Consider the following 57,671-nt stretch of genomic DNA (forward strand, 5'->3'; position numbering starts at 1 on the left):
CAACCGTGCTCACATTCTTCCTTACGAGCGGCAGCACAACCAATATCGTCACCAGTGAACCTATCCATAGCGCGAGACCGGCCAAATGCAGAAACAACAATAATCCAAACATTGCGATCATCCTCCAGTCCGTTCAATTCCCCCTCATTATCGGGAGGAAATATGAACGCACGATGAACGGAGTGTTACAAAACGTCCTGTAGTTGGTGTTTTGGAATCTTTACGGTAATGATCGTTCCGACGCCTAACTCGCTCTCCGCGGTAATTGTTCCTCCGTGCAGCGTTACGATATCCTTCGCTATGGACAGGCCCAGCCCGCTCCCGGAGCGGCTTCGATCCCGCGACCTGTCCGCTTTGTAGAACCGCTCGAACAGATGCTGCACTTGGTCGGCCTCGATGCCGATCCCCGTATCGCTCACCGTAACAACAACTGCCTCCGGTTGTTCGGATTGAATCGCAATTCGGATTGCGTCTTTTTTGCTCGTGAACTTCATGCTGTTAACGATCAGATTCAGCCACACCTGATAGAGCAGCCCCTCATCCGCGGTAATCGTCGTCTCCGGCAGGTCGAGCGTCAGCTCGAGCCCCTTGCTCGTCCACTCCCACTCCAGCAAAATGATGATTTGGCGAAGCTGCTCATCCAGCCTGTACGTCGTTACATCGGGCATGCGCGACTGATTGTCGAGCGCCGCGAGCGTCAGCAACTGCTTGCTTAATGCCGATAAGCGCCTGCTCTCCTCATCGATAATGTGCAAGTATCTTTCCTTCTCCTCAAGCGTCGAACCCTCATCCAGAACGGCTTGCACGAATCCTTGAATCGACGTGAGCGGCGATTGAATTTCATGGGACACGTTAGCGACGAACTGCTGCCTCATCTCGTCCAGCTGCCTCAGCGATAAGGCCATTTCCGTAAAATGCCGCGCCAAATTTCCGAGCTCGTCCTGCCGTGCCACATCGAGCGGCACCTCAACATCGAAGCGGCCGCCGACCAACCGTCTCGTTGCTTCGGTGAGCTTTTTGATAGGCTTGACGATATACGTCGTGAAGATAACGATCAAACAGAGGCTGAATACGAACGTACTGCCCAGCAGCACCGCCATAATAATCCGAATATCGCCAAGCTGCTGCTGCAGATCGGGACGGATGAACAACGCGTAACGCTCACCGTTCACCGTCATCGGAACGCCTACCGTATTACGCAAGCTATCTTCGAACAGATTGGACACCGACAACCAGCCCCAACCTGAGGCTGTGCCGTAATACAGTTCTCCGTTCAGCACGCGTTCCTCGTCAGCTGGATCAAGTCCTCCTCTGCGGAATGACGAGCCGTAAAACGCCCCTTCCTTGCGGTCGTTAACKACATAAATCTGGTATCCGAGATTAGCGATATGAGCCAAATAGCTGTCCATGGCAAGCTGCGGCGTCTTCTCCAGCAGCGTCTTGATTTCATTGCCGATCTGAACGGCCTTCCGTTCATTGCCCGTGAGCAGCTTGGACTGATAATACATACTGGAGCATAACAATCCCGCTATGCTGCTTATTAAACCGATGAAGGCGAAGGTGAGCACGATTCGGACGTAAAGCGACTTCGTCTTTATTTTCATCTGCCGGGCACTTCCAGCTTATAGCCAAGCCCTCTTATCGTTGTTAGGACGAGGTCTTGCTCCCGGCCTTCGAACCTCTCACGCAGCCTCTTTATGTGTACGTCGATCGTGCGGCTATCACCCATGAAGTCCGAACCCCATATAAGCTGCAGTAATTGCTCCCGCGTGAAAATCCGACCCGGGTGACCCGCTAACTGCGCCAGCAGCTGGAACTCCTTCAACGGCAAAGATATTCGCTCCTCGCCGATCCACACTTCGTAACTGCCGCGATCGATGGTAACTTCATTCAGCCGAATGATTTCTGACGACACCATCTGATAGCGGCGAAGCAGTGCCTTGATGCGGAACAGCAGTTCCTTCGGATCGAACGGCTTCACCATGTAATCGTCCGTCCCCGCCAAGAAACCTTGCTCTTTATCCGCCATCTCCGCCTTCGCCGTCAGCATAAGAACGGGAATGTCGTAGTACGACCGAATTTCGCGGCATAGCGCCAACCCGTCCTTCGACGGCATCATCACATCGACGACCGCCAGATGAATTTGCACTTGTTCCATCAGCACCGATGCCCGCTCGCCATCCTCCGCCTCGAACACTTCATACCCTTCCTTGCGCAAAAAAAACCGAAGCAGTTCGCGTATATGCTTATCGTCATCCGCAATCAAGATATGAACTCTCATAATTGCCGCACGCTCGCTTTCCATTCGTTGCCCTGCCCCTGGCAGGTTATTTCTCCTAACTATGCTATAAAAGGACGGGTATTTCAATGCGGACGGATATCGCAACCTTTTTTTGCGATATTGTTCGACTGGAGCATCTGATCTATTGCTAAAAACGATGCTTCGATCTATAATCAAATTAATTAGTTTAATTCCGATAAGGAAAGTTGGTATACACATGAAAGAGATACCTATTCCGTACGTGCGAAGCAATCAGGCCGGTATTGTGATCTTCTTAATAGCGTTTTTCCTTACGCAGGCAACATGGATTATTGCGGCATTGTTCGTTATTCAGGCGATTGGCCTAATATTCGGGGCGAAGGCGAATCTGTTCATTCGGATCGCTCGTCCGTTTCTTACGGAGCTCGTAGCCAAGTCCCAGACGGAAGCAGCCGAGCTGCAACGATTCAACAACTCGCTTGCCGTAGGCTTCCTCACTTTGTCGTTGATCAGCTTGTTATTCGGCTGGACAGCGGCAGGCAACATCTTTGCGGCGATGATGGGCGCTGCGGCGTTCGCCGCGCTGCTCGGCTACTGCATCGGCTGCACCGTGTACTTCCAATACAAGCAATTCCGCGCACGCAGATTGCAACGCGGATAAGACAAAAAGCGCTACCCGCTCACTACGGCGGATAGCGCTTTTTTTATATTTTCACGACCATCCGCTTGCGCGAATCCCCCTCTAGCATGCGCTTCGTATACGCCGCAACCTGTTCCAGCTCGATAACCTCGCTCATGGCATCCAGCTTATCCAGCTTGTAGCGTCCGGCCAGCAACTCCCATACGTGGAGCCGCTTCTCCATCTCCGCCATAACCGAATCGACGCCGATCAAACGCACGCCCCTCAGAATGAACGGATAAACGGAGGTCGGGAGATCGATTCCACCCGTCATGCCGCTCGCCGCTACAGCCCCGCCATAATTCAAGCTCGCGATAATCGATGCCAGCGTTTTGCCGCCGACGCAATCAATGGCTCCCGCCCATAACTGCTTGCCTAGCGGTGCGGATGACTGGGAAACGACTTCTTCCCTCGAAACGACGCGTTTAACGCCAAGCCCGAGCAAATACTCGCCCATGTCCGCCTTCCCCGAGCTTGCCGTCACTTCATAACCTAACCGGGAAGCCATCGCTACCGCTATGCTGCCAACACCGCCGGATGCTCCCGTGACGAGCAAAGGTCCTTTATCCGGCCGGAGTCCGTCCCGTTCCAGCTCGTACAACGATAACGCCGCAGTGAAACCAGCCGTTCCGAGCGCCATCGCATCCTTCATCGTCAAGCCTTCAGGAAGCTTGACCGCCCATTCCGAAGGCACTCGCGCATATTCGCTATAACCGCCATAATGGGAGACTCCAAGTCCATACCCTGTAATAAGCACTTCCTCACCTGCGCGATATCGTCCGTTTTCACATGATACGACAACGCCCGCGAGATCGATGCCCGGAACGAACGGATAGCTGCGAACAATATGGCTCCCTGTCTTGCACGCTAACGCATCTTTATAATTGACGCTGGAGTATGCGACCTTGATAAGCAGATCGCCCTCCGGCAGATCATCGATCCGCAACGTCCTCACCTTCGCCGTTACTTCCTCGTCCTGCTTCTCCAGCACCAGTGCGCGAAAAGAATCCATTTATCCATTCCTCCTGTCGCTCTTCTATTGCGAGTTATACCGTTTCAAAGCCGCCTCTTGGATGGCAATTGCCCGATCAATGCCAAGCGCTTTGACTTGGGAAACCAAATCGCCATAGGCTTCGACCGGCTCGGTCCCCAGAATGATGCGGAGCGACATTTCGTCGACGAGCGTCGTCACGTCCTGCATAATGGCCGACAGCTCCGCGTTCTCCCGCTCGGTTTTCTGAACGGGAGGAAGCATATATTTATCCGCATCCGTGTCTGACCAAACGACCATCGCGTCTTTCTGTTCTTTCATCATATAGTACTGCTCCAAGTATTGCACATCCTGCACGAAGGGTCCGAAGTAGCTGGCCCGGCTGTACATCGCAAGCGCCTGGGCCGGCGCAAGCTTGTCCGGGTTGCGAAGAATAAGGTCTGTATACGTCGGCTTGTCGCCTTCCATCGTATAACTGACGCCTTCGATACCGAAGTTGAAGAGCAGATGCCCTTCAGGTCCGTAACCGTAGTCCAGCATGCGGACGGCTTCCGCCGCCTTGTCGCTCTTGGCCGAGATGGCAACTCCTCCGCTGCTCATATAAGAATAGACGCGCTGGCCGAACTTCGGGCGTTCGCCGTCATGCAGCACCGGATACGGTGCGGGCACGAAGCTTGCCTTCTCATCAAGCTCTCTGACGATCGGCGTCCATGTACCGATGCCCGCGCCCGCATTCCAGATCGTAGCGCCGCTCCGGCCGGTAATCATGCTGGCGTCCAGCGTCTTCGTATCGACGGTGGCCATGTTCTTATCGAGCAGCCCTTCCGCATACCACTGCCGGAACAAAGCTAGAAACTGCATATACCCCGCCTCTATGGGTCCGAACTTTACCTTTCCTTCGCCGTCCAGATAGAACCCTTTCTTAACGCCGAAAGCTCCAACGAACCCGCCGTTCTCGATGCCGAACAACGGGTTAGGCGTACCGAGGAATGACATCGGCGCTTCTATGCCCTTTTTCTCCTTGAACGCGACAAGCATGTCATGCCACTGATCAATCGTTCGCGGCAGCGGAAGCCCCAGCTCGTCCAGCCAATCCTGGCGGACAATCGGACCTTGATACGTGCGCAGCCTAACGTCGCCTTGAATAAAAGGAAAGACGTAATAGCTGCCGTCGGCCGTCTTGATCTGCTTATCAATCTCCGGATGCTCCGCGAGATACTTCTTCAGGTTAGGCGCATACTGCTCGATCAGATCGTTAAGCCGTAAAATATATCCGTCCTTAATCGCCTTCTCCGGTCCGCCGGGGAAGTTCGCCCACTCATACTCGATGACATCCGGCAGTTCCCCCGATGCAAGCAACACATTGATGGCCTGCTTCGCTTGATTGGCGGGCGGCTGAATGAACTGCAGCTTCACCCCCGTACGCTTCTGCCACTCTTGGAAGAAAGGAACGTCCTGGAAGCTCGGCTTCACGCTAGCCGCGTTGCCGTTCAGCTCCGCCCAATATGTAAGGGTGCTTCCGTCGCCCGCAGGCTGTGAAGTAGGCGAAGGCGAAACCGCCGCGTCATCAGTCTGCTTGCATGCTGCAAGCAGCAGAGCAACGACTAGTATTATCAGGATCACACTTCTCGCGCGATATCGTCGTTCCATGTTTCCCTTCACCTCTTTCACGGCGTAATCCGCTTCCCATCATGCATTTCCTTATATTTGCCCGGCGTAATGCCTTCGTATTTCTTAAAAACCCGAATGAACGTCGCCGCATCATTGTAGCCAACCAGCTTCGAAACGTCGCTTACCGATTCTTGATGCAAGACCATCCATTCCTTCGCCCGTACGATGCGATGCTTATGCAAATAATCCAGCAGCCCTTCGCCTGTCTGCGTCTTGAATAGCTTAGACAAGTAACTGCCCTTCAGGTCAAAATGCTCTCCGATCGTATTTACATTCAGATTCGAATCGCCGTAATGCTGCTCAATATGCCGTTGCACGCTGGCTGTAAGCTCGCGGAGCGACTCTGCACGCTCCGTCGTAACATTGGACTCCATCCTCACCGAAGCGAATGCGCATACATTCTTCAGCAGCGTCACCAACTCCTGCCGCATTTCCTGAATCGTGTCGCAAGCGATGATCTTATCCATCCAGAGCGGATTGTCGCTCAGCACGCTTCCCTCTCCGTCGCCCAGCTCATTAATCGCCTTAACCATCGTACCGACCAGGTTGAACATGAAGCACTTGGCGAGCGTAAGCGATAGGATTGGTTTCTGCGTATTTCGATCCATAATATCGTTCATGAAGGCTGAAGCCTGCTCGAAGTCGCCAATTTTAATGAGATTAATTAACTGCTGCTCGGCCTGCAGCGGATAGTAATACCCGAATTGTACCGCTTCCTCGGGATTCAAGCGAATTTCGTCGTACGTAATGATCCCTTTTTTGCCTAGCACCATCTTATACTCCATCGCATCAACAGCCTCGCGATAAGCCGCGGCAATACCGGCCAAGGATGCATGCTTGCCTCCGACGGATACGGTAAGATCCATCTCGTACCGCACCAGGAAGCGCTGCGCATCGGTTGCGATCGCATGCAAATCGTCCTTGTAGGATTCCGCCCTCTCCTCGCATAAGCTCACCAGACAAACCATCATATCATCAATTTCCGCAACGTAGCCGGCATGTCCATGCTCGGATACCAGCTCTTCGACAACGTTGCTAATAATAAACTGGATTAACTTCCGCCGATCGTTCGTATCGATGCCCGGCAGCTTCTCGTATAGGCTTTCATCATTTTCCACAACAAATAAAATAACGGCAAACTCATCCGACAACAGCTTCATATGGAACGACTTGAACGCTTCCTCGTACGGAATCGGCGAATCCAGCTTCCCCTTCATCAGCCGATTGATCATATTCGAGCGCAATACATTCTGATGGGATTGCAGCTGCTGCGCGATGGTTTCCTTCTCGCTTCTCGTCTTGCTGATCGCCCGCTGGATAAAGCTGAGTTCGTTCCACTCGGTACGCTCCTCCGTCCCGTTCTTGTCCGACAACAGCCTGACGAGCTGCTGGATCGGCGAATAGTTGCGGCGCATGAAAAACCACGTCAGCACGCCCGCGCCCATAATGCTGATCAACACGCTGACGAACGTGAACTTGCGCACGTACTCCGCCTTCTCCCAGTAGAGGCTGCTCGGAATGACGAGCGCATACTTCAGATCGGATACCGACGACTGCACGTAAAAGATTTCCGAATCCCCGGCCTTCATCGAGGCAGGCATCGCTTCCCCGCCGCTTTGGACGCTGTCCAGGATGACGTCTTCACCCGACTGCTCCGGCAAGTTGGAGAGCAATACCTCATTGTTGCGGTTCATAATGAGCACGTAACCGCCGCTGAAGCCGGAAATGTTGTCGATCGCATCCAGGAACCGCGACGTGTCGGCCATAACGACGACCGTTCCCGCTTCCTTGCCGTTCAAGTCCTTCGGCAGATGCGTAATATACGCAATCGCCGTCTGCGGCGGCGCGGCATCCAGATGCGGTAGGAGCGTGAATTGGTTATGCTCGGAACGCTCGATGGCGGAAACCCATTGCTCGTAGTCCATTTCACCAGTCCGATGCAGCGTATAGAAGGCTGTTTCCATGTCGCGGATATTACCCGAACGAAGCACGGAACCCTCCCGCTCCCATGTCACATAGAACTCATCGATCGCCGCATAGGAGGTCTGATACATCCGGAACTCCTTCACCAACTGATACGCTTCGAACTGGGCGTCGGCCTCCGAGCGGCTGGAATACATAAGCGTCTGCAGCTTCGCGTTCCACGTCATTTCCATTGTAAGCCGCTTCATCAGATCGATCTGATTATCGATGGTATAGCGGACCTGCTTCAGCAACGAATCGTTGGCCCGGTGAATTTCGCTGCTGAGCGCCGCGCTTGATTGGGAGTAAACGATCAAGCTGATCAGGATGGGAACAAACAGAACAGCGCTATATGAAATGAGCCATGTGACGATAATGCTTTTTCGCTTCTGCCATATCTCTCGAATATTCAAGCTAAGTCTCCTCGCCTGCAAGTTGCCTATTAGACCCCTATTATAACCAAAAGATCGCGGAACGAGGAATGTGCAAAACATTCAAAACGATTGACGAAACGTCCACACGCCCTCCAAATAGCGCCATAACAGCACAAATAACCCGAATGGAAAAGTCCATTCGAGCTATTCGCGCTTCTTCTTCTGCTGCTGCTTAGACTAGAACACCCGCTGCTTCCAGCCGTTCAGCTTCGCAACCGCCTCGACGAAGAAATAGTCGCCGTAAATCAACGACACGTCGACGTTCTGCCCCGCCGGCTTATGCCCCGTTCCGTGCTTCAGAATGGCTTCGTGCTCGGCGTCGTCCCAAGTGCCATAATTCGCATAAAGCGAGCCGATCATCCGCTCCGCCGCTTCGCGGTAGACGCGTCCTTCCTTCTCCGCGAGCAGTCCCGCAAGCTCCAACAGACCGGAAGCCGCGATCGCGCCCGCCGAGCTGTCGCGCGGCTCGCCTTCCAGCGTCTCGCTTGCGCGGAAGTCCCAATGCGGAACATGGTCCTCCGGCAGATTCGCGAGGAAATAGTGGGCTACGCGCTGGGAAGCGCGCAGATAGGCGGCATCGCCCGTATAGCGATACGTATTCGCCATGCCGTACAGCGCCCAAGCCGCTCCCCGGCTCCAGCCGGAATCGGGCGCGGCGCCTTGGCCGCCGAGCGTCTCGTCATATTCGCCCGTGAGCGGATCGAAGCAGACGATATGGCGAACCGAGCCGTCCTCGCGGATGAAGTGCTTCAGCACCGTATTCGCGTGCGCCGTCGCGATCTGCGCGAAGCGAGGATCGCCGCTTTCCAGCGACGCCCAATACAGCAGCGACAGATTCATGCTCGTATCGATAATGGACCAGCCATGCATATTGCCGTTCCAAGCTCTGATGAATTGGCCGTTCAGATTGAATCGGCCGGCCAGGAAGTTCGCCGCGAACAGAGCGCGGCGCTTCGCATCCTCATCGCCAGTGAGACGGTGCTTCACAACCGCGGTAGGCAGGAAGTGAAAACCTACGTCGTGGTCGAACGAGTTCGGCAGAAGCATCTGGCGCTCCAGCCTCTCGTCCCACTCCCATGCCGATTCTTTATAGCGATCTTCGTCAGTCACCTCGTGCATGACCCATAATAGCCCCGGCCAGAAGCCCGACGTCCACCAGTCGATGCGCTGGTCGTCGTATTTGCCGTCCGCCCCCGCCACATGCGGCGACTTCGCGCCGATTAACGCGATCATCCGATCGACCTTGGCCTGAATGTCCTGCCAGATGGACGGAATATCCGTTATATTGCTCGTTGAGTGCAAGTGCATAACCCGTTCAAACTCCCTTCTCCCCGTACAATTTGTTAATGGACTACGTGAATCCCTTTACCCTTTGAGTGAGCCTACCATAACGCCTTTGACGAAGAAACGCTGGACGAACGGATACACGCAAAGGATCGGTACAGTCGCGACCATAATCGTCGCGTATTTAATCGTTTCGCCGATCTGATGGCGGTCTCCTGCCGAAGCCCCCGCCGACATGCTGTCGGTCGAGTTCGCGATCAGTATCTCGCGCAGCACGAGCTGCAGCGGGAACAGCTCCCGGCTCTTAATGAATACCGAAGCGTAGAACCAGCCGTTCCACTTGTCGACCGCATAATACAGGATCATAACGGCGATAACCGGCATGGAGAGCGGAATGATGATCCGGAACAGGATCGTAAAATGGTTCGCTCCGTCGATCTTCGCCGACTCCTCCAGCGTATCGGGAATGCCCATGAACGCCGTACGCATTATGATCAGATTGAATGTGCTGATTGCGAACGGCACGATGGTCGACCATAGCGAGTCGAGCAAGCCGACGCCCTTCACGACGAGATACAGCGGGATCAAGCCGCCGCTGAAAAACATCGTGAACACGATGACGATCATGAACGCGTTGTTCCAAAGCACGTTCTTCCGCGACAGCACGTAAGCGCCAAGCGCCGTCATGAGCAGATTGAGCATGAGGCCGAAGAAGAGAATAAACAGCGTATTTTTGTAGCCGATCATGATGCCTGGATTGTCGAACACGCTCTTATAGGCGGCAATAGAGAACCCTTCCGGCTTCCATAGAATGCCCTTGTGCACGATCAGCTGACCCGCGTCGCTGAACGACGCGAACAGCACGTACAGGAGCGGATACAGCGTAGCGATGACCAGCAAGCTCAGAATGCCGTATATGCCGATGTCGAACGCTCTTTCTTGCAGACTCGTATCTTTTTTCATTTTGCCTCACCTCACCATAAGCTGCTTTTGTTGACTCTGCGGCTAATATAATTCGCGGTAATCAGAAGAATCAGGTTAATAACGGAATTGAACAAGCCGACCGCGGAGCTGTAGCTCCAGCCGAACTCCAGCAAGCCCTTCCGGTAAACGAACGACGAGATGACGTCGGCCGTTTCGTACGTGACCGGATTGTACAGCAAGATGATTTTCTCGAAGCCGACGTTGAGCAGGTTGCCCATGCGAAGAATGAGCATGATTGCAATCGTAGGCATGATGCCTGGCAGCGTAATATAGAAAATTTGCTTGAACCGGCTCGCGCCGTCCATTCTTGCCGCTTCGTATTGCTCCTGGTCGATGCTCATCAGCGCGGCGATATAAATAATCGACTCCCAACCGATGCGCTGCCAGATTTCCGACAAAATGTAGATCGGGCGGAACAGCTCCGGCTTCTGGAGCATCGCCTGCCCGTCATAGCCAAGCGTCATGAGCAGTCTATTGATAATGCCGTCAGCATTCGTAAAGTCGGTAATGATCCCGCAGATGACGACGAGCGATATGAAGTAAGGCATATACGTGATCGTCTGAGCGACGCGCTTGAACGACTTGCTGCGAACCTCGTTGATGAGCAGCGCGAGCAGAATCGGCGCGGGAAACTCGAAGATTAGCGAATATAAGCTGATGACGATTGTATTCTTAAGGATGCGAACAAAGTAATAGCTGTTGAAAAAATCATAGAAATGCTTAAGCCCGACCCAGTCGCTGCCGAGAATGCCCTTCATCGGCGAATATTCCTTGAATGCGATCAGCGCGCCGTACATCGGTGCATAATGAAAGATGACGTAATAGGCAAGAACGGGAATCATCATGATGTACAAATATTTATTAAGCATAAAATCGCGCACAAACCTGCTTTTTACCACTAGCTAGTCACCTCGATTCAAAAAATGGGACGAGGGCGGCGGTCAGCGCCGCCCCGCCCCCTCCTTTACGTCTAACCTTGCCGTTACCGGCTGTTGTAGCGCTCCAGAGCGGCAGTCTGAATTTCGATTGCGCGATCCAGGTTAAGCGACTTCATCTTCTGCACGTAGCTTTCGAACTGGTCCGGGGAATCCGAACCCAAAATAATTTTGAGCGTCATTTCGTCCACGAGCGTGTTCACGTCGTTCATAATCGTCGCGAACTCGGTGCTCTCCTCTGGCGTAGGCGTAATCGGAGGCAGGCTGTATTTGTCCGCGTCCGTCTTCTGCCAGATGTTCACCGCGTCGCGCTGCGTTTGCAGGGCGAAGAACTGCTCGGCGTAACGTTTGTCTTGAATGAACGGACCGTTGTAGCTGCCGCGAGCATAAAGCGAGATCGCTTGCGCCGGAGCGAGCTTGTCCGGATTTTTCATCAATAGATCGGTATAAGTCGGGTAGCCGTCCTGCATTTCGTAGCTGACGCCTTCCTTACCGAAGTTGAAGAACATGCGGCCTTCCTCGCTGTAACCGTAGTCCAGCATACGAACGGCAAGCTCAGGGTTTTGCGCTGCGGTCGTGATGGCAACGGTACCTTCGGACGCGTACGCTTTATGCTTCTGACCGAACTTCGGCGTATCGCCCTTCTTAAGCACCGGATAAGGCGCTGCGACGAGCACGGCCTTTGGATCGTTAGCCGCGACAAGCGGCTGCCACTTGCCGATGCCGCCGCCGGCATTGCCTACCGTTGCGCCCGTTGCGCCGGAGGCGACATTACCGTCAAGCGCCTTCGAATCGGCGGTGGCGATGTTTTTATCGATCAAACCTTTTTTGTACCAGTCACTGAATAGGCTGAGATAATCTTTGTAGCCGCTCTCAGCCGGACCGAACTTGACGGCGCCGTCTTCTAAGTAGAAACCTCTCGTCACGCCGAATGCGCCGAGGAACGCGCCGTTGCCGGATTCGTTGAAGAAACGCGGCTTGCTGACGACCGCGAACGGCGCCGCTGCGCCTTTCTTCTCCTTGAATGCCGTGAGCGTAGCCGTCCAATCGTCGATCGTCTCCGGAACCGGGAGGCCTAGCTCGTCAAGCCAGTCTTGGCGAACGATCGGCCCTTGGAACACGCGAAGATACTCGTCGCCGCGAATGAACGGGAAGGCGTAGTAGCTGCCGTTGTCGGTTTTKACCATTTTGTCGATGTCGGGATTTTCTTGCAGGAACTTCTTCAGGTTAGGCGCATACTTGTCGATCAGATCGTTCAGCTTCAAAATATAGCCGTCGTTGATCGCTTTCTCCGGACCGCCCGGGAAGTCGCCCAGGAAGTTGAATTCGATCATATCCGGAAGATCGCCGGATGCGAGCATGACGTTAAGCGCTTCTTTCACTTGGCCGGTTGGCGGCGCGGTGAAGTCGAGCGATACGCCCGTTTGCTTCTGCCAGTCTTGGAAGAAAGGCACTTCGCTGTGCGATGCTTTCACGCCGATCAAGTTGCCGTTGATTTCTCCCCAGTAGGACAGCTTCTTGTCTGTCTTAATCGGATACGTTGTCGCTTCGGCGGCATTCTGTGTTTGGTTCGCCGAATCATTTGTATTGGTGTTGCCGTTTGCTGCGTTCCCCCCATTAGAAGAACAAGCGATTAACGTCGTTCCCAGCACCGCGATGCCGAGTGTTGTTGCTAACAATCGTTTCATGGCTAAACCTCCGCTTGTGTTTAGTGAGATGCATCTCTCCTACACAGCGTAGCGGATGCCAGCATCCTCCCGATATGTGCAAAACGCGAAAAACGATGTCGATTTCGTCGCACCCCGAGTGACGATTTCGCCAAAACGCTTATCGCGCGCTCGATGGACGAATGACGATTTGTACAATCGCATCGATTATCGAGCCAATTCGCACCTTTCCCCGACGCACCATTTGCATATGGATGGATTTTGTCCAATCAAATGGCCTCTTCCGGCAACAAAGTTACTTTTGAATGGAAAACATCCAACCTAATCCGCCCATTCCCCGCCATTCCACCAAAACCGCTCATTAGCCTGTACAAAATCCATTCAAACCTTAAACCTTGAACGATAAGGCGTATTAGATTGGATGAAATCCACTCAAATGCTTATTCAGGAAAGGAGAAGATCAAGCGTGCCTTCCCTCAGCTCGTAATACAGCACGCCTCGCCCGCTGCTGATCGGATGCAGCCACCCTTTCGCCACCAACGCCTGGAGCCACTTTCTCGCCGTACGGAAATCCACTTCCATCTCCTTGGTAACATCAATCGGTCTAATGGAGCGTCCTAAGTGTCAGGCAAGCCGCAAAACCTCTTTTTCCACAATAACCGCCGGCTTAGCGTGATCTCCCAACATAACCGACTTGCTAACCGCCAACTGCAGCAGCATGCGGCAAACCTCCGGCCGTTCCTTAATGTCATCAAACGAAAAGTGAAGCATCCTCCATCCCATGCCCGTCAGAAAGGAATCTCGGTTCAAGGAGTAGCTGGAGCTCTGCCGATCCATGTCCTTGACATGGGATTGGAAGCCGTCGCATTCCAAGCCGAAACGGCCAAGTGCCGGCAAAAAAGCGAAATCAAGAAATTGCGATTTCCGATTCCAATCGTACACCTCATACTCCGGATGCAAATGTTCGAAGCTTCCGAATAACGGCCACCATACGTTTTGCAAAAACAGCTTTTCGGCGTAACCGTGTCCCCTCTCCAGCCTCCCCTTGCGTTCTCCGCCCCTGCTGGCCAAATGTCCGTCTACGAATGCCTGATGCGCCTTCTCAAAACTCATGCTTATTCCCTCCTCTAATTTGTGAACGCAAAAAAAGAACGTTCCTGTGCCATTGGCATCAAGAACGTTCTTCGTTCGCTTGTGTGTTGACCAAATTATAGCATCCTTGCGACTCTGCTTCCATAGCAATTGTGCTTGATTGGAAATCATCCAATCAAAACGGGCGATTCATGTGGAAAGTTACTTTTAACTGGAAAACATACAGGCAAATGCGTGCGATCGAGCTCATTCGGTTCATTTGGCGACTTTTGACTGTACGAAATCCAGCCAAACGAGATCTGTCGCCAATTAGAGGGTGTTTGAATGGATGAAATCCAACCAAACACCCAATTGTGGACGAAGGTGAGCTAGGTTGAGATTTACGGCTGCAGCAGCATCCGTTTCAAAGCTGCCACTTGCCCATCGCTAAGCCCGATCTTTGCGAAGTAACTTTCCGCGCCGCCGAATGAACCATGCAGATGGTCGAGCATCATCTCCATGTTGCTTGGCGCGCTGCCCAGGAACAGCTCGTACATCTCTGCCGGAATTTGCTCTGGACGGTCCTTGCGCAGCTCATCCATGATCGGCGCGAGATTGACCTCCGTCTCGGCATAATCGGCTACGATGACCGAGCGCTCGACGCCTGCCAGATCAAGCAGCAGGGCTGCGACGACGCCAGTACGGTCTTTGCCCGCCGCGCAATGGAACAACACGCCGTCGCCTTCGGCTTCGGCCATTCGCTCGAACACTTCGCGGAGCAGGTGTCCGCACTCGTCCAGCATATTGACGTACATGTCGCCCAAGCTGCGAATATTCATATTGGTCGATGTCGCCGGATTAATCAAGCTAATGTTGTAATAGTTAGCGCGCTCCGAGCCGTTGAAAACGTTGCGCTTCTGCGCCAGCTCATGAGCATGGCGCAGGTCAATTACGGTGCGTACGCCTATTCCCACAATCGCGTCTTGGTCGTCATCCGTTAATCGATGCAGTCCGTCCGCGCGCAGGAAACGTCCTTTTTGCACCGATAGCCCTTCAGTCGCCGCATAACCGCCGATATCTCTTACATTATAAGCACCTTCCAGCTGGAGAAGCCGTTTGTTGCTGTTGCTGTCTATTGTCGTTGTCATTATTTCAGTCCGCCTTTTACGAAAGAATCGATAATTTGTCGTTGCAGCATAAGATAAATGATGAGTACGGGCAAGCTAGCGATCGTCGTCGCCGCCATAAGCGCTCCCCACATATTGCCGTCGGAGGAGATGAACATTTGCAGACCCTTTTGGATCGTCGTATTTTCCAGCTTCGTCGTCACGAGGAGCGGCCAGAAATAATCGTTCCAAGAGGTGATGAACAGCAGAATGCCGATCGAAGCGACCGAAGCCTTCAGATTCGGCATGATCGTGCGCCACAGCAGGCCCCAATCGGAAGCTCCGTCCAGCCTTGCGGCTTCGATCAGCGTTTTCGGATACGATTTGAACGCGTTGTACAATTGGAGCACGGCGAACGCCGAAGCAATATTAGGTACGATAAGACCCATCAAATGATCGCGCCAACCAAAGCCGCTGATCGCGACATAGTTCGGAATCATAATGACTTGGAAAGGGACGAGCCATGTAAGCGCGATTAATCCGTAGATCAAGCTGCTGCCGCGGAATTCCCAGCGAGTGAACGCATATGCCGCCAATATGCTTGTAAAAAGCTGCATAACTGTCTGAATAATAGCCACGACCATGGAATTTCCCAGCATGCGACCCATCGGAATGGCATTCCATGCTTTGACGTAATTATCGAAAGTAATATGAAGCGGAATTAAGCTTGAGGTAAACACTTCGGTCTCCGGTTTCAAGGAGGTTACGACCATCCAATAGAGCGGAAAAACCGCCAGCAGCGCGAGCGCGATCAATGCAGCATGCTTCACCGTAGCAGCCGTATAAAAACCCGCCTTGCGTCCAGCCTTCTCCATCTTCGTTCCCTCCTCTCTAGTTGTCGAAGAACGACAGCTTTTTCGTTAATTTCATGAACAGCCAAGCAAGCACGCCGAATCCGAGGAAGAAGACGACAGCGGCTGCCGAGCTCGCGCCGATATTGAACGATTGGAAGCCGTACGTCCACAGCAGGTAATATATGTTTGTCGTCGTGTTGAAAGGTCCTCCTTGCGTAAGCACGTTAATATAAGAGAAGCTCATTTCCGATGCGAAAAGCGTGCTCATCATGGCCATGAACAGAATTGTCGGCGAGAGCAGCGGCAAGAGAACATGCCAAATGATTTGGAACCCATTCGCTCTGTCAATCTTGGCCGCTTCAATGTATTCCTTGTTGATACCCGTCATTGCCGCCGAAAATATAAGCGTACTGAAGCCGATCAGCTTCCAGCCTGTGATGAACGTAATCGACCATATCGCCCAATGCTCGTCGGTGAAGAAACGGATCGGTTCAGACAGATGAAACCAGTCGACTAACGCCTTGTTCAATATCCCGTTCGTCGGATGCATGATCCAGCGCCATACGGACGATACGGCAACCGGCGCCATGATCATCGGCAAGAAAATGAGCGCGCGATAGACATTGCTCGCCTTTCTTCCGATATTGTCCGTTGCGATTGCGATAATAAGCGGAATGATAAGCGAGAATGGAATGATGCCCACCGTGTAGATCAGCGTATTCCAAAGCGCGATGCCCATCTCGGGCAGGTTGAACAGATTGGTGAAGTTCTTCAATCCAACGTACTGCTTCGGCGATGTAGGAAGCAAATTCCATTGGTAGACGCTTAGCTGGAACGTCTGCAGCAGCGGCTTATAAATCCAAAAGCCGATCGAAACAAGAGCCGGCAATAGATAGATGTACGGCTTGATTCGGCCAAGCCTCAGCAGGAACGACTTGCGTTCCTTGCTTTGCGGCTTCGCTTCTGCTGCATGACGGGTCATGCTTACAGCATCATAGCTCATTGAATCAGCGATTGGGCGCGTTTCTGCGCATCCTGCATAATGGAGGCCACATCGCCATCGCTCACGATCGCCTTCGATACGGAGTCATTCAGAATCGTTTCGATTTGTTTCCAGTTCGCGCCCGGATACGATACCCAAGGCTTCAGCGAGTCAAGCTGCTCCAGGTTCGGCTTCACGAGCGGATTCGCTTCTACCCAGCCCTTCAAGTAGTTCGGGTCTTCCACGATAGCCGGACGAAGCGGCAAGTAGCCGATCTCCGAAGTAATGATCGTATAACCGCGCTCGCTTGTCGCGAACTTCAAGAACTCCCATGCCGCTTGCTGCTTCGCTTTGTCATCCGTCAGAATGAACAAGGCGCTGCCCGAGTTGACCGGCGTCGTCGGTTTGTCGCCAAAGGCCGGCATTTTCGCCGTCTTCAGTTCCCAGCCTCCTGCTTGCGATGCGGCAACGAACGAGCTTTGAATCGCGCTTGTGAACAACAGCATGCCGAGCTTTCCTTGGCTGAACGCTTCCATCGCTTCCCCATCGTTCAGCTTGCTGTTGGCACCGCTCTTGATCAGGTCCTGCCACATCTCGATTGCGCCAATCGCTTCAGGCTCACCGAACTTAATCGTCTTGCGGTCGTCGGACAACGCTTGTCCGCCATTGCTTCCAATCAATGCTTGAATGATCCAGTCGCCGCCTGCCGCGCCGCCTACATGCGTGCCGGTAACGCCTGTTTTCTCACCGATCTGCAAACCGTATTCCTTCACTTGCTCCCAAGTCGTTGGAGGTACAGCCGGGTCAAGCCCCGCTTCTTCGAACAGCTTCGCATTGTAGAAAAGAACCGGCGTACTGAACGTGAACGGCAGGCCGTATGTTTTGCCGTTCAACTGGCCCAGCTTCATGCCGTTCGGCGAGAAGCCCTCGAAATTGCTTTGCAGTTCATCGGCCGCCACGATATCTTCAAGCGGCTTGGCATTAAAGTTGTTGACGGCGAAGTCGAGGCCGTCGAACGTCAATTGCGCGATATCGGGCGCCGTGCCCGCTACGATATCGGCTTGCACCTTGGCGTTAATATCCGTCGAAGCTACCGGAATGGCATCGATTTTAATGTTCGGATGCGCCTCTTCGAATTCTTTGATCAGCTTCTCCGTACCCGGAACCTGGCTGGCAATCGCTAGATTGTAGCTGTAGAACTTCAGCGTCACCTGCTCGGTCGATGCTGTATTGTCCGCTTTTTCTGTACTAGCCGAATTCTTATTTGCATTTGCATTTGAGCTCGTATTCGTGTTCGTACCGTTTGTATTGCTCGCATTGCCGCCACAAGCCGTTGCCAGCAAAGATAACGATACTAGCGTAGCAGCAGCTACTTTTTTGTAAGCCATGATTAACTCCATCTCCTTATTAGCCCTATGGGGCTTATATATTTACGGTCAGTTCGAAGTCATAGCGCTTTGGTTACGCATGCGCATGTGAAGCATCTATCTTCCATTCGTAAACGATTCGTTGGTCGCCTGCCATCGGCATCGGATGAACGACCATTTGCCCGTTCTTCACCAGCACGAGGTTATAGCCGCTGTTGTCGATGAATTTCATGCTGTCGTTGCTCGTCGGCTCGATCCCGAACGCGACGCCCGTCGCCGCAGCGCTTGGCACGCCTTGGAATATGCCGATATTGTTGCAGTGAATATGGCCCGACAGTAATCCGATTACATCCGTTCCTTCGATCGCAGCAGCCAAGTCTTGCGGATTGTCGAGCAGATGGCTGTCCATCATCGGCGTCAATGTCGGTACGACGGGATGGTGGTGGACGATAATCGTACCGATCGGAGCTGGCGTTGCAAGCTCCCCGCGAAGCCAAGAAAGCTGTTCTTCATCCAAGCGGCCGCCATGGATGCCTGGAACTTGCGTGTTCAGCACGACGATCCGAAGTCCGTCTTCCATCACGCTATAATAGTAGGACTCTTCCGTCGGCAGCTCTTGCAAATATCCTTCGCGGAAAAACGGACGGGAATCGTGGTTGCCCAGGGCAACATATACCGGTACGCCAAGCTTCGCTTTCTCCTCGTCCAGCACCGCACGAAGATGACGGTAGTCATCGACATCACCGTCCTGCGTCAGATCGCCGCTAATGACGACGAAAGCCGGCTTTTGGCTCAGCTTGCCGAGCTCCGCGAACGTTTCGCGTAATTTTTTCGTCGCGTCCATTTCGAATAACGGATTTTTGCCTGGAACGTTGATATGTGTGTCGGTCAGATGTGCGAAGAATATAGGTTGCATAATAATTAAGCCTCCTCGGAATACGAATGTGCTTGCGGTTTGTAATGGCTGATTTCTTGTACGCCTTCGAGATGAATGACGCGGTACGAAGGTTTGCCGTCACGTACATTGACCCATAAGAACAAGTTGTCGCTCTCCGGTCCGTTGCCATGCGCATGGCCGCCCGTTCTTCCGAGCTGAATACGCTCGCCATTGCCGACTACGGAATATTCCATGGCATGCAGATGTCCGGCGAACACCGTATGCGGTCGTCCGTCCAGCAGCTCCATCAGCTTGGCGTAACGCTTGTCTTCCGACTTCCAGCCTGGCTTATGCATGCTGATGAAGGTCCATTTCACATCTTTGTTCTCTTCGAGCACGCGTTCTGCGAACGCGAGCTGTTCATCGCTGAACGCTAGGTCGATGCGTCCCATTTCCTTGAGCTGCTCTGGCGACATGCGACTTACGATGTCATCGTAAAAGGCTTGCATATGCGCTTCCATATTTTCCGGATCATTTTGAACGTTGTAGGTTGCTTTTTTGATAATATCGATAAATTCATCGGACAGCTCAGTCGGCGGATCCTCTGTGTTGAGTACGAGGAACAACGCGTCTCCCGCCCGGAATGCGTAATATTCGAAGCCCTTGCGATCGCGCCATACATCCAGCATGACTTGATTGCCGTAATCATGATTGCCGACAACGTGGAAGAAAGGCACTTCCGTTGCTTTGATTTTTTCATCGATGTATTCCCACTCGGCTTCTGCATCGGCAGCGTCGCGCCAGTAGCCCTCGATCAAATCGCCGACCGAAACGACGAAATCCGGCTTTAAGTCTGCTACAACCTCGAGCGCTTTCTCGAATACGCCCGCTGTCGCCATGCCGCAACGGTCTCCCAATACCGCGAAAGAGAAATCTCCTGTTGCCAGCTCCGGCAGCTTGCCGAACCACGGACGCTTGTCCGTATTGAATCGTGCATCGTCATACCAAATTTCACCTGCATTGCGGATTGCTTGAACGATTGTCACTAATCTCTCTCCTCTCGGATCTTGCAATGAAAGAATCACTATCCGAGATCAGTATGCAGGTTGTATGTAAGTGGATTGTTATCGCAGTCTAAATGATATGTAAAAGACCATGTTCGCTTTACAAAACAAAAAAGGATGCCTGCGTAGGCATCCTTCACTCTTAAATAACGCCGCTCAGCATAAGCTGCTGCGTCGTATTCATATAATTTTCCTCGATCGCCGCTTTCGCTCCGTCATAGTCTTTGCGCTGCAGCGCTTGATAGATTTTGGCGTTCATGACATTCGCCCATTGTGGCTTTAACTGCGGAAACTGCTTGCGGAACGTGACCATCCGGCAGATGAACTTACCGCGATACGATTCAAGCACTTGAAGCATATAGTCATTGCCCATGGCGCTTAATATCGTCTCGATGCACATCAATGAATTATTGTAGTAGCCTAGAAAGTCGCCTTCCTCGCGGGAAATGTCCTGACGTTTCAAGTAAAGGCCAAGTGCTTCCACGTCGAAATGCAGCTCCCTTTGCTTCGCCATATCCAAGACGAACATCTGCATCGATACAAGCACTTCGAGCATTTGGCAAAACTGGCGGAACGAAATCTCTTTCACGAGCACGCCTCGTCCCTTGAAGCTCTCGACATGCCCTTCCTTCTCCAGCATCGCGATCGCAGCCCGGATCGGCGTCCGGCTCATGCCTAACTCGCTTGCCAGCTCATTCTCGGACAACAGCACGCCCGGCATGACTTCAGCGCGCACGATCCGCTCCTTGATTTGATTGTAAGCTTCCGTTTCCAATGAAGTCGCTCGCATGCTACCCTATCCTTTATTTTCATTTGGGAATTATCCTAACAAATAGGGAGCGCGATAGATAGTTAAGATATTGTAAAAGAATGGGGCATAACGGGAGATGCGTACGGGTGGACCGTGAAAAGCCATGCGGCGAGAAACAGCTCTATTCCATTAGTAGTGTCTTTTCATMGAACTAATTTCAGCTAACAGGTGGTTACATGCTCATTAGTTGCATTTCATCGATCTAATTCGCAGGTTCACGCCAAAAACACCAAATCCGCCTGATTAGTTGCCCGATATCGAACTAAACAGGCGAGGTTCCGCGTACAAGACTAATTAGTTGCCTAGAATGACACTATTGCCCGTTAGCTACCTTTTGGAGGGTAGCGCTTCCTGCCGTGGATGGTGGCTACCACCGGGTATATTGCTCATTAGTTGCATCTCATCGAACTAATTGGCTAATTCACACATAAACACCTAACAGGCCTTGCGGCGGGGAGGCTGGATGGAATAGAGCTGAAAACCAGCTCTATTCCGCCAACATTGGTGTGTTGAGCGCCAATAGATATAGAAACTATATATATTGGCGCGGATGGACGGCGAGAGCGGGCGTGAGGCGCCGCTTACAGCCGGATCTCGAACAGCCTAGCCGTTCGAGCGGCTGGGAGTGTGACCGTGAGCGAGCTATTAGCCGCGCTCCACGTCCAGTCCGTGCCCGCGGCGGGCGCTGCCGGATATGCGCAGCGAATCGCCGGTTCGGCGGAGCTGCCGTGCGGCGGCACGGGCAGCGGCAGCGTCACTTGCGCCGTCTCGCCGGCAACGCGCCAGACGGCTACATAGATGCGGTCGTCTCGGCGCAGCCCGAGACTGACCCACTCATCGCCGTGGCTCGGCAGGCCAAGCGGCCAGAACGGCAGCGCTTCGCGAATGTCGCCGCGAATCGTCTTATAATAATCGAGCGCCTCCTTCACCAGCTCGCGGCGGCGCGGGCTAAGCTCCGCGAGATGTCCGCTCTGATGGACGCGCAGCAGCAGCGCGTTGACCATGTTGAAGATGACCTCTTCATCATCGCCTTCGCGCAGCGGATACGACCAGATCGCCGATTGCTCCGGCGTAAGCGCGGCCGGCGAGCCGGCGGCAATCGCCGCATAATTGACGTAGTCTTCCTGATCGCTCGTCGACTGAATGCTGTGGCGGCTCAGCATCGCGTAATCCATCCGCATGCCGCCGCTCGAACAGTTCTCGATGACCAGCTCGGGATATCGCGCGAATATCGAATCCAGCCATTGCAAGTACGCCCGGTTATGCTGCAGCAATCCATCGCCCATGCTGTCCGAATCCGTCTCCGTCCCGATGCCCGCGTTGATGTTGTAGTCCATCTTAATGTAGCCGACGCCATAGTCCTCCACCAAGCGGCGAATAACCTCATCGGCATGGGCAATAACCGCGGGATTGCGATAGTCGAGCTGATAGCGGCTGCGATCCTTCACCCGTTTGCCATGCCGCATGAAGAACCAGCTGTCGTCCGTCTCCGCCAGCTTCGGCGAGTTAATGCCCATAACCTCAAGCTCCAGCCACAAGCCGGGGATAAGCCCTTTGCTGCGGATATAGTCGAGCACGTACTTGATACCTTCGGGGAAACGCTCCTCGGAAGGCATCCATTCTCCGACGCCATCCCACCATTCGCCCGGCGCGTACCAGCCTGCGTCGATACAGAAATATTCACAGCCGACATCAGCTGCTGCATCAATTAGCGGAAGCAGCTTTTCCGTCGTCGGCGAGCCCCAAAGGCAGTTCATGTAGTCATTGAAGATGACTCGCAGCAGCTTATTATCGTCATTTACACGGCGAATGGCGCGTCGATATTGCGTCAACTCCGCAATCGCCTGCTCGAAGCCGCCTTGCACCGCACCAACGGCTACAGGCACAGACTTGAATGACTCGCCAGGCGCAAGCTTTAGCCACCAATGATTGTCATGCTCCGTCGGACCGCTCAAATACAGATACATATGATCGTTCTGATCGGACATCTCCGCATGCCACGAACCGTTATGCTCAATCTGCCAGAATAGGCTGCTGCCGGCCTCCGTATTCTCCAGCACGCCCATCGGCAAGTTCTCGGCCGCCGACCATGAGCCCGTATTGCTGAAGGCAAGTCGCTTCGATCCGCGATCGGCTAGATGCGACAAGCCGATCTCCGGCAGCTTGTACGTCCGCCATTGCAACTCGCTCTGCCAACCGCTATGCGCCACCGTAAGATTCATCTTCTCATTCCGATCCAATATACCTTCCTTGTCGACACCTGTCAGCGCGAACGAGGACACGTACTCAATCGCAAGCTCTTCACCGCCGCCATTAACGAGCTCTACCCAACAACGAACCGTCTGAATGCCGTCATAGAACTGGTAGTGCTGCACCGCACGCAAGCCCGTCACCTCATCGACGAGCGTAACCGCGATCAGACGCCCATTCTCGTTGCGGTTATCCTCATGTCCGCCGTACACCATGCGCAGCCCCGGATATGAGGCGCGATGCGAGCGGCCATGATATTCGGCCCGATCCTCGCCGGTCAGCTGCAGCTCCAGCATGCGGAAGCCCGGCATTTGCTGGTCCGTAATCGAACCCGCTGTCAGCGGCGCTGATCCAAAATGCATCAGCCTCACATCACCGCTCTCCGTCACATCGAACACAAGGTACAGCCCATTTTCCACAATCGAATGTCTACCCGCCATAGTCCTTTCATCCTCCCATTCCACATCTAATAAAGAAAACCCAGCACTGCGAAAGTGCTGGGCTCTAACCTCATACGCTGCTGCCAATGCGGTCAGCTCTTATTGAGCGGAACCGAATTGTACCCACGCCTTCTGAATTTCGTCGATTGCAGCGTCTTTCTTTTTGCTGCCGCCGATGTAGGCTTGCATAAGCTCGCCGAATTTTTGGTGGAACGTATCGAGCGAGTAGTTGACTGTCAGGTCACCGGATTTTTCTGTTTTCAAAATTTCTTCCATTTGTTTCGGCATAACCAAATCAGGCAATGGAGCGTCCTTGATTGGCGGAATGACTTTCGCTACGTTCGAGAACCATTGTTTGCCGTAATCGGATGTGTACAACCAGTTAAAGAACTCGATTGTTTCTTTCGCTACTTTGGAATCTTTGTTGATGCGAAGCGCTTGGTCGGCGCCTGTAATCAGTTGGTTTTGTTCAGCCTTGTCGCTAACCGGGTAACCTACGATACCGATCTCGATGTCCGGACTGATTTTCTTAATCGCTTCTTCGTCCCATGCGCCCTTACCTGTCATGAATGCTGCTTTGCCCGTTGCAAAGTCGCTCACTTCGGCATTGCTGTCGCGCTCAAGCGGCTTGTTCGTGCCATGCTCAACCGTCGAATCAATGAAGTTGAAGAAGTTATCGTACAGTACAGGGTGATCCTTGAACGTCGTTTCGCCAGCGATGAACTTAGCAACCAATTCCTTCGGAGTTGTGCCTGCGTCTTCAGCAGCCGCGTTCACGAAGTTTTGGAAGATATGCTTCCATACCCACCACTCTTTGTACGCATTGGCGAACGGTGTAATGCCTTTCGCTTCAAGCTTCGCGATAGCGTCATTCATTTGAGCCGTTGTTTTCGGAACTTCTGTAATACCTGCATCAGCAAGCAGCTTCTTGTTGTAGATCATCATCATCAGGTTGCCTTTAACCGGCAATCCGAGTACTTTACCGTCGGAAGAGCTCATGTTGATCTTAACAGCGTCTGTCATTGCAGCCGCAAGCGGCTCGTTCGTCAGGTCGGCGCTGTATTCGGCGAATGTATCGATGTCGCCGCCGGCTGTTGTCTGGAATACGTCAGGCGTGCTGCCAGCCGCAATCTTCGACTTCAATACCGTGTTATAGTCAGCTTGCATAATTTCAAGGTTGATCGTTACATTCGGCTTCACTTTTTTGTATTCTGCAATGTAGGCATTGAATGCATCCGTGTATTCAGGCGATGCCGTGAACATATTAATCGTTACCGCTTTGTCCGAGTTGCCTTCTTCGCCGTTACCAGCGTTCGTGCCGTTATTTGTTTCATTGTTTTTGCCGCCGCAAGCGGCTAATATTCCGACGACCAGTACGAGACTGACCGACAGCGCGAGAAATCTTTTCAACATGGTGTTGCCCCCATTTCCCTCATTTGTTGTGGTCTTCGTAGCCTATTGTAAAGAAATCGCAATAGGATAAGAATGTACATAAGTGAATAGTTAAGGGTAAAAAAGTGTAGTTTGTCAGCGGTTCACTTTTTGCCACCTGCGCAGGCTTTGCTTATTCGTCCTGCTGCGCGGAACGAAATTCCGAGGGCGATAAGTTGTAATAGTTGCGGAACGCCTTGCTGAAATAGTTTTTGTCCTTGTAGCCCAGCATCTCGGAAATATCCTGAATCTTCAATGCCGAGTCGCCAAGCAGCTCCTTCGCCTTGTCCATCCGCACCTTCTGCACGTACTCGTGAATGCCGTAACTGAACTGCCCCTTGAACAGCTTCATTAAGTATTCCCGACTTAAAAAATATTTCTCGGCGAACATCGAAATTTTTATATCCTCGAAGTAATGATCGTCAATATAAGCCTTTATGTCGCCAACATCGAACGGCCCATTGGCACTCTCCGCCTTGCGAATCTGCTCGCTGTAATAATCGAGTATGCTAAACAGCAGTCTCTCGTACGACTCGAATGAATCGTAATCGGATGACAGTCCCATCGATCTGAGCGGATGCTCCTCGCCAATCGGAAGCTGCTCCTCCTTGACTCCAAGCTCCAAAGCCATATCGTTTAGCAAAATGACATATTCGGCCATAACGCGGTCTGAATCGCCGATCGTGAATCGCTCCGCTGCTTTCCACCGCTTCGTAAGCTCGCCTAGTACCGATCTTGCGTGCTGCGTGTTGCCGGCCTCCAGCGCCCCTCGAATAACGGCCATCCGGCTCGTAATCGACACCGATGAGCTGTCCCGCTCGCGCTCTTTGTCACGCTCGCGGATTCCTCCGTCTTTAAGCGAAACGGCGGACGACATCACCATCCCACCCTTCAGACGCAGTAGATCCATGCCGCTAATCGCAGCCTTCGCTCCCTCATAGGAGGAAGCTATATCGAGCGCGTCCGAGCAAGACTCTCCGACTCCGATGACAACGGTAATGCCGAACAGCTCCTGCAACGCAGAGGCTACCTTCTTCATCTGATGGAGGGAATGGTAGGCAATATCCTCGCGATATCCGCCGTTCATCGTTAGAACGGCAAGGATCTCACGCTCCTGCTTCGGATTCGCGAAGCTGAATGACTGGAAGCGGTCGCCCGCAATTTCGTTAAGCACGTTAGAGACGGCGAAGTGAAGCAGATCGGTATCGTTATGAAACCTTCTGCTCCGTACCCGCTCCATATCCAACACGCGCATCACAATAGCCGCGAATCGGTTATTGGGATCATCCGCCCCGATAAGCGGCAGGAACGCTTCATTCGACTGGCTCTTGAAGCTGCGCTCGATGATCGAGAGGTACACTTTCTCCTTGAGCTTCGGCAACGACATATTCAGTGTAATGTTGCGGTTGATGAACTCGCTCTCCCGCTTGCGCTTTGCTTCCAGAAGATCGATCGACTTGCGCAAAGCTTGGTTCAAGTCTTGCCTGTTGATCGGCTTGAGCAGGTAGTCCACAACCTTGGAATGGATGGCTTGTCTCGTATATTCGAAGTCGTTATAGCCGCTGATGACGATCGTAAGCAAGTCGGGATAGTCGCGCTCTACCACTTGCAGAAACTCGATTCCGTTCATCTCGGGCATCTTCATATCGACCATAACGAGGTCGATCCTGCCAGCCTCAAGCAGCTTCAGTGCTCCAAGCCCATCGGAAGCCTCAAGCACCTCGCTTACCTCAAGTCCCTTCCAATCGCCCAAAATCCGAATAGCCTCGCGCAGCGGCTCCTCATCGTCAACAATTAGTACTCTATACATAGCTGCCGCCTCCCCGCGGTAATAACATTTGCATTTCCGTACCTGCGTTATCCTCCGTCACGATCCGCAGCTCGGCTTCCTCGCCATAGAGCAGCTTCAGCCTCGTATGCAAATTTACGAGGCCAATGCTGTCGCCCGCATTATCGCCCTGCCGCTCGTCCCATTCCTTGCGGAACGATTCCCGCACCTGCTCCAGCCGCTCGGGGGTGAAGCCCGGTCCGTCATCATGGACCGATATAACCAAATGCTCGGCGTCCGCCCTCGCCCCGATACTTATCGTAACGGTGCTGGACACCTTCTCGAGCGCGTGCTTGATCGCATTTTCGACTAACGTCTGAATCGACAGCTTCGGAATCTCCAGTTCCATAAGGGAGTCGTCCCAGTCGTAAACGACCTGCAGCCTGCTCCCGAACCGCGCCTTCTGCAGCGCCATATACCGCTCGATATGCTGCAGCTCCTCGCGCGCGCGAACGATATCCTTGCCGCTGATTGCATACCTCAGCGTAAGCGCCAGCGCATCGATCATATCGGCGATGTCGAACCTCTCGCTTTTAAGCGCCTTGGTCGAGATCGCCTGCAGCGCGTTATATAGGAAATGAGGGTTGATTTCCGCCTCCAACGCCTTCAAAATCGCGTTTTTCTCCACAAGCTTCATCTTGTACCGCTCGTTAATAAGCTCGTTCGTCCGCCGTACCATTTGATTGAAATGACGGGATAAATAAGCGAGCTCGTCCTTGCCGACAACCTCCGTCTCGGCCTCGAAGTCACCATGACTGAACCGGTTCATCTGATAAGACAGCTTCTTCAGCGGCCGCGTAATCGCATTCGAGAAAAAAGTCACTAGGATGACCGCGAGCAGCAGGAATAGGAAGCCGATCAAGAAGTTTAAGTTACGCGTCGTTGTTGCTGCCGCATAGATTTGGCGATAAGGTATCGGCTTTACCAGCTGCCATCCATCCTGCTCGCTCGTATTGTAGACGACCAAATATTTTTGATCTCCCTGCGACCATGTAAACCGCCCCGATTTCCCGTCCGCCAGCCGCTCCAATGCTCCGTCCTGCTTCATCCGGTCGTAGAAGGACGGATCGTCCATAGCGAACGGAATATGATCATCCGGGCTAAGGAACATCAGATGCTGCCCCTCGCTGAACGGAATATCTTTGATAATGTCATCCTTCATCGAAGGATTGACATAGAACGACAGCACCGCGAGCGGTTCCCTCGACGCAATCGAACGAAGAACCCGATGATACGCCATGAAGCTGTTCGACGTATCCACCGGATACCCGGGCTTCGCGCCCGCCAGCTCGAATGATTGATAGGCGTGATTATTCGGACTGTCCATCGTATCTTGAAACCACGAGAGCCGTGCAATATTAGGATCGGTTGCCGTTCGCACCGTGACATTGTAGTTTTCCTTCGTAACGGCATAGTACTTGTCCTGTTCCACTACGTACAGGTAGATCGCCTCAAGATCTTTGCGCGAAAAATACAGGTTCCGCAAGTACTCCTCTACAAACATGCGGGACGCGTACTCCTCGGACTCGTGCATGATGGCATAGGACAGCTCGTCATAGTTGATTTGCGGCAGCGACAATTGCTTAATCCCGTTCAAATAATCCTCTAGATTCTGATTCACGAGCAGCAAATTGTTCGACGTACTCGCAATGCTGTTCGCAACCGACTCCTTCTGAAGCATCTGATACGAGATGAAGGTCAGCGATCCGACGACGAGTATAATAATGGTCGTAAATAGCACAATAAGCTTGTTCACAAGCCTTCGAGTCACAAGCTCGATCAGATTGGAAAATGTCTTGGATGCCCGATTGAACAAGGCTCATCCCTCCTTTTCGACAACAATGTCCGCTTTCGCATACCTGTTCACCTTTTTACCCCTAACTGTTTTCATAAATCCATTTTGACGCCCAAAGCGCTGCTTTATAATCGTACTTAGCCAAGCGCAAAAGGCTGTCGCAGTCTTTTATGCGCATCCGCCCAATATCTGCTCCTAATCATACAATAAAAGATTGTTTTGTATAGGCTTTGACTATTTCAGGCCTACATAAACGGTGACGAAAGAGGTGTACTCATGTTCAAATCTCTAGGCAGAAAATGGAGCGAGAAGCTTGAGTTCGGCATATTCACATTGCCCGTATTGATCTGTATCGCTATCGCATTTTATATTCCGTTCGCAATGACGATCCGTTACTCCTTAACGAAATGGAACGGCATTTCCAAGCACCCGACGTTCGTCGGACTGGATAACTTCAAGCAAATTTTCACAGGCGACGCCAACTTCGCCAGCTCCGCTTGGTTCACGATCAAATATGCGGTGCTGTATATCATCATCGTCAACGTGCTGGCGATTCTGTTAGCCGTTATTCTCGACATGAAGCTGAAGTCGTCCACTTGGCTGAGAGCGGCCTTCTTCATTCCGTACATTCTTAGCCTTGTTATCGTCGGTTTCATCTGGAAGTTCATTTTCATGCAAGGCTTCGAGTCGCTGTACAACAGTACAGGCTGGGGCGTCTTCAACTTAAGCTGGCTCGGCGAGCCCGGTCTTGCGTTCGTGTCCATCCTGCTCGTCTCGATATGGCAATCGATCGGCTTCTATCTCGTTATCTACATCGCTGGACTTCAGTCCGTGCCGGATGATCTGAAGGAAGCGGCGACCGTTGACGGCGCCGGACCGGTTAGACGATTCTTCAGCATTACGCTGCCATTGCTTGCACCGTCGATCACGATCTCCGTGTTCATGGCATTAACGAACTCCATCAAAGTATTCGACGTTATTCTGTCGCTGACCGGCGGCGGACCTGGCGGTACGACGTACAGTATCGCTTATGACATCTATCGCGACACGTTCCAGAACAATCTATACGGCTACGGCACGGCCAAAGCGCTTATCCTGTTCGTTGCCGTCCTGCTTGTCACTATCATTCAATTAACGATCTTCAAACGCAGGGAGGTTGAAGCTTAATGAAACGCAGCCGCCAAGGAAAAGCAGGACGGATCGTACTCGAGATCGTCATGGTCCTTCTATCGCTCGTCTTCCTGTATCCGCTATTCTTAGCCATCAACAACTCCTTGAAAAGCTTCGGCGAAGTTATGACCGACGTCGTTGCGCTGCCGAAGAAGCTTGTCTTCGAGAACTACTCGTACGTGTGGTCGTTCATCGACTATCCGAAGCTGTTCCTGAACAACTTCATCATTACGGGCGTCGGGCTGGCGGGTATCGTATTCGTCTCCTCGATCGCCGCTTATAAGCTAGCTCGTACGAAGTCGCGCACAAGCGCACTGCTCTACTTGCTGGTCATTATGCCGATGTTGATCCCGTTCCAATCGATCATGCTGACGGTATTGCAGCTTGCCAAGGACCTTAACTTGTCCGAAAGCACATGGGGACTCGGCTTGCTCTACTGGGGCTTCGGCGCGCCGCTGGCCGTGTTCATCTACCATGGCTTCGTGAAGGGTATTCCAAAAGAAATCGACGAGAGCGCTACGATTGACGGCGCTTCGGGCTTCCGCCTCTTCTTCAGCGTCATCTTCCCGCTGCTGAAGTCGGTAACGGCGACAATCATCATCATCGACGTGATGTGGATCTGGAACGACTTCCTGCTGCCGCTCCTTATGGTGAACGGCTCGCCGGATACGAAGACGCTGACGCTGGCCGCTTACACGTTCGTCGGCCAATACACGTCCGACTGGCAATATGCGATGACGGCTATGGTCATGGCTGTGCTGCCTTCGATCATCGTGTTCATCTTCTTGCAGAAGTACATCGTTAAAGGCGTCGTTGCCGGCGCTGTCAAAGGTTAACCTTAATAAAGAAGGCGTTCAGCCGGAGCTGTCCATAGTGGACTCCTCGCCGGTTGAACGCCTTTTTTTTGCCTTTTCCGCTAGCTTATGCTTTGCAATAACGGGATTTTCTCCAGCTACTTTTCCGCATATCGCCCTTTTATCACCGTTTAACTGGAGTTCCTCCCGTTAATCCTATGCATACGAGCCGATTACCTCTCTATACACCGAATTAGCGGGAGGATTTCCTTTTATTTATTGAAATAAGCTAAATCGGTCATGATTAACGGGATAAACTCCAGTTATTCTCTCCAGCTAGTTATCATCACGCTCCAGCACGACCGTTCGTCCGCCGAATATAACAATCCCTTTTTTCAAATGCGCTCCGAAGTGGTAAACTATTGATATTGTTGTCCATACAGAAAGGCGGAGAACCTATGGTACATACGTTTATTATCGCTCCCGACACATACACAAGCTTCGAGGATGAAGCGGACCTTATTGATCAATGCAAAGCTTGGGGGCTTCTGTCCGACAAGGCCTTGAAGAGCAAGTCCTATGCATACAAAGGAAATGGCAAGAACCTAACTTGCACCATCGCCGGATACGTCGATTCCTATACGGCCGTTATCCAATTCGACGATGGACAGCTCCACTGCGTCCATCCATCATATTTAAAGGAAATGCAGGCTTCCAGCTATGGCCAGAAATCGTCTGCCACAGCAACGACGAGCGACGAGCAACCGGCTGCGGATGAAGCAGCGGCTGAGTTCTCGGAGGCTGTCGAAGCTGCGATCGAGGCAACGCCAGAGCAAGCTGTCCCTGCTGAGCCGGCTGCCGCAGCATTCCCGCCTATCGAGGATATATCCGATGAGCCTAAGCCGAAGGCTAAGGAGAAGACGTCCAAGAGAGCACCTAAGCTTGCACTCCCTGAAGAGAAGGTCAAGATGACCGCGACGGTCCAGGAATTCACGACTGTACCGAACAACTTCTCCGACACCGAGGATGAGGTTATTATTTACGAGGCGGTTGCGATCATCGATCCTGCACTGGAGGTCGGCGTCGCATGGTCCAGCCATAGCAATACGCTTAAGAAGCTGGAGCTTGAGGTCGGGGATACGCTCACTTTCGAATGCAAGATCGTAGCCAAGAAGCTGACGAAACATCCTGTCCCTTACAAAATCAATAATCCTGCCAAAATCCAAAAGGTACAAGCCTAGATACTTATTTACGGCTGCTGCAAAGAGGGATAACGGTCCGCCATCGGCCTCCGTTCCCTCTTTTGCTGCCGCCAGTTACATCCTCTTCCTCAGCTTGCTGTTCGCCGATGCCAGCCTAAGTATACCGTAGCCTATGAATACGAATAACAGCAAGTAAACGATCCATAACCATACGAAAGCCGTCGATCTGAATTGAGGGATATTGATCAGGATAATCGGAAGCTGGAGGAAGCTAACGAGAAACAGCATGCCCATCATGCGATTATTGCGATCGATCCGCGATTGATTGTCGGAATAGATTTCAGGTCTAGCTTCATCGGCCCCGTATGCTTTACGCCAAACATACCAACCGGCTCCCTCATAAGTGAGCTCCCAGCCGGCATCTTCGAAGAGACCTCTATACCCATCATCTTGTGTCGTTTGATAATCGACCCCGTAACGAATCCGTCTTGGCTCCCCTTTTACGAATTCAAAACGGGTCGCATTCCGACTCATCCGCACCAGATGCCAGCCTTCGGCCTCCATTTTCTCAATCCATGATTCAATTTTGTCCGTCTGCCAGCCTGACCACCAGCGGGTAACCAGCTTCCTATTGCTTTCGGTATTACGCATCCAGCTTCCCCTCCACCTTCAACGAATTGTTATACAGTTCGCCTATTCGGGCAATCTCCTGCTTAAGCAGCGCTCTTCCGCTATCGGTAATAAGATAGGACTTCCTCCGATTCTCCTCATGCATAACGGTTATCAAACCGTCCTTCTCCATCCGCGATAAGCTGCCATAAACAGTTCCTGCCCCTAGGCTTATCCGTCCCTTGGTCAGTTCGTCGACATCCTGCATAATGCCGTACCCGTGACGAATCTCCATCAAGGAGAGCAGTATATAGTAAGCCGTCTCTGACATCGGCAAGTAGCTTTTCAACAGCTCTTCCAACTTCACGCTTCTTCACTCCCCTGTATATCACCATCCGTTGTATCACGACGTGATATATCTTGATGTGATTGTATCACGACGTGATACAGTACACAATAGTTTCCGGCACAAAAAAACGAACCACTGCACTGCAGTCGTTCGTCATCATTTTATTTATAAGCTTACCTTCGACTGTATTTCGCTTGAAACCGATCGTTTGGAGTGCACAGATAGATGATGCCTTCAATTAATCCGATAATACCAGGAATGAACGTCCAGCAGAACAGCAAATAGACAATTCCCCAGCCCATGCTGCCCAAATAAAACTTATGTACGCCCAATCCACCAAACAATATCGCAAGTATTCCAGCTAATACTTTATTCTTTTCGTGTACGTATGAATTGTATTGCTACTGGCCCGCCGATTGCTGGGTATACGGCTGTTGGGTATATGGCTGAGGCTGTGATTGTGTATGGGTCGTCTGCACATCGAAGCTCCATTTAATGACTATTCCATCTTGGCTCGCAGTCGTCTGAATGGATTGCGAGGATTGACCACTCTGACCTTCCTCGAAAAATTGCTTAATCTCTCTTTCTACCTGTTCGTTTGTTGCAGCAACCTGCGTGCCGCAATACGCGCAAGCCTCTTGCCCCTGCTCAATCGGCGCCCCGCATGAGTTGCATTTAGCCTATAATTAGCCTCATTGTATAGTAAATACGGACAGACTGACTAGTATTCGTATGAAAATATCTTATTGACGCATCTATGGTCATTCGACTCTATAATCCGATTCCTAACAAATAAGCCTGCTCGCGGAATGAAGCTCCCGTAAGCAGGCTTATTTCAATATGGACTAATATAGCTTGCCGGAGAACGGCATCACATTCGGTTGGTTCGGTTGCTTCGCTTGATGCATCTGATGCATTTGGTTTGCTTGGTGCATCTGATTTGCCTGATGCATTTGATTCGCTTGACCTTGCATCATCTGATTAGCCATTGGCGCATCTGCTGCACTCTCGATGTATGTCTTCTGACAACCCATATGAGAGATACGAGGAATATGAACTTCCGTACCCGCTTGAAGACTTTGGCCAGCAAGATGAGGGTTTGCTTCGTCCAAAATCACTTTAGGAATATTGTACATGTGGGCGATCTTATCCATCGAGTCTCCCGCTTGCACCTGATGCTGAGCGACGAACATATCATTGTCGATAATAGTGCCGTCCTCACGGAAGAACGGGAAGAAGAACGGCGAGAAGAAGAAGAACGGGAACAATGCACGGCCAGGGAAGAACGGGTGGGGGAACGGACGGAAAGGTCTGCGGAATCCACCGCCGAATCCACCGCCGAAACCGCCAGGAACAAAACCACGATCCATAAATGAAACCTCCAATATTCGATATAGTCATCTGTCTATATAACATATGGGCTATTGCTCATGGTGTGCTCCTTGTGATTGAAAATGGGCTTGTTTGGTTCATCCCCCCTGTCCGGCCAGCTAAAGCTTCTGCTCGAGAACGCTGCGCGTGACCTTAGTAACGAACCGTCTTGGAAATAAGCGAGGGGCTTGTGCCAGAAGCCAGTTCTGAAAGCCAGGTATCACGAACGTCTTGCTTCGCATCAACGCACGGTAGCCGATCTCGGCTACTTTATCAGGGCGTCATAAGCGCCTCCTGCTTCGCTACCTTCTGATTCTCCATCTTTGCCCGCCGGAAAAATTCCGTTCCCGTTGCTCCCGGGCATAACGCGGTGACACTTACCCCGGTTCCTTGCAGTTCGCTTGCGACAGCTTCCGTGAGAGACAGTACGAACGCCTTGGACGCCGAATAATTCGCGCTTAACGGACAAGCGTAAAACGAAGTCGTTGATCCAACATTAAGGATGCGGCCGCTTCTGCGCTTCACCATATCCGGCAGGAACAGCATCATAAGATGCGAAAGTGAATGAACATTAAGCTGGATCATATCCAGCTCGGAGCGGACGTCCATTTCATGAAGCAGACCGAATGAGCCGATACCTGCATTGTTTATCAGGATATCAACAGGAATCTGTTGCTGCTTGAGCTCCTTGTACAACCTTTCAGGGCCGCTGCCGTGCGCCAAGTCTACAGCTATGCAGATTTCGCTCAAGCTGTTCGGCAAGCTCACTCCCTTTCTCCGCGTTGCGCGATGCGAGAATCACGCGACAGCCCTTCCTTGCAAACAGCTCGGCGAATGCTTTGCCGATTCCGCTGGACGCTCCTGTAATAAGCACGTTAGACATCATTAAATGACCTCCATTGTTGTTTATTTAACAACCAAATAATTAAATAACTAGATATTTAGTTATTTAAGCGGTGAAAAAAGCTCCGGTTGGAGCTTCGTAAACATATATCCGCCACTTCAATAGCCTAAACCATTAGCAAGTGCCGCTCGCTGTCCTACTCGGATGCCTCTGTCTTGCGCACGATAATTTGCTCTGTCGTACTCAGAAACGCCTTCAGTTGCACAACGGATGCTTCAATATCCAAGCAGTAGTATATTTCAGTCGCTACCTTGTTCGACGAGATGAGCTTCGCTTGGCGCAATATTTTCAAATGATGGGATATAGCTGACCTGGACATTGGCGATCGCTCGACGATTTGGGCGACGTTCAACGAATCATGTTTGGTAAGCATCATAATAATGTCCTGCCGAATCGGGTCGGCAAGAGCAAGAAAAATCGGGCTGCATTCCCTAAGCTGCTGATGTACGATGTTCTCTAACTGTGCAGTATCGGCGGATTCCATTCTGTCTTCTCTCCATATCGGTCATATAACCAAATAATTAGTTATTTAATCGTAATATAACCGCAATCCGATTAAAAGTCAACATATGGAATTTTTCCGTCATTTCGATTACAATCACTTTGCCATTACAAAAGCGAGGAGTGAGTTCATCTTGCTAAAAGCGGTTCTGTTCGATCTCGATCTCACCTTGCTCGACCGCGATGCTTCCGTTAAGCATTTTGTCAGCCATCAATATGATCGGTACTTTGCAGCTCTGCAGCATATACCAAAGGAAGCTTACATAGAGGCTTTCATTGAGCGGGATGCGGGAGGTTATGTCTGGAAGGACGTTGTCTACGCACAGCTAACAAGCCAGTTCAACATAGTAGACATCACGCCGGCGGAGCTGCTGGAGGATTATGTTACGCAGTTTCACCAAAGCTGTATCCCTTACCCCGGTCTTATAACCATGCTGGATACGCTCAAAAAAGAAGGATACTCGCTTGGGCTTATCACGAATGCTATCGGTGATTTCCAGCATCGCAATATACAGGCTATTGGAATCGAGCCTTACTTTGATGCTATATTGATCTCAGGTTGGGAAGGGATTAAGAAGCCCCATCCGGATATTTTCCTACGGGCGCTAGATCGGCTTGGCGTACAGCCAGAAGAAAGCGTCTATATTGGCGACCATCCGTTAAACGATGTTGAAGCCGCTCGCCTTATTGGCATGAAAAGCATCTGGAAAAGCCATGCCCGCTGGGAACAGCCCGCGCAAGCAGATGGTTTCGTTCATGATTTGCTCGATATACCCGCACTCATATCCCGTCTCTAACCATGACGACCCCTGGAAGGAGTCCAGCTATGATGGATTTTCAGAACGCTTATACGACTTACCATTCCTTGCTGCAAGCGATCGCTTACCGCATGACCGGCTCTTTGGCTGATGCCGAGGACCTCGTGCAGGACGTATTCATCGAGTACAGTAAGCTGCAGACGGACGATATCACCCATCCGAAAGCTTACTTAACCCGTATGACGACCAATCGATGCATCAACTATATGCAATCCGCCCGCATTAGGCGCGAGCAATATGTCGGTACATGGCTTCCCGAACCTCTTGTCAGCTTCACCACGGGCGGCAGCGATGATCCATCGGATCTCTATGATCATACGGAGACCGTATCCTACGCCCTGCTCGTCATGCTGGAGCAATTGTCTGCTGTTGAGAGAGCCGTGTTCATCCTTCGCGGTTCATTCGACTTCGATTACAGCGAGATTGCCGATATACTTGGCAAATCGGAAGCCAACTGTCGCAAAATATTTAGCCGCGCTAATGATAAGCTGCATCAACAATCGCCTGTTCTCCCGGATAATACGGCACAGGCAGTACCGCTTGCGACCGCGTTCCTCGCGGCTGCGCGAGGCGGAAGCGTCGATGCGCTCGTCAGCCTGCTCGCTGAAGACGCGCTGCTTACATCCGACGGCGGCGGCAAAGTACGCGCCGCGATCTTCACGATTATCGGCAGAGAACGCGTGCAAGCATTCCTCGAAGGCGTATCCGCAAAAGGTTTCTTCGGGGAATCGCAAAGCATGGCGCTTATTAACGGGCAGCCGGGCATCGTCTTCTATCGGGACGGCCGTCCGCTTAAGGCTATCAGCTTCAAGCTGGATGCTGCCGGGGAACGGATTGAACATCTCTATATCGTACTCAATCCGGATAAATTACAACGGATTGGGTAACCTGTCACAAACGGAGCTCCTGCATTGTCTTATTAGTGAGACAGTCAAAATAACCGGTGCAGAGCCGGAGAGGAGCCTATACGATGGAACAAAGAATGAATTTAGCCGGTGAAATTCCAGCAGGATACAAAGCAATGAGCGGTCTTGAAGCTTATATACAATCAACGGGCATCGAGAAATCGTTATTGGAGCTAATCAAGATCAGAGCGTCGCAAGTTAACGGTTGTGCCTTCTGTATCGATATGCATACAAAGGATGCCCGCAAGGCAGGCGAAACGGAGCAGCGCATCTACATGCTAAACGCTTGGCGCGAAGCGCCGTTCTACAGCGACGCGGAGCGTGCGGTGCTTGCGCTGACCGAAGCGGTTACGCTCGTGACGCAAGGACATGTACCTGACGAGGTATATGCGGAAGCTGCACGCCACTTCGATACGAAGCGTCTAGGCGAGATCATCATGGCAATTGTTACGATCAACGCTTGGAACCGCATCGCGATCTCCACTCGCATGATGCCGCAATAAACATTTCATTGCGTCAGCAAAGCGATCAGGGCTTGACCCCGAACACTTTACAGCCTACTATAGTCAGAGGCATACCGCGATCATGCATTGCGGTATGTCTCTTTTCTACATAATTAGGAGGTGACCTCATGATTCAAGTGAAAGAATTCATCGATACCGATGCCGTGTTCGCCGAGAAACGCGCGAATGAATTTCTAGCCGAGCTGCGTGACGATCAAGTCGTTAATATTTGCTACGGTTCCATGATTAAGACAGCTACGTCCGGCAATGCGTACCAGCGCAGCACGATCCTGATCGTGTACAAGAAAGACGCAGAGTAATGATGCGCCTAGATTGAGAAAAACTCCTATCGGAGCACTTCGAGGAAGTGCGACCGCGTTTAAGCGGAAGTTTTTATCGCCAATCAGAATGATCTCCTTTACGCTTTATCGCTGTAAAGCACTTACACTTCTGATGTGGTATATAAAGGTGTTCGTATGAGCAATTCGCATACAAACACCTTTTTTCGATTTCCTGCTTTATTTCACTCCGAGCCGCAGCCGATAGCTGAACAGCACGTCAAGCTCCTGTCCGGCAAAATAACGCTCGGCAACCTCGCGGAACTCCGCCAGCTCCTCGTCCAGCGCATTCGAGCCTTGCTTCTGTACGACTCGAACGCCGCCTTGGCTAAGCGCAATGCCTACGTAACGGTCCGCATCGCAGCGCTCCATGTTGTGGAAGACGATCTCCCGCGCATACTTAAACTTGCCGCTCGCCCGAATGCGTCCCAAGTGCTGCTCTTTGTCTGCCTTGACTGCCCGATCCTGCTCTGGAATCAGCTCGGCAATAACGGTTTCCGACTTCGCGATCAGCCGCTCGTATGCCGCCTCGACCTCCCAGTGGATGACAGGCGGCCAATCGCAGTCATACACCGCGAACACGCCTCCCTCCTTCAACACGCGCCCCACCTCATTCAGCGTTCCTACCGGCTCCATCCAGTGGAAAGATTGCGAGCAGGTCACGATATCGATGCTCTCATCAGCGAGCTCCAGCTGATCCGAGTACCCTTTTACGAACGAGATAGGCTCTACCTTATCCGAATCCGCAGTCAATGCCAGCTTACTGGTCGCCTTGCCCCGCATATCATCGTTCGGCTCGACGCCGACAATCCTGTCGGCATGTCCCTTCCATATGAATGTGGACAAGCCCGTACCGCAGCCGAGATCGGCAATCGCATGAGGCCTTCTCCCGAGATAAGTAGTCAGCAGTTCGACAACCTTCTGCGGCGCCTCCGGGCGATAACGGTTATAGTCGTCCTCGAAGCCCGAGAACCGGTTGACGTTATTTTGGATAATCGAATTTGAATGCATGGCTAACAGCACCTCCGTCTCTAATTCTTCACCCTTATTATGGATATCTGTTGCCTTCTTTGCAAGAGTCCGTATATGATAAAAACCCGCCAGCACGGCGGGTTCATTCATAACTATTCTACAGAAGCATTCTGTCTTGCTTCCGCATATTGTGGTTGCGGTACACGTAGACAGCCGTGCCTATCCTCGCTACGACAGCCGGCTCCGCCCGATCCGCAAGGACCGATTCTCGGCTTCTCGACGGCAGCGTCATCAAATAATTGAAGTCAGGGTGGTTGACCAAATCGGACAAGAATGCCGACTTTGTGCTGCCCGGATTGCGCGTGCCGTTAAGCGCCTCGATCATATCGGCTTTGGTTTCGATGCCGACGCCGTGACCGAAGTATTGATCGTCGGCCATCTTGATCACATTTTCCCCTTGCCATTCCGGCCTGTCGTCGTCATGATCGGGATTCTCGAAGTAGAGAATATCGCCCGGATAAGCTTCCACGTAGCTATAAAGCGTAATTAACCGCAGATCGTTGTCGTACGTCCAGTCGTACAGCAGCAGGTCGCGGAAGTGGCGGTTGAATGTTGCCTCCCCCAGCGTATCCAGCACCGCCTTGTACAACAAAATGACGATGGCCGTTGCGCATTCGAAAGCATACAGCTCGCCGTTAGCATATATATCTCTTATGCCGTCCGAAGGAAGCACGCCCGGTCTTAGCTTGAAGCCGCCAGCCTCCGTACGGGTCCATAGCCGCTCGTTGCACCTTGATTTTTTGAATACCGCAAAGCTTGCTCCGCTGTCGTTCAAATCTTTGGCTGCCTGCACAATATTAGCCCTCAAATCAAGCTCGAACTGCAACGCTTTAAGCGATGGATACCGATATACCTCAGGACTGTTCTCCTTCTGACGCACGATGCTTCTCTGCAGCTCCGTAAGCGGCAGCTGGCTAATCTGCCCTGCATTGCTGCCCGTAATATTAATCACCGTCATACCTCCATATATCCGCATTCGTGTATAGGTTATTGTACGTGAGGTGAGCGCTTTTGGTGAGACGCAAGGTGAAACGGCTAACGCCGTCCTTTGGCGGTGATGCGCGTTTCATTCCGGAGAAATATAAGCACAGTATAAGCAGCCCATTTTATACTTTCTTATATTTGAATCAAGATAGGCGTCCGCAGCCGCTCTAACGATCATGAAACTGTCACAGACAAGAAGGCCGATTTGTCATACGATAAAGTTAAGAGACTGGAATGAAGTGATGAGGAGCGTGAGATTCCATGAAAAAAGAACATATCGTCCATTTCAAAGTCATTCGCGGCGCTTCGTCCGAACGGATGAGAGGGCTTATATTTTTAGAGGAAAATGAGCAGCCGACTTCCGAGCATTTCGAGCAATGTCTGAAACAATGCGGCTTCGAGGTTCGCCTTGCGAACAAGGAGCAATTCATCTATAAGCCGGTTGATCCGAGCGAGGACTATACGATTGATGTGCTAGAGAATTACGGCAAACAAAACGGCGACCTGCAAAGCGATCATTTGGCGAGAAGCTTCATGAAGCCTAACAGGCCCATCTAATAAATAGCTCATAAAATCGCAGAAATAATGGCAAGCTACCTTTGTCCGTATATCTATTGAACAAAGGTTGGATTGTATGTCGGTAAATAGAAGGCTGAAGCTCGCGCTCATCGGCTTAAGCGTGCTGCTCTGTTCGTCCTCGCAGGCATCGTATGCTTCTCCCTTGATTAAGAAGGACCGCAGCTATTTTGAGAAGAAGGGCGATATGATCTGGGAGGTACAGACCGATCAGAAAGTAATCGCCTTAACATTCGACGACGGGCCGGATCCGGTCGAGACGAATGCCATTTTAGACTTGCTCAATCGTTATGGGGCGAGAAGCACCTTCTTCGTGATTGGGAAGCGCGTCAAACAGTTTCCGGAAGTCGTACAACGAGTCATCGGCGAAGGGCATGAGGTGGCTAACCATACTTACAGCCATGTATTCTTTCACCTGCCTTCTTCGAAGCGGATCGTTCGCGAGGAGATCGAGCGCACAGAGCAAGCGATAATCGAAGCATCCGGCCGAAGAACCTATCTGTTCCGTCCGCCCGGCGGTATCTATGACGAAACCATTATCCAAGTTTCGAATGAAATGGGACTTGTCCCGATTATGTGGTCCTGGCATCAGGACACGGAGGATTGGAACCGGCCCGGTGTGCGGCATATCATCAATAAGGTGCTGAACAATGTCCGCAATGGCGACATTATTTTGTTCCACGACCACGTGGAAGGTAAGACGCAGACGGTCGCTGCGTTAGAGGTTATTTTGCCGGAGCTGCAGAAACGCGGCTACAAAATGGTGCCCGTCTCCGAGCTCCTTCGCTCGGCCGTCCCGATGACGGGTCGCCAGGAGAGCGGCAGCCGCTAACCGGTTAGCTAACAAGCCACAGCCAAGGCATCCCTTCAAGGACAGCCTTGGCTGTGGCTCGTTCTACGCGGCATTTGAGTTCCAAACTCGCTGTTTCTCCCCCTAGCTGTGACAATAGCGAAAGTCCTTTCCCTATTACACACACGCTCGCCGTTTCCGAGCAAATAGCGTAACCTTTTTACGCTATTTGCCCCCTACCGCGCACCCAAGCATGCTTGGGCCTATAACTCCTCGAACTTGAGCGCCTGCTCGAGATCGTTCAGCAAATCTTCGGCGTCCTCGATGCCGACCGATATACGGACGAGCCCGTCTGTGATGCCGAGCGCTTCGCGGCGCTCCTTCGGAATCGAGGCATGCGTCATCTTAGCCGGCACCGAGATGAGACTTTCCACCGCGCCTAGGCTTTCGGCCAGCGTGAAGTACTGAAGCCGTCCAAGCAACGCCGCTGCCCTCGCCTCGCTCCCGACATCGAAAGAAATAATACCTCCGAAACCGCGCGCCTGCCTCAAAGCCAGCTCATGCTGCGGATGACTCTCCAGTCCTGGATAATAGACCGCGCCCACAACCTCGGGATGACCGTCCAAGTACGAAGCAAGCTGCCGCGCATTATGCTCATGGGCTTCCATTCGCAGCCCCAGCGTCTTCAGTCCGCGCATAAGCAACCAGCTGTCCTGCGGACCAAGCACGCCGCCAGTTGCGTTCTGAATAAAGTGCAGCCTTTCAGCCAGCTCCCCGCTGTTCACTACGGCCAGGCCCGCAACGACATCGCTATGTCCGCCCAAATATTTCGTAGCCGAATGAATGACGATGTCCGCACCAAGCGTAATCGGCGTCTGCCAGTACGGTGTGCCGAACGTATTGTCGACGATAAGCAGCAGCCCTGCAGCCTTTGACCATTGCGCCAACTCGGCGATGTCCGACACCTTGAGCAGCGGATTGGTCGGCGTCTCGACGAACAATGCCTTCGTATTCGGTTTTAGCGCAGCGTCCAGCTCGCCGTAATCGGTCGTGTCCACGAACGTCGATTCGATGCCGAGCCGCTCAAGCACCTTCGTCGCGATACGGTACGTGCCGCCGTACACATCATCCGTAATCAAGATGTGATCGCCCGCGCGCAGCAGTCCGAATACCGCATGAATAGCCGCCATTCCCGATGCGAAGGCGAATCCGGCCGTCCCTTCCTCCAGGTCGGCGATCAGCACCTCCAGCGCATGACGCGTCGGATTGCCTGTACGCGAATATTCATATCCTTTATGAACGCCGACGCTATCCTGCTTATACGTGCTGACCTGATAGATAGGCACGCTTACAGCGCCCGTATGCGGATCGATCGGCTTGCCGCCATGTATGAGCTTCGTCCTCGGTTTCATGTTATGCGCCCCCGCCGTATATATTTTTGCTCAAATAACGTTCGCTGCTATCCGGAAATAAGGTTACTATCCGACTCCCCGCCTTCGCCCCCGCCGCCTCATCCAGCGCCGCATGAAGCGCTGCGCCTGACGAGCTGCCGACAAGCAAACCCTCCAGCAGCGCCAGCTCCTTCACTCTCGCGAACGCATCATCATCTTGCACGGTATGAATCGCATCAAAGTATCCGGGATCCATGAACGGAGCGAGCTTCTCGACGCCGATCCCTTCCGTCCGATGCGAGCCTGCCTCTCCTCCCGCAAGAATCGAGCCCTCCGGCTCTACAATGACCGTCTTGATCCGCGAATCCTGCTCCTTCAAGAAGCGCGCCGTCCCCATGAACGTGCCTCCCGTTCCCGCTCCCGCGACAAATATATCAAGTGCCCCATCCATATCGCGCCAAAGCTCCGGCCCAAGCGTCCGATAATAGGTTAACGGGTTATCCTCATTCGTGAACTGTCCCGGGATATAAGCGCCAGGCAAAGTCGCCGCCAGTTCCTCCGCCTTGCGAATCGCCCCGCTCATTCCTTCAGATGTCGGCGTATGCACAATCTCGCCGCCAAGCGCCCGCATCAGCTGCTGCTTCTCGATACTGAACTTTTCCGGTACAACGAACACCGTCCGGATCCCCCGCCGCACCGCTGCAAGCGCCAAGCCAATGCCCGTGTTGCCGGCCGTCGGCTCGATAATTGTCCCGCCAGGCTTCAGTCTGCCGTTCTCCAGCGCCCGCTCCAGCAGGCTCAATCCAAGCCGATCCTTCACGCTGCCGCCCGGATTCATAAACTCCAGCTTTGCATACAACTCCACACCCTTTGGCAGCTTAAATCCCGTCACCTGTATCAAAGGAGTGTTGCCGATCAGCTCGTGCACGCTTCTATACAACACCATGCGTCACTCCCCTTCTCAGCTTTCGACCGGCTTGACCTTGACCGCTTCCATCAGCCATACATAACGATTCAAGGAATGGAACGAGACATGAAACCCATTCTCCTTGAACAAGCTTTCAAGCACATCTAATGTCGTATAATATTCGGTCCGTAAATCGTTCAGCAGTTCCATATACCCCGCTGCCTCCGCGGCCGTTTCAATGCTGTGCCTTGCAGCCTCGTCCTGAAATGCCGTATCCGCAAAAATAATTTTGCCGCCGTCACCGAGCCAAGCTGCATATTGCGCGATCGCCAGCCCCTTCTCCTCATCCGTCAGATGATGGAACGCATACGTACTGACAATCGTATCGATCGACTCTTCGATAGCCGGATAGTCGAGGAAATCTCCCTCAAGCAGCGCTGCTGCCAACTGACGTTTGCCAAATTGCGCCCGCATCCCAGCAGATGGCTCAATGCCGTATACGCGCAGCCCTTTGGCGAGCAGTTTCTGTGTCAGATTGCCCGTTCCGACACCAAACTCGACGACCGTTCCGCTTGCGCGAGCAGCTACCGCATTCAAAATATCATCATATCTATCGAACACTTCCTTATACTGCACGTCATGTCCCGTCACCGTTTGATCGTAATGCTCCGACCACTCGTCGAATAGCTTATTAAATTCGGTTCCCACTCCGCATCCGCCCTCTCTGGCTCGAACTATGAAAACCAACCTCGTTCATAAGATTAATTGTATATACCGTTAACATATGAGCGTCGAAAGGCCAAGGTGTAAGCGGAAGCAAGCCAATCGCGGTTTTGTGCGGATGCCTACTATCTCGAAAATATATAGGATTAGACTGACCCAAAAATAAAAAAGCGACCGTCTAGGACTCAAAAATAAAGTCTTAGATTGCCGCTGTTTTATTCTGCTTCGATTAAAAGCAACTCGTAAGTGGCAACGACGCCTCCTTGAATGCCATGCTTATCCTCGTATTCCTTATACATGTCGGTAAATAGGCGTCGAGAGCTTAGTCCTCTGGGCGTGGTGGCTTCAGAAGTACTTGCGCCCATCGCTTTAACCGAAAGAAGGAAATCTCTTGGGGAGATGTACGTTTCCTTTTGAATGTCCTGCTTACACTGGATATTTGAAAACCCTGCTTCCTTAAGCAAGTTATTCCACTGGGCAGTTGATAGAAACGATAGTCCGTGCCGTTGAGGCTCCATTCCGTTGGCGCGATAAACGCCATCAAAAGCCTGATGCAGCTCGCGAAACGTATCCGGCCCGAATGTCGTGAACGCCAGTAGGCCGCCAGTGCGAAGAATCCGCTGAATGTGGTTTAGCGTTTGCCACGGATGACTTAGCCATTGGAAGCAGGCATTGGAAACGATAAGGTCGAAGGAATCCGTCGGGGCCTCAGAAGCCCACGTCTCCACATCAGCATGAAGAAAGCATGTATTTGAGTTGACGCGTTGTTCAGCTACTGTGATCATCGCGGGTGCAATGTCTAGTGCAGTAATAGATGCGGCGGGCCACTGGTTCACCAAAATCTCGGTAAGAGCACCTGTGCCGCAGCCAATTTCAAGAATGTTAAGTTCGTCCGCATGACTTTTGCTTTTCCAGTCTAAGAGTGATTTTGCAAGCCGGTCTGCCATCGAACGTTGTACATCGGCGTGAATGTCATACGATCCCTCTGCACTGCGATTAAATTGACGCCGAATTGCGGTAATCCGACTGTTCATCCCACCATCTCCTGAATTGTTCAACAATCTCTTCTTCCCTTCCCAAAAACGGAGCATGCCCGCAAAAAGGTATTGTATGAAGCACGGCGTGAGGCAATGATGATGCAAGCTCCGACGCGGCGCCATAAGGACATATTTTATCCTCAGTCCCATGCACAAGAAAAACCGGACAATCGATTTGTTTAAGTTGAGACAAGAGTTCGTTGCCGCGCAATATCTGAAGGCCCGCGATTAGCGCCGGGATCGTCCAGGAGCAGCTAGGAGGAAGGCTCTTGTCCAGCCCCGCTTCGAATTCGGATTCCGTAAACAGCATTTGGCGAAATTTTGTTTCTACCGCCTCGCGGTCCTTCGAAAGACCTGCAATCATCTGTCTAACATACACATCTGCCCAGCCGCGATCAGCCTCTTCTTTCGGACGAGTAAATCGAGCCGTTGCCGCAAATAAAACAAGGCCATCAGCTAGACCTGCGGCCGCGAGTCTTAGCGCCAATAAACCGCCGAGCGACCAGCCTCCGATTAACAAAGGGCCACATAACCCCTTTGTAGAACGTAGACTCTCTGCCGCCAATTCAGTCTGAAGCAGTATACTCTGCGGAGTATTTGCATCGCTGTAGTCAACGGATATATGGTGAAAGTCTGGCAACAACCCGCGCAGCCTATCGAAAACCGAGTCCTGTATGCTCCATCCGGTCAGCCATAAGACGGTGCCGAAGTTGTCCCGTGCGATCATGGACGCAGCACCCCCATTTGAAGCCCGATAGTGCAGATGCAGTCGGCTGCATCGATTAGTTCTCTATCCGAATGCATTGCCGATAATGAAAAGCGAATTCGTGCTGTACCTTCAGGGACAGTCGGCGGGCGAATTGCAACCGCAGCGATCCCTTCCTTTTCAAGCGCGCTGCTGAAACGTAATGCGGTATCGTTATCGCCAACGATTAACGGTACGATAGGAGAGTCACCGTCACCAATTTTGAAACCCGCGTTGCAAAGCGAGCTGCGAAATACTCTGCTTGCCTTGTATAATCTTTCTCGGCGCCAGTGATCCGCTTTTACCAACTCTAACGCCTTTGAAATACCGGCTACGAGAGAAGGCGGCAACGCAGTTGAATAAATGAGCGGTCTTGCTTTGTTCAACAACCACCGAATCAACGTGCGGCTGCCGCAAATATAAGCTCCGTAAACGCCGAATGATTTACTAAACGTACCCATATGAATATCAACATCGTCTTTCAGTCCGAGCTCATGACACAACCCCTCGCCGCGCCTTCCGTAAATTCCCCCGCTGTGCGCCTCGTCCACCATGAGCATCGCTCCGTACTCGCGTTTGAGAGCGACGAGTTCGTGCAAGCGCGCTTGGTCGCCATCCATAGAGAAGACAGCGTCAGTAACGATCAACTTTCGCCGATTATCGCGATACTTATTCAACAATGTCCGTAAATGCTCCATGTCGTTATGACGGTACCGGGCATGCTCCGAGCGACTGAGTACGACGCCGTCCACTATGCTTGCATGATTCAACTGATCGCTGAAAACGACATCTCCACGGCTAACAAGCGCGCTAATAACACCGGAATTAGCCATATAGCCGTTTGCAATAACTAGTCCGGCCTCGCAGTTCTGCCATTCGGCCAGCGATTCTTCAAGTCGGCCGTAGGGCAACCGGTTGCCTGTGACAAGGCGCGAAGCGCCGGATCCGACTCCTTCGGTTAATAGGGCTTCCCTCATTGCTTCGATAATGGCAGGATGGTCGGCGAGTCCAAGATAGTTATTGGAAGAAAGGTTGAGCAGCACTCGTTCTCCTCGCACCGTGTACCCAGGCGATTCGGAGACGATACTGTGTTCGCGCAATGAACGCTCCAACGAGGCTTCTGCCAATGCTTCGAGTTCTTTTTCCATCCATTTCATGGTGTCACCGCCTTACAGGGCGTTCAATTCAATCTCGAATCCTAAATCTTCGATGATTTGATGATCAGATGATACTTCTTGTCCTACAGTTGTTAAATAATCGCCTACAAAAAGTGAATTTGCGGCGAATAAGGACAGAGGCTGAAGCGTACGGAGGTTCACTTCGCGACCGCCCGCTACGCGAATTTCTTTAGATGGACAAATGAAACGAAACAGGGCAAGCACCTTTAATCCTTTCATCGACGGCGTTCGGCCTGCATGTTCCAAAGGCGTTCCCGGTATCGCGTTCAAGAAATTGATAGGAATCGAATCCGCATCGAGCTCGCGAAGCGCATAGGCCATTTCTACGATTTCTTGATCGGTCTCGCCCATGCCGATAATAACGCCGGAGCAGGGAGACATGCCGTGCGTCTTAACCTTCTCTACGGTTTCAACGCGTTGATCATATGTATGGGTCGTCGTTATAGAGGAGTAGTTGGCTTTGCTCGTATTCAAATTGTGGTTATACCGATGAACGCCCGCTTCGGCAAGCCGTTTGGCTTGATCGTCCTTCAGAATGCCCAGACATGCGCAAATTTTTAGCGGCATCGTTTCACGAATTTCTTTAACCGCATCAACTACTTGATTAAGCTCCTTGTCTGTCGGACCTTTACCCGCCGCTACAATGCAATAGGTTCCGGCCTTGCGTGCCATCGCTTCGCGCGCTCCGTCAAGCAGCGTCTCCTTATCGAGCAAGGTGTATTTTTTCACGGGCGCCGTTGAAACAATAGATTGCGAACAATAACCGCAGTCTTCGGGGCAAAGACCGCTTTTGGCGTTGATGATCATGTTCAGCTTCACTTTTTTGCCGTAAAAATGTTTTCTCACCGTAAACGCGGCATTCATGATAAGCAGCACTTCGTCATTGTCGGCTTCGAGCACGGCGAGTCCTTCCTCTAACGTTAGACGCCCCCCGCTCAATGCTTTCTCGGCAAGAGATTGCCACTCCATTACTGCAATCTTAGTTCCCAACTTATTCATCCTCCCATGGACCCAATAGCAATCGCGTCTCTAATAGGCGCGAGTTGTATGGTTTTTCGTAAGGTATGTATCAACGTTTCTGAATTCGCATCGGCATGCAAACGGGGAAACCGGCCAAGGACCTTAAGTCCGCCGTAACGTTCGATGAGCTCCGCATTCGAAGCGATGCTTGGATCGTCAACCGGCTCCGTTAACTTGATGTCATTCATAATGACGCCTATGATCGGAACTCCGCGTTGCCTAAGATAGGACGCCGTCAGAAGCGTGTGGTTAATCGTGCCCAGACAGGAACGGGCTACGATCAGAGCAGGCATCCGAAGTTCCGAAATAAAGTCAGCCATGAGGGCGTCATCGGTCAACGGTACCGCGACACCGCCGGCGCCTTCGACGATCAGCGCCTCGTAACGTTTAACGAGCGGTGCGCTAGCCTCGATAAGCTCCTTGAGCGAAAGTGTAACCCCAGACTGCTTGGCGGCGAGCATCGGTGTTACAGGAGATTCGAATGTAAATGGTGCCACCGCTTCAGGCCGTTCATCGATTCCCGTGAGTTGCACCAGTTTTTCAGCATCGGTCATTCCGCTGCCAATTCGCGCACCCGATTGAACCGGCTTCCAAACACCAACATTCAACCCTTCGGCTCTAAGCACGGCCGCGATGGCGGCCGTAACCATTGTCTTTCCCACCCCAGTGTCCGTTCCTGTCACAAATAAACCGTTTATCGTTTCGGCGTTCGCTTTGTTCATGTAACCGATGCTCCATCGGTAACGCTTATTATCGAGTCAGCCAAAATATCTGTCATTTCATCCAGCTCAGCTTCAGTACTGGCAAGCGGAGGAATGAAAACAATCACATTGCCTAGCGGCCTCGTTAGCATTCCGAGCTCTCTGGCTCGCAGACTTGCGCGAACGCCGATCCGCTCTGCCCATTCATAGGGCTCTCGCGATGCCTTATCTCGAACGAGTTCGATACCGATCATCAGTCCCTTTTGCCGGATTTCGCCGACATGCGGGCGATCTTTAAGCGGTTCGAGCTTATGCTCAATGAATGATGCCTTTGCTCTTACCCCTTCAACCATCTTGCGTTCTTCCATTAGCTTCAAACTAGCCAAAGCAACGGCACAACCAAGCGGGTTACCCGTGAAGGAATGGCCGTGGAAAAATGTCTTCTGTTCTTCGTAATCGGCATAAAACGCGTTATACACTTCATCCGTCGCTAGCGTCGCTGCCACAGGCAGATAGCCTCCGGTAAGTCCTTTCCCGATCACCATCAAATCCGGAGATACGCCTTCGAGATCGCATGCGAACATAGCGCCCGTCCGACCGAAACCGGTCGCCACCTCGTCGGCGATAAGCAGGACGCCATGCTTGCGGCAAAGCGCAGCCATCTGGCGTAAACAGTTCGGCGGCATGACGATAATGCCGCCGGCGCCTTGCACGATCGGCTCCACGATGAGGGCCGCAATCTCCTCTGCACGCGTCTCGAGCAGATGACTAAGCGCCGTTAGCGTAGCCTCCAATGCTTTCGTCTCACCGCCCTGATGGCGATAAGCGTATGGATATGGGATGACGTGCGAAGGAAATAACATGGGGCGGAACACATCGTGATAGAGAGGAATCGCGCCAACGCTAACCGCGCCGATTGTATCTCCGTGATACGCTTGATTCATCGTTATGAACGACCTTTTACCCCGTATCCCCTGGTTATGCCAGTATTGAAAAGCCATTTTGATCGCGATCTCGACCCCGGTTGCTCCCGAATCCGAATAAAAGACTTTGTTTAATCCTTTCGGAGCGATCCCCGCCAGTTTCTCTGCAAGCTCGATTGCGGGCACGTTAGCCATTCCGAGAAGGGTTGAATGGGCGACGCGTCCTAACTGATCCGTGATCGCCTGATTTAGCTCCGGCACGTTGTGACCATGTACGTTGAGCCAAACGGATGAGAAACCGTCATAATAAGCGCGTCCTTGGACGTCATACAACTTGATTCCCTCACCCCGTTCGATAATAAGGGGATCGGAGTTATTGTAGTCTTTCATCTGAGTGAAAGGATGCCATAAGTGTTCCTTATTCAGGGTAGAAAGTCGTTCAAAATCCGTTATCACAAATGATCACCATCCAATAGTTTATTAATTGTTAACCTAAATCTATTATACTTTGGTTAACAATTAATGTAGCCATATTATCAGATAGAGACGGCACTGTAAAGCACTTACACATGGATCGAAACAAAAAAACAGCGGCAGACTTGGACTCCATATAGAGTCTCAGGCTACCGCTGTTTTCAATCTTACAATTCCGTCGTCTTAAGGGTTGTGCCTAGTGTTGTTAATCGATACAAACCGACAACAACGGGATTAGACTGCACCAATCCTTCACGCAAAAGGCTTTGGAGCGAAGGGTTGATGTCGGTTGGATTCCCCGATTCTTTCGGCAGCTGGCCAGCAATTTGCGCCGGTGACTGCCACTCCGTGGTTAGAGTCAATAATATCGATTGTTGCAGTGGAGTCAAATTCATGTTTCGTTCCTCCATCATTCATCTTTAATGAAAAGCAATACGTTTCCATAGTGCTTCATAAATCGTTTATAATCCGACGTTCCCTTCAGAGCAACTACGGTTGGGTACGCATTTACTTTGCGTTGTTTTAATGAAGTTAACATTTCTTTCTGTTCGACGCAATGAAATTTCCCGTCTTCATACTGAATAAGAAGCGGCAGAAGAGCAGAGGAAAGTTCATCTGCTTCATTAACACAGTCCTTCCCTGACTCAATTCCGTCAAGCTGGATGAGACGCAAAGGAAACTTCACGACGCCAAAGTAGATATGCTCTTCTTGTAGCCAGTCGTGTGAATGAGGAGCAGCCTTTCTGGAAAACAGCTGATAACATTGAATCCATTCCTCAAGCATCCCTATCTCCGCAAATTTAACGGCTGACTGAACGGTTGGAGCATAGGTCAGCTGTCTGTCGTTTTTCTTCGAATAGATGATTTTCTTCATGGAATCCAACGATAAAAAATATTCGTCCGCAAGCTCCGATACGGTCATCCCTTTGGCATACTTATTGCGGATCATCATATTGCGTCTCTGCAATTGATCACGATAGCCGGACATTTCGCCCCAAGCCCTTTTTTCCTCACCGGTAGGAATATAAAGCAGCTTCCCGGCCGCGTATTTTTGGATTTCTTTCAATAGCTTCTCAGGTATGATGTCGCCGGCATTTTCATATTTCATGTCATCACCATCTACAGGGCGTAAATTCGATCCTTCAACTCACTGATTGATTTCATAATAGACTCGCAGGATTCTGTGTCATCAATCGAGGCATGCCAGCGCAAAACATCGATGCCCTTATAGTAAGCCATACACAAATATCTTTCTTTAAAATCCGGGATGACGATATTCCTTTGGTTGCAATACTCAACCAGCAATTCCGGTATGTTTAAGTAAGGCTTATTTAGGTCCATAATTACAAAATCCAAAAGGAAATCGCAAATGCCGGATCTGCTCCAGTCGGGAAATCCGACCGTTGTCTTGCCGTCGGTAATCATATTTTCGAAAAACGTATTATTGTTTACCAAATAACGTTTACCTTCGCAATAATGAATTCTGTCGTTCATTTCCTTCAAGTACGCTTCGACAAAATCACGATCCAAAATCGTCGTATCGAATAGTTCCTTCCAATTAAACCAATAGCCCTCTTTGTCCTCTGCAAAGTTGCCGATTAGATAATCCCTGCAGGTGCTGTACTCTGTTTTACAGTCCTCGTCAAAATCACCGTAACCCGCCAACCCTGCTATATCCGATGCACTAATTTCAAATATTTCATCAAAAAACAACTCGTAGCAATCTGCGAACTGATCCGGGTTTAATAGATCCGCGACAAACCCATTCGGCGTCATGCTCACCCGATCAGAAAGCATGGATTTAATGATATGGTCATTACTCATGTCTCTATCTCCTTTACACCTGCTAATGGTAAACTCATCAGTTGCGCACCTGATATGTGGTAATAATACCATCGGCCATGTACCCGGATATAGGCAATGAATAGGTTTAATCAACTTCACACTCACAGCTGTAATTAAGCGTTTATCGTGACGTAATCGCGCCAACGACAGGATGTGGGACATACGTCTCTTCCATCGATGCAATTTCTTCAGCAGTCAACGTTATGGAAAGAGCTCCTACCGCTTCTTCGAGATGGGACATTTTTGTAGCGCCGAAGATCGGAGCGGTTACCGGTTCTTTTTGCAGCAACCAGGCAAGCGCAATCTGAGCGCGGGGAACGCCGCGTTTTTCCGCGATTGCCGCAACCCGCTCTATAATAGAGAGGTCTGCACTAGCCATTGCGTCATACTTCATTTTCTGGGCTTGGTCGGTTTCGGAACGATAAGTGGTTTCGGACCAATCGCGTGCGAGCCTTCCGGATGCAAGCGGGCTATAAGGAATGACACCGATCTTCTCTTCTTTGCAGAGCGGCATCATCTCCCTCTCTTCCTCACGGTAGATGAGGTTGAGGTGATTTTGCATCGATACGAATCGCGTCCACCCGTTTCTCTCGGCAACATGCAATGCCTTTTGGAACTGCCATGCGAACATTGCTGAAGCGCCTATGTATCTTGCTTTCCCGGCCTTCACAACGTCATGCAGCGCTTCCATCGTTTCTTCGATTGGCGTATCGTAGTCCCAGCGGTGAATCTGATACAGATCTACATAATCCGTTCCCAGTCTCTTAAGGCTCTTATCGATTTCGCTCATGATGGCCTTACGGGAAAGACCGGCACCATTGGGACCCTGATGCATACGGAAATGAACCTTAGTCGCCAGAACAATTTCATCACGATTGGCGTACTCCTTTAATGCGCGGCCAACGATTTCTTCGCTCGTTCCGTCTGAATATACGTTCGCCGTATCAAAAAAATTGATGCCTAGCTCCAAAGCTCTTTTTATAAAAGGACGGCTGTTCTCTTCATTAAGTATCCAAGGGTGGGTCCAACGCTCCGCTACACCAAAGCTCATACAGCCAAGACAAAGCCGTGATACATCCAGGCCTGTATTTCCGAGTTTCATATAATCCATTTCATTGTTCCTCACCTTCATAATAGTTATGGTTTTCCGACTATTATAGTTTACTCCTTGGAGTTAACTCCAAGTCAAGCGATATTGAATATTATCGAACGAAACTGATCACAACAACCGCTGCACCCATTAGCAAAACAATCCCCTCTCCTATTCCTTCACTTCAAAATCAATGTCAGTTTGTATCTTATAGCTTTGTTTATTATCTTCGCCGTCCGTATTTGCTTGAACATAAAAATCTACATAACCATTAACTACATAGTGACCTTCAGGAAATCMGTCTTCCCATAAGCTTTTTATGAAATCAACATAATCCTTTTCATCTTGTTCACCGTAACCGCCGCCTCGTTTGTATTCTTCTCGAAGCGGCTCTCCTCTTTTGAGCGTTGTGTTCAATAACGGCTGATCCATCATATAAGCGATTCCATAGTTCCTTGTTGTCTCCGTTATCGGAAAATAGAACGGTGATGCAGAGTGATAAATAGTCACGGATTCCTTGTCTCCGATGTATTCTAATTCTCCATATACCTTTACGGGTTCACCTTTGAGATACTCTTCCTTCTCAGAGACAAGCCGGTAGACAAAATCCACTTCAGTTGCCTCGGCGCTTGACCTGTTTATTTCTTCAATATTCGACGGAGCAGGGGCCGGATCGTTACTACCTTTATCGATCTTTGCTTGCGAGCCGCAGCTTGCCAATACGATCATAACCGCAACGCATCCTAATAAAATAAAAGCTCTCATTCTATATCACCTCACTGCTCTGACGAAAATTGGAAAAAACTTTGTTGCACAAATGCCATAGCCAACACGCCAAATGCTCGACTTCGCTTTCACCCGTGCTAACTAATCATGGACAATAATAACTGGAAATAGTCCCGTTAATTTTAGGGCTGCTGCCTCTTTTTATACATTAGATGGAAAAACTCCCGTTAAAATCACTGTTTCTCAGCTGAATGGGTGATGTGGGGGCAATTAACATGAGAAATTCCCGTTATTCATCGCTTAATAGGTGATATACCAATAAATAACTGGAGAGATTCCCGTTAAATCTACAAAGGCGACTGGTTGTTCGGTCATGGAGCCTTCGCAGAATTAAAAGAACCTTATCAGCTCTGAACCGCAAGGTTCAACGCAAGTAAGGTTCTCCTCATTCCCCATTATTCATTCCAACCGAGCAGAAGCTGCTCCAGATCGCCGGCCGATAACGGCTTGCTGAACAAGTAGCCCTGCACCTTGTCGCAGCCCCTCTCCTGCAAGTAAGCCAGCTGTCTCTCATTCTCCACGCCCTCGGCGATCACGCACATGCTCATTCTTTTGCCGATCAAAATAATTTGTTCCACAAGCGTCGCTTGATTCGACTCCGCCCCGATCAGATCGATGAACGACTTGTCGATCTTCAGCGTCGAGATCGGCAGATGAGTCAGGTGGCTCAACGAGGAATAGCCGGTGCCGAAGTCGTCCAGCGCGATCTTAATATTTTCGCGTTTCAACTCGTTCAGCTTCACGCTTACGTAATCATACGATTCAAGCAGCACCGACTCCGTAATCTCCAGCTCCAAATGATGCGGCACAAGTCCCGACTGTCCCAGCGTACGAAGCACCATCTCGTTAAAGTCGTTTTGCATCAGCTGCAGCACGGATATGTTGACTGACATCGTCAGGTCAGCGAACCCTTTGCGATGAAGCTCGTTCAGGAATCGGCAAGCGGTCGCCAGCACCCATTCGCCGATCGGCACGATTAGATGGGAATCCTCGGCTACGTTAATGAACTTAAGCGGCGATACGTAACCGAGCTCCGGGCTCTTCCAACGCAGCAGCGCCTCCAGCCCCGATATCCGGTTCGACGCCAAATCGACCTGCGGCTGATAGACCAGCTCGAACTCTTCCTGCTCTAATGCCTTGTACAACTGCTTCTCGATCATCATCCGTTCGGCGAACATCTCGTTCAGCGGATGATCGAAGACGACATAGTTGTCCTTTCCCGCTTCCTTCGCTTTGTACATCGCAATGTCCGCGCGCTTCACCAGCTCCATCATATCGCTGCCATGATCCGGATATAAGCTGACGCCTACGCTAATGCTGATATGAATCATCGTGTTCTCCACATCCACCGCTTCTTTAAAGCAGGATAAAACGCTGCCCGCCGCGACATGAATATACTCCTGCTCCTCTAGTGAATGCCATACGATAATGAACTCATCACCGCCGAACCGGTATACGTCACCCTGACGGCCGACGATTGCCCTTAAACGCTCGCTTGCCTTCAAGATGAGCCGATCGCCGAATCCATGCCCCATCGTATCGTTAATATATTTGAAGTTGTCTATATCGACGAACAGCAGTGCTGCTTGGCCCGGCCTGCCCGCCAGGAAAGAACTCGATACGTTCTCGTACAGCGCCAGCTTATTCGGCAGACCTGTCAACAGATCGTGGTAGGCCAGATGCTGCATCTTCTCTTCGCTTTCCCTCAGCTTCTTCTGATTATCGATGACGAATTCGTATTGCTGCCGCAGCTCGTCCTCGGTCGCCGTAATCTCCTCGTAAGCGGACTCCAGCTCATCGTGGGCCTGCACCATTTCGCGATAAGCAAGCTCCAGCTTCTCTTCCATCCTCTTGATGCGCTTGAGCGTCCGCCATATAAGCCCGAAGACGAGCAGCGCGGTAACGAGGATGAAGAACCACCCTTTAATCATATTAATACTTGCGAGCCAATCCGCATCATCCGTAATAGCCGATACAGCCCGATCCGTAAGTAAGATCCACAAGATCCCTACTATAAAATATATGCCTGCAATCCGCAGTGAGCCTTGCAACGGGCTGAAGGAGCGCTTGTCTCCCCATCCCTCGCCTAGCTTCTCATAAGCTTCATTTCTTATTGGATGGGTACTCTTGTCTTTTTTTCTATGCAGCATGTGGCCCTCTCCCATTCGGTAAACAGTATGTACTGTTAAAATTTTCTACAAAATTACCGAAATTCCTCCATTATTCTCTATTTTACGCAAATAAAAAAGAAGGAACTGTGCCAAATTGGACAAGTCCTTCTCCTGTTCCCTGCTATGACGCTTACGTTAAGCGTTTATAATACGGATAATCCATCGTTTGCTGAATCTCTGCCGCAACAGCCTCGCCCCAGATCGATTCGATGAAAAACAATCCCAAATCGACGGATGCCGTAATTCCTCCACCTGTAAAAACCGTGTCATCCCGCACATATCTCTCCTTCACCGCAGTGTCGCAATAAGGAACGAGCAGTTCGATAGCGTTCGGATTCGTAGTTGCCCGCTTCCCCGCGAGCAAGCCCGCAGCGCCAAGCAGAACTGCTCCCGTACAAACGGACGCTTTATATTCGGCTCCTCCTGCCGTCCGCAGCCACTCGATGAACGAAGCGTCGCCAACAAGTCTCCTCGTCCCCATTCCTCCAGGAATGAACACGACATCGTAATCGCCCAAATGCGGCAAAACAAGATCGGCCTTTACGCGCATGCCGCGATCATCCGTAATCTCTTCCGCAGCCGCGCAATAATCCCAAGTCATATTTTCCACTATGCCGCGTTTCTTTAGCCAAGTCACCGCATTATGGAAGCCGCTGAAGTCAAGCGTCGTCATATCATCGAATAATATAAAAGCAAGCCGCATCTTAATGTTCCTCCTCCCGCACAGCGAATATGGAATCGATAATAACGGGCAGTCCGCCCCGCAAGGATACCGCTCCGAATACGGAGCGAGCATGTACGCCTCTATCCCCGAACACTTCGGCCATCAGATCGGAGAAGCCGTCGAGCACCTTATGATGCTCCTCGAACTCCGCGCTTGCGTTAATGAAGCCCTGCGCCTTCACGACGCGAGCCACCTTGTCCAATGAACCGAGATAAGACTGGACGACGGCCAATATTTCAATCGCCGTCTCTCTCGCATACTTGTAGCCTTCCTCTGTCGTATAATGGATACCCAGATTCCCTCTTGCTCCGCTGCTTGGTCCTTTGCCCGATACGAACAGCAGCCCGCCTTCCAAGACGCAGTTCGC

General features: G+C 51.5%; 56 protein-coding genes and 3 pseudogenes (2 of these 59 running past the window's edge). 10 read left to right on the forward strand and 49 right to left on the reverse strand.

Annotation, left to right across the window (positions count from 1 at the left end; all coding sequences use genetic code 11):
• The 3 genes from AC1DF0_RS21305 to AC1DF0_RS21315 form a co-directional block, all read right to left on the reverse strand.
• A protein-coding gene (locus AC1DF0_RS21305) for a hypothetical protein (protein ID WP_477575235.1) crosses the window boundary here: on the reverse strand, positions 1-112 show its beginning. The gene continues 359 nt to the left of window position 1, outside the view; only the first 112 of its 471 coding nucleotides appear in the window; it begins with the start codon at positions 110-112; the stop codon falls past the left edge of the window.
• A 73-nt stretch (positions 113-185) separates the two neighbouring features.
• Positions 186-1,604 (reverse strand): sensor histidine kinase, encoded by a 1,419-nt coding sequence (locus tag AC1DF0_RS21310; protein WP_477575236.1) that lies wholly within the window; start codon positions 1,602-1,604, stop codon positions 186-188.
• Positions 1,601-2,281, reverse strand: coding sequence for a response regulator transcription factor (locus AC1DF0_RS21315; RefSeq protein ID WP_477575316.1), 681 nt, complete (start codon positions 2,279-2,281; stop codon positions 1,601-1,603). Before AC1DF0_RS21315 ends, AC1DF0_RS21310 begins: the two co-directional genes overlap by 4 nt.
• A 217-nt stretch (positions 2,282-2,498) precedes the next feature.
• Here AC1DF0_RS21315 and AC1DF0_RS21320 point away from each other — a divergent pair, with 217 nt between their 5' ends.
• A complete protein-coding gene (locus AC1DF0_RS21320; RefSeq protein ID WP_477575237.1) occupies positions 2,499-2,921 on the forward strand; it encodes a DUF4395 domain-containing protein in 423 nt (140 codons plus the stop codon).
• 43 nt (positions 2,922-2,964) lie between these two features.
• On the opposite strand, the gene AC1DF0_RS21325 is transcribed toward AC1DF0_RS21320, so the two are convergent.
• The 20 genes from AC1DF0_RS21325 to AC1DF0_RS21420 form a co-directional block, all read right to left on the reverse strand.
• Positions 2,965-3,951, reverse strand: a complete 987-nt coding sequence (locus AC1DF0_RS21325; RefSeq protein WP_477575238.1) for an oxidoreductase — start codon at positions 3,949-3,951, stop codon at positions 2,965-2,967.
• A 24-nt stretch (positions 3,952-3,975) separates the two neighbouring features.
• Entirely contained in the window at positions 3,976-5,580 is a 1,605-nt protein-coding gene (locus tag AC1DF0_RS21330) for an extracellular solute-binding protein (RefSeq protein WP_477575239.1), read from the reverse strand.
• 17 nt (positions 5,581-5,597) lie between these two features.
• Positions 5,598-7,976, reverse strand: coding sequence for a helix-turn-helix domain-containing protein (locus tag AC1DF0_RS21335; RefSeq protein WP_477575240.1), 2,379 nt, complete (start codon positions 7,974-7,976; stop codon positions 5,598-5,600).
• A gap of 198 nt (positions 7,977-8,174) precedes the next feature.
• Positions 8,175-9,305 (reverse strand): glycoside hydrolase family 88 protein, encoded by a 1,131-nt coding sequence (locus tag AC1DF0_RS21340; RefSeq protein WP_477575241.1) that lies wholly within the window; start codon positions 9,303-9,305, stop codon positions 8,175-8,177.
• Positions 9,306-9,362: 57 nt separating this feature from the next.
• Positions 9,363-10,244, reverse strand: a complete 882-nt coding sequence (locus tag AC1DF0_RS21345) for a carbohydrate ABC transporter permease (protein WP_442048501.1) — start codon at positions 10,242-10,244, stop codon at positions 9,363-9,365.
• A gap of 11 nt (positions 10,245-10,255) precedes the next feature.
• A complete protein-coding gene (locus AC1DF0_RS21350; RefSeq protein ID WP_475822518.1) occupies positions 10,256-11,134 on the reverse strand; it encodes an ABC transporter permease subunit in 879 nt (292 codons plus the stop codon).
• Positions 11,135-11,247: 113 nt separating this feature from the next.
• A complete protein-coding gene (locus AC1DF0_RS21355; RefSeq protein ID WP_477575242.1) occupies positions 11,248-12,888 on the reverse strand; it encodes a type 2 periplasmic-binding domain-containing protein in 1,641 nt (546 codons plus the stop codon).
• A gap of 423 nt (positions 12,889-13,311) precedes the next feature.
• Positions 13,312-13,443, reverse strand: a complete 132-nt coding sequence (locus AC1DF0_RS21360; protein WP_477575243.1) for a hypothetical protein — start codon at positions 13,441-13,443, stop codon at positions 13,312-13,314.
• Between the two features lie 48 nt (positions 13,444-13,491).
• Complete coding sequence (locus AC1DF0_RS21365; RefSeq protein WP_477575244.1) at positions 13,492-13,980, reverse strand: PDDEXK family nuclease; 489 nt, start codon at positions 13,978-13,980, stop codon at positions 13,492-13,494.
• 359 nt (positions 13,981-14,339) lie between these two features.
• Complete coding sequence (locus tag AC1DF0_RS21370) at positions 14,340-15,086, reverse strand: tyrosine-protein phosphatase (protein WP_477575245.1); 747 nt, start codon at positions 15,084-15,086, stop codon at positions 14,340-14,342.
• Positions 15,086-15,919, reverse strand: coding sequence for a carbohydrate ABC transporter permease (locus AC1DF0_RS21375; RefSeq protein ID WP_337104150.1), 834 nt, complete (start codon positions 15,917-15,919; stop codon positions 15,086-15,088). The genes AC1DF0_RS21370 and AC1DF0_RS21375 overlap by 1 nt, the downstream gene beginning before the upstream one ends.
• Positions 15,920-15,935: 16 nt before the next feature.
• Entirely contained in the window at positions 15,936-16,880 is a 945-nt protein-coding gene (locus tag AC1DF0_RS21380; RefSeq protein WP_442048496.1) for a carbohydrate ABC transporter permease, read from the reverse strand.
• Positions 16,881-16,897: 17 nt separating this feature from the next.
• A complete protein-coding gene (locus tag AC1DF0_RS21385) occupies positions 16,898-18,268 on the reverse strand; it encodes an ABC transporter substrate-binding protein (protein WP_477575246.1) in 1,371 nt (456 codons plus the stop codon).
• A gap of 73 nt (positions 18,269-18,341) precedes the next feature.
• Positions 18,342-19,163 (reverse strand): metallophosphoesterase family protein, encoded by an 822-nt coding sequence (locus AC1DF0_RS21390; RefSeq protein ID WP_477575247.1) that lies wholly within the window; start codon positions 19,161-19,163, stop codon positions 18,342-18,344.
• A gap of 5 nt (positions 19,164-19,168) precedes the next feature.
• The gene (locus AC1DF0_RS21395; RefSeq protein ID WP_477575248.1) at positions 19,169-20,170 is read right to left on the reverse strand and encodes a metallophosphoesterase family protein; all 1,002 of its coding nucleotides are present in this window, start codon (positions 20,168-20,170) and stop codon (positions 19,169-19,171) included.
• Positions 20,171-20,330: 160 nt separating this feature from the next.
• Positions 20,331-20,978, reverse strand: a complete 648-nt coding sequence (locus AC1DF0_RS21400; protein ID WP_477575249.1) for a GntR family transcriptional regulator — start codon at positions 20,976-20,978, stop codon at positions 20,331-20,333.
• A gap of 602 nt (positions 20,979-21,580) precedes the next feature.
• A complete protein-coding gene (locus AC1DF0_RS21405) occupies positions 21,581-23,689 on the reverse strand; it encodes a glycoside hydrolase family 36 protein (RefSeq protein ID WP_477575250.1) in 2,109 nt (702 codons plus the stop codon).
• A gap of 99 nt (positions 23,690-23,788) precedes the next feature.
• Complete coding sequence (locus AC1DF0_RS21410; RefSeq protein WP_477575251.1) at positions 23,789-25,102, reverse strand: ABC transporter substrate-binding protein; 1,314 nt, start codon at positions 25,100-25,102, stop codon at positions 23,789-23,791.
• Between the two features lie 151 nt (positions 25,103-25,253).
• Positions 25,254-26,930 carry a response regulator gene (locus tag AC1DF0_RS21415; protein WP_477575252.1) on the reverse strand — a complete coding sequence of 559 codons (1,677 nt, stop codon included), beginning with the start codon at positions 26,928-26,930 and terminating at the stop codon, positions 25,254-25,256.
• A complete protein-coding gene (locus AC1DF0_RS21420) occupies positions 26,923-28,764 on the reverse strand; it encodes a cache domain-containing sensor histidine kinase (RefSeq protein ID WP_477575253.1) in 1,842 nt (613 codons plus the stop codon). The genes AC1DF0_RS21415 and AC1DF0_RS21420 overlap by 8 nt, the downstream gene beginning before the upstream one ends.
• Positions 28,765-29,019: 255 nt before the next feature.
• Between AC1DF0_RS21420 and AC1DF0_RS21425 the strand changes: the two genes are divergently transcribed.
• The 3 genes from AC1DF0_RS21425 to AC1DF0_RS21435 all read left to right on the forward strand — a co-directional run bounded on the left by AC1DF0_RS21425 (position 29,020) and on the right by AC1DF0_RS21435 (position 31,948).
• On the forward strand, positions 29,020-29,910 hold the full coding sequence (locus AC1DF0_RS21425) for a carbohydrate ABC transporter permease (RefSeq protein ID WP_477575254.1): 891 nt from the start codon (positions 29,020-29,022) through the stop codon (positions 29,908-29,910).
• Positions 29,910-30,749: a carbohydrate ABC transporter permease gene (locus tag AC1DF0_RS21430; protein ID WP_477575255.1), complete on the forward strand. Its 840-nt coding sequence runs from the start codon at positions 29,910-29,912 to the stop codon at positions 30,747-30,749. The genes AC1DF0_RS21425 and AC1DF0_RS21430 overlap by 1 nt, the downstream gene beginning before the upstream one ends.
• 416 nt (positions 30,750-31,165) lie before the next feature.
• Entirely contained in the window at positions 31,166-31,948 is a 783-nt protein-coding gene (locus tag AC1DF0_RS21435) for a hypothetical protein (RefSeq protein WP_442048485.1), read from the forward strand.
• A 75-nt stretch (positions 31,949-32,023) separates the two neighbouring features.
• On the opposite strand, the gene AC1DF0_RS21440 is transcribed toward AC1DF0_RS21435, so the two are convergent.
• The 7 genes and pseudogenes from AC1DF0_RS21440 to AC1DF0_RS21470 all read right to left on the reverse strand — a co-directional run bounded on the left by AC1DF0_RS21440 (position 32,024) and on the right by AC1DF0_RS21470 (position 35,626).
• Positions 32,024-32,560 (reverse strand): DUF2812 domain-containing protein, encoded by a 537-nt coding sequence (locus tag AC1DF0_RS21440; protein WP_477575256.1) that lies wholly within the window; start codon positions 32,558-32,560, stop codon positions 32,024-32,026.
• Entirely contained in the window at positions 32,553-32,885 is a 333-nt protein-coding gene (locus tag AC1DF0_RS21445) for a PadR family transcriptional regulator (RefSeq protein WP_442048483.1), read from the reverse strand. The genes AC1DF0_RS21440 and AC1DF0_RS21445 overlap by 8 nt, the downstream gene beginning before the upstream one ends.
• A 155-nt stretch (positions 32,886-33,040) precedes the next feature.
• Positions 33,041-33,253: pseudogene (locus tag AC1DF0_RS21450) on the reverse strand (TM2 domain-containing protein); the annotation flags it as partial.
• A 15-nt stretch (positions 33,254-33,268) separates the two neighbouring features.
• Positions 33,269-33,538, reverse strand: a pseudogene (locus AC1DF0_RS21455) (hypothetical protein); the annotation flags it as partial.
• Between the two features lie 174 nt (positions 33,539-33,712).
• Positions 33,713-34,237, reverse strand: a complete 525-nt coding sequence (locus AC1DF0_RS21460) for a LysM peptidoglycan-binding domain-containing protein (protein WP_477575257.1) — start codon at positions 34,235-34,237, stop codon at positions 33,713-33,715.
• Positions 34,238-34,511: 274 nt separating this feature from the next.
• A pseudogene (locus AC1DF0_RS21465) lies at positions 34,512-35,124 on the reverse strand (SDR family NAD(P)-dependent oxidoreductase).
• A gap of 154 nt (positions 35,125-35,278) precedes the next feature.
• A complete protein-coding gene (locus tag AC1DF0_RS21470; RefSeq protein WP_477575258.1) occupies positions 35,279-35,626 on the reverse strand; it encodes an ArsR/SmtB family transcription factor in 348 nt (115 codons plus the stop codon).
• Between the two features lie 151 nt (positions 35,627-35,777).
• On the opposite strand from AC1DF0_RS21470, the gene AC1DF0_RS21475 reads away from it, so the two are divergent.
• The 4 genes from AC1DF0_RS21475 (at position 35,778) to AC1DF0_RS21490 (ending at position 38,189) form a co-directional block, all read left to right on the forward strand.
• A complete protein-coding gene (locus tag AC1DF0_RS21475; RefSeq protein ID WP_477575259.1) occupies positions 35,778-36,440 on the forward strand; it encodes an HAD family hydrolase in 663 nt (220 codons plus the stop codon).
• A 29-nt stretch (positions 36,441-36,469) separates the two neighbouring features.
• Positions 36,470-37,348, forward strand: coding sequence for an RNA polymerase sigma-70 factor (locus AC1DF0_RS21480; protein WP_477575260.1), 879 nt, complete (start codon positions 36,470-36,472; stop codon positions 37,346-37,348).
• Positions 37,349-37,431: 83 nt separating this feature from the next.
• Positions 37,432-37,869 (forward strand): carboxymuconolactone decarboxylase family protein, encoded by a 438-nt coding sequence (locus AC1DF0_RS21485; RefSeq protein ID WP_442048476.1) that lies wholly within the window; start codon positions 37,432-37,434, stop codon positions 37,867-37,869.
• Positions 37,870-37,997: 128 nt separating this feature from the next.
• Positions 37,998-38,189 carry a sporulation protein Cse60 gene (locus AC1DF0_RS21490; protein ID WP_337102852.1) on the forward strand — a complete coding sequence of 64 codons (192 nt, stop codon included), beginning with the start codon at positions 37,998-38,000 and terminating at the stop codon, positions 38,187-38,189.
• 198 nt (positions 38,190-38,387) lie between these two features.
• On the opposite strand, the gene AC1DF0_RS21495 is transcribed toward AC1DF0_RS21490, so the two are convergent.
• Positions 38,388-39,218: a class I SAM-dependent methyltransferase gene (locus AC1DF0_RS21495; protein WP_442048475.1), complete on the reverse strand. Its 831-nt coding sequence runs from the start codon at positions 39,216-39,218 to the stop codon at positions 38,388-38,390.
• A gap of 118 nt (positions 39,219-39,336) precedes the next feature.
• Positions 39,337-40,191 (reverse strand): protein-glutamine gamma-glutamyltransferase, encoded by an 855-nt coding sequence (locus AC1DF0_RS21500; RefSeq protein WP_477575261.1) that lies wholly within the window; start codon positions 40,189-40,191, stop codon positions 39,337-39,339.
• Positions 40,192-40,484: 293 nt separating this feature from the next.
• Here AC1DF0_RS21500 and AC1DF0_RS21505 point away from each other — a divergent pair, with 293 nt between their 5' ends.
• Together AC1DF0_RS21505 and AC1DF0_RS21510 are read left to right on the forward strand one after the other, a co-directional pair.
• Positions 40,485-40,781, forward strand: a complete 297-nt coding sequence (locus AC1DF0_RS21505) for a hypothetical protein (protein WP_442048473.1) — start codon at positions 40,485-40,487, stop codon at positions 40,779-40,781.
• Between the two features lie 76 nt (positions 40,782-40,857).
• Positions 40,858-41,631, forward strand: coding sequence for a polysaccharide deacetylase family protein (locus AC1DF0_RS21510; protein WP_442048472.1), 774 nt, complete (start codon positions 40,858-40,860; stop codon positions 41,629-41,631).
• A gap of 221 nt (positions 41,632-41,852) precedes the next feature.
• Here AC1DF0_RS21510 and AC1DF0_RS21515 read toward each other — a convergent pair whose 3' ends face one another.
• The 17 genes from AC1DF0_RS21515 to AC1DF0_RS21595 form a co-directional block, all read right to left on the reverse strand.
• Positions 41,853-43,001: a bifunctional cystathionine gamma-lyase/homocysteine desulfhydrase gene (locus tag AC1DF0_RS21515; RefSeq protein WP_477575262.1), complete on the reverse strand. Its 1,149-nt coding sequence runs from the start codon at positions 42,999-43,001 to the stop codon at positions 41,853-41,855.
• A gap of 1 nt (position 43,002) precedes the next feature.
• Complete coding sequence (locus AC1DF0_RS21520; protein WP_442048470.1) at positions 43,003-43,926, reverse strand: PLP-dependent cysteine synthase family protein; 924 nt, start codon at positions 43,924-43,926, stop codon at positions 43,003-43,005.
• A 15-nt stretch (positions 43,927-43,941) separates the two neighbouring features.
• The gene (locus AC1DF0_RS21525; protein ID WP_477575263.1) at positions 43,942-44,595 is read right to left on the reverse strand and encodes a class I SAM-dependent DNA methyltransferase; all 654 of its coding nucleotides are present in this window, start codon (positions 44,593-44,595) and stop codon (positions 43,942-43,944) included.
• 230 nt (positions 44,596-44,825) lie between these two features.
• Positions 44,826-45,644, reverse strand: a complete 819-nt coding sequence (gene bioC, locus AC1DF0_RS21530) for a malonyl-ACP O-methyltransferase BioC (protein ID WP_477575264.1) — start codon at positions 45,642-45,644, stop codon at positions 44,826-44,828.
• Positions 45,607-46,374 (reverse strand): alpha/beta hydrolase, encoded by a 768-nt coding sequence (locus AC1DF0_RS21535; RefSeq protein ID WP_442048467.1) that lies wholly within the window; start codon positions 46,372-46,374, stop codon positions 45,607-45,609. Before AC1DF0_RS21535 ends, bioC begins: the two co-directional genes overlap by 38 nt.
• Positions 46,371-47,549 (reverse strand): 8-amino-7-oxononanoate synthase, encoded by a 1,179-nt coding sequence (gene bioF / locus AC1DF0_RS21540; RefSeq protein WP_477575265.1) that lies wholly within the window; start codon positions 47,547-47,549, stop codon positions 46,371-46,373. Before bioF ends, AC1DF0_RS21535 begins: the two co-directional genes overlap by 4 nt.
• A gap of 12 nt (positions 47,550-47,561) precedes the next feature.
• A complete protein-coding gene (gene bioB / locus AC1DF0_RS21545; protein WP_475822520.1) occupies positions 47,562-48,539 on the reverse strand; it encodes a biotin synthase BioB in 978 nt (325 codons plus the stop codon).
• A gap of 26 nt (positions 48,540-48,565) precedes the next feature.
• The gene (bioD, locus tag AC1DF0_RS21550) at positions 48,566-49,312 is read right to left on the reverse strand and encodes a dethiobiotin synthase (protein WP_477575266.1); all 747 of its coding nucleotides are present in this window, start codon (positions 49,310-49,312) and stop codon (positions 48,566-48,568) included.
• The gene (gene bioA / locus AC1DF0_RS21555) at positions 49,309-50,670 is read right to left on the reverse strand and encodes an adenosylmethionine--8-amino-7-oxononanoate transaminase (RefSeq protein ID WP_477575267.1); all 1,362 of its coding nucleotides are present in this window, start codon (positions 50,668-50,670) and stop codon (positions 49,309-49,311) included. Before bioA ends, bioD begins: the two co-directional genes overlap by 4 nt.
• Positions 50,671-50,855: 185 nt before the next feature.
• Positions 50,856-51,083 (reverse strand): hypothetical protein, encoded by a 228-nt coding sequence (locus AC1DF0_RS21560; protein WP_477575268.1) that lies wholly within the window; start codon positions 51,081-51,083, stop codon positions 50,856-50,858.
• A gap of 14 nt (positions 51,084-51,097) precedes the next feature.
• The gene (locus AC1DF0_RS21565) at positions 51,098-51,796 is read right to left on the reverse strand and encodes a CD3324 family protein (RefSeq protein ID WP_477575269.1); all 699 of its coding nucleotides are present in this window, start codon (positions 51,794-51,796) and stop codon (positions 51,098-51,100) included.
• An 11-nt stretch (positions 51,797-51,807) separates the two neighbouring features.
• On the reverse strand, positions 51,808-52,512 hold the full coding sequence (locus tag AC1DF0_RS21570) for a hypothetical protein (RefSeq protein ID WP_477575270.1): 705 nt from the start codon (positions 52,510-52,512) through the stop codon (positions 51,808-51,810).
• A gap of 142 nt (positions 52,513-52,654) precedes the next feature.
• Entirely contained in the window at positions 52,655-53,644 is a 990-nt protein-coding gene (locus AC1DF0_RS21575; RefSeq protein ID WP_477575271.1) for an aldo/keto reductase, read from the reverse strand.
• A 150-nt stretch (positions 53,645-53,794) separates the two neighbouring features.
• On the reverse strand, positions 53,795-54,352 hold the full coding sequence (locus AC1DF0_RS21580) for a hypothetical protein (RefSeq protein ID WP_477575272.1): 558 nt from the start codon (positions 54,350-54,352) through the stop codon (positions 53,795-53,797).
• Positions 54,353-54,804: 452 nt separating this feature from the next.
• Complete coding sequence (locus AC1DF0_RS21585) at positions 54,805-56,559, reverse strand: putative bifunctional diguanylate cyclase/phosphodiesterase (protein ID WP_477575273.1); 1,755 nt, start codon at positions 56,557-56,559, stop codon at positions 54,805-54,807.
• Positions 56,560-56,710: 151 nt separating this feature from the next.
• Positions 56,711-57,283 carry a DJ-1/PfpI family protein gene (locus tag AC1DF0_RS21590; RefSeq protein WP_442048456.1) on the reverse strand — a complete coding sequence of 191 codons (573 nt, stop codon included), beginning with the start codon at positions 57,281-57,283 and terminating at the stop codon, positions 56,711-56,713.
• Between the two features lies 1 nt (position 57,284).
• A protein-coding gene (locus tag AC1DF0_RS21595; protein WP_477575274.1) for a RidA family protein crosses the window boundary here: on the reverse strand, positions 57,285-57,671 show its 3' portion. Its footprint extends 93 nt past the window's final position; only the last 387 of its 480 coding nucleotides appear in the window; its start codon lies beyond the right edge, outside the window; it ends in the stop codon at positions 57,285-57,287.

This window comes from Paenibacillus sp. 05T425, assembly GCF_056396205.1.

What these genes read in the sequence shown, in the direction of transcription:
- AC1DF0_RS21565 (WP_477575269.1), bottom strand. Translation starts at nt 51,796, where the DNA reads ATGAAATATGAAAATGCCGGCGACATCATACCTGAGAAGCTATTGAAA.
- AC1DF0_RS21415 (WP_477575252.1), bottom strand. Translation starts at nt 26,930, where the DNA reads ATGTATAGAGTACTAATTGTTGACGATGAGGAGCCGCTGCGCGAGGCT.
- AC1DF0_RS21390 (WP_477575247.1), bottom strand. Translation starts at nt 19,163, where the DNA reads ATGCAACCTATATTCTTCGCACATCTGACCGACACACATATCAACGTT.
- AC1DF0_RS21470 (WP_477575258.1), bottom strand. Translation starts at nt 35,626, where the DNA reads ATGGAATCCGCCGATACTGCACAGTTAGAGAACATCGTACATCAGCAG.
- AC1DF0_RS21510 (WP_442048472.1), top strand. Translation starts at nt 40,858, where the DNA reads ATGTCGGTAAATAGAAGGCTGAAGCTCGCGCTCATCGGCTTAAGCGTG.
- AC1DF0_RS21365 (WP_477575244.1), bottom strand. Translation starts at nt 13,980, where the DNA reads ATGAGTTTTGAGAAGGCGCATCAGGCATTCGTAGACGGACATTTGGCC.
- AC1DF0_RS21370 (WP_477575245.1), bottom strand. Translation starts at nt 15,086, where the DNA reads ATGACAACGACAATAGACAGCAACAGCAACAAACGGCTTCTCCAGCTG.
- AC1DF0_RS21325 (WP_477575238.1), bottom strand. Translation starts at nt 3,951, where the DNA reads ATGGATTCTTTTCGCGCACTGGTGCTGGAGAAGCAGGACGAGGAAGTA.
- AC1DF0_RS21505 (WP_442048473.1), top strand. Translation starts at nt 40,485, where the DNA reads ATGAAAAAAGAACATATCGTCCATTTCAAAGTCATTCGCGGCGCTTCG.
- AC1DF0_RS21340 (WP_477575241.1), bottom strand. Translation starts at nt 9,305, where the DNA reads ATGCACTTGCACTCAACGAGCAATATAACGGATATTCCGTCCATCTGG.
- AC1DF0_RS21535 (WP_442048467.1), bottom strand. Translation starts at nt 46,374, where the DNA reads ATGATCGCACGGGACAACTTCGGCACCGTCTTATGGCTGACCGGATGG.
- AC1DF0_RS21425 (WP_477575254.1), top strand. Translation starts at nt 29,020, where the DNA reads ATGTTCAAATCTCTAGGCAGAAAATGGAGCGAGAAGCTTGAGTTCGGC.
- AC1DF0_RS21485 (WP_442048476.1), top strand. Translation starts at nt 37,432, where the DNA reads ATGGAACAAAGAATGAATTTAGCCGGTGAAATTCCAGCAGGATACAAA.
- AC1DF0_RS21575 (WP_477575271.1), bottom strand. Translation starts at nt 53,644, where the DNA reads ATGGATTATATGAAACTCGGAAATACAGGCCTGGATGTATCACGGCTT.
- AC1DF0_RS21345 (WP_442048501.1), bottom strand. Translation starts at nt 10,244, where the DNA reads ATGAAAAAAGATACGAGTCTGCAAGAAAGAGCGTTCGACATCGGCATA.
- AC1DF0_RS21410 (WP_477575251.1), bottom strand. Translation starts at nt 25,102, where the DNA reads ATGTTGAAAAGATTTCTCGCGCTGTCGGTCAGTCTCGTACTGGTCGTC.
- bioF (WP_477575265.1), bottom strand. Translation starts at nt 47,549, where the DNA reads ATGAAATGGATGGAAAAAGAACTCGAAGCATTGGCAGAAGCCTCGTTG.
- AC1DF0_RS21490 (WP_337102852.1), top strand. Translation starts at nt 37,998, where the DNA reads ATGATTCAAGTGAAAGAATTCATCGATACCGATGCCGTGTTCGCCGAG.
- AC1DF0_RS21460 (WP_477575257.1), bottom strand. Translation starts at nt 34,237, where the DNA reads ATGGATCGTGGTTTTGTTCCTGGCGGTTTCGGCGGTGGATTCGGCGGT.
- AC1DF0_RS21405 (WP_477575250.1), bottom strand. Translation starts at nt 23,689, where the DNA reads ATGGCGGGTAGACATTCGATTGTGGAAAATGGGCTGTACCTTGTGTTC.
- bioB (WP_475822520.1), bottom strand. Translation starts at nt 48,539, where the DNA reads ATGGAGTGGCAATCTCTTGCCGAGAAAGCATTGAGCGGGGGGCGTCTA.
- AC1DF0_RS21435 (WP_442048485.1), top strand. Translation starts at nt 31,166, where the DNA reads ATGGTACATACGTTTATTATCGCTCCCGACACATACACAAGCTTCGAG.
- AC1DF0_RS21560 (WP_477575268.1), bottom strand. Translation starts at nt 51,083, where the DNA reads ATGAATTTGACTCCACTGCAACAATCGATATTATTGACTCTAACCACG.
- AC1DF0_RS21375 (WP_337104150.1), bottom strand. Translation starts at nt 15,919, where the DNA reads ATGGAGAAGGCTGGACGCAAGGCGGGTTTTTATACGGCTGCTACGGTG.
- AC1DF0_RS21520 (WP_442048470.1), bottom strand. Translation starts at nt 43,926, where the DNA reads ATGGTGTTGTATAGAAGCGTGCACGAGCTGATCGGCAACACTCCTTTG.
- AC1DF0_RS21330 (WP_477575239.1), bottom strand. Translation starts at nt 5,580, where the DNA reads ATGGAACGACGATATCGCGCGAGAAGTGTGATCCTGATAATACTAGTC.
- AC1DF0_RS21380 (WP_442048496.1), bottom strand. Translation starts at nt 16,880, where the DNA reads ATGACCCGTCATGCAGCAGAAGCGAAGCCGCAAAGCAAGGAACGCAAG.
- AC1DF0_RS21320 (WP_477575237.1), top strand. Translation starts at nt 2,499, where the DNA reads ATGAAAGAGATACCTATTCCGTACGTGCGAAGCAATCAGGCCGGTATT.
- AC1DF0_RS21570 (WP_477575270.1), bottom strand. Translation starts at nt 52,512, where the DNA reads ATGAGTAATGACCATATCATTAAATCCATGCTTTCTGATCGGGTGAGC.
- bioD (WP_477575266.1), bottom strand. Translation starts at nt 49,312, where the DNA reads ATGAACAAAGCGAACGCCGAAACGATAAACGGTTTATTTGTGACAGGA.
- AC1DF0_RS21585 (WP_477575273.1), bottom strand. Translation starts at nt 56,559, where the DNA reads ATGCTGCATAGAAAAAAAGACAAGAGTACCCATCCAATAAGAAATGAA.
- AC1DF0_RS21590 (WP_442048456.1), bottom strand. Translation starts at nt 57,283, where the DNA reads ATGCGGCTTGCTTTTATATTATTCGATGATATGACGACGCTTGACTTC.
- AC1DF0_RS21515 (WP_477575262.1), bottom strand. Translation starts at nt 43,001, where the DNA reads ATGAAACCGAGGACGAAGCTCATACATGGCGGCAAGCCGATCGATCCG.
- AC1DF0_RS21440 (WP_477575256.1), bottom strand. Translation starts at nt 32,560, where the DNA reads ATGCGTAATACCGAAAGCAATAGGAAGCTGGTTACCCGCTGGTGGTCA.
- AC1DF0_RS21400 (WP_477575249.1), bottom strand. Translation starts at nt 20,978, where the DNA reads ATGCGAGCGACTTCATTGGAAACGGAAGCTTACAATCAAATCAAGGAG.
- AC1DF0_RS21480 (WP_477575260.1), top strand. Translation starts at nt 36,470, where the DNA reads ATGATGGATTTTCAGAACGCTTATACGACTTACCATTCCTTGCTGCAA.
- AC1DF0_RS21385 (WP_477575246.1), bottom strand. Translation starts at nt 18,268, where the DNA reads ATGGCTTACAAAAAAGTAGCTGCTGCTACGCTAGTATCGTTATCTTTG.
- AC1DF0_RS21350 (WP_475822518.1), bottom strand. Translation starts at nt 11,134, where the DNA reads ATGCTTAATAAATATTTGTACATCATGATGATTCCCGTTCTTGCCTAT.
- AC1DF0_RS21430 (WP_477575255.1), top strand. Translation starts at nt 29,910, where the DNA reads ATGAAACGCAGCCGCCAAGGAAAAGCAGGACGGATCGTACTCGAGATC.
- AC1DF0_RS21495 (WP_442048475.1), bottom strand. Translation starts at nt 39,218, where the DNA reads ATGCATTCAAATTCGATTATCCAAAATAACGTCAACCGGTTCTCGGGC.
- AC1DF0_RS21315 (WP_477575316.1), bottom strand. Translation starts at nt 2,281, where the DNA reads ATGAGAGTTCATATCTTGATTGCGGATGACGATAAGCATATACGCGAA.
- bioC (WP_477575264.1), bottom strand. Translation starts at nt 45,644, where the DNA reads ATGAACAGTCGGATTACCGCAATTCGGCGTCAATTTAATCGCAGTGCA.